Consider the following 55,858-nt stretch of genomic DNA (forward strand, 5'->3'; position numbering starts at 1 on the left):
TGCTAATACGGTTATCAGCAAAATCGACGGAAAGTTGGATGAAATGACGGTTATTCGCCAATCGAGATAACTCAATAGACCCGCTAAAATAAGCACGGTAACCAAGCAAGAAAACAGAGGGACTACAACCCAGCGCAGTTTGCCAAAGAAGACAAATAGCGCAACCATGATAAAGAGTAATATGCCGATACCAAATACGGTGATGTCATGCTGAATAAAATCAAGCATGTCATTGGTAATCATTGATATACCACCGAGGTACATTTCGGCCACGTCTCGGTAATCATCCATAATGATTCTAACGTCTTCAATGATCTGGCTGGTGCGCTCGGAAACTTGCTTGCTATAAGCATCGAACTCCTCTTCCAGTCGTTCAAGTCGGTCAGATTCTTCAGCAGAGAGCTCTTGCTGGCTACGTTTTAAGCGTAGCTGGTCGCGAGCATCAAGTAGTTCGAAATAACGTTCATCGCGCTCAAAGTTAACTTGAATGGCACTGGTTTCACCGTTTTCTCCAACTAACAGATTGGTATAAAGCGGACTGCTGGTGAATTCTTCGAGTGCTTTTTGCTTATCAACACCTTTGTCCATTAATGTTGGAATTTCAGCAGATAGGGCTTCAGCATCAAGCTTAATGCCATCAAGCAAAGGAACATTAAGAATACTGTTGATATTGGCGACAGTTGGGATCTGCTCTAAACGGCTGACCAGATCTTGCAATGACGCCAGAGCCTCTTCATCCATTAAGCCAGCGTCAGGCTTCCAGGTAATAATCAGGAAATCATCCGAGCCATAGCGTTCATTCACCTGGCGATAAAAATTTAATGATTCATCATTTTCGAGAGTGAGTGATTCACCGGAGGCATCCAGACGAAACTTAGGCAACTGAGTTGCAGCAACCACTGATAGAATAATTACCAAGCTCAGGGTAATTATCGGATGGTTTAAAATTAATTTCTGATAAAGCTTAAAAAAGAAATTTTCTTTATTTTGAGTCATGGATGAGTTCCAAGTTTAAATATCAGTGTCTGGTGCGCGGTATAACTTAGGCATAATCCGCACAGTTTTAATAAGGTTGTCTTTGACTTGCAAAATTTCCATCGGGTAACCATGCAAGCGCAAGCCCGTCGAAGCTTCGGGAATGGTTTCCAGATATTCAGTAATCAGTCCGTTTAATGTTTTTGGACCATCAAGAGGTAAGTACCATTTCATGGCTCGATTCAATTCACGAATAGTGATGGTGCCGTCCACTAAATATGTCCCATCGTGTTGTGCTTGAATTTCTTTATTGATGTTGGACATTTCTGTGGTGAAGTCGCCGACAATTTCTTCCAGAATATCGTCAAGTGTGACTAATCCTTCAATATCGCCATACTCATCAACCACTAAACCGATACGGTCGCGCTTACGCTGAAATTTCATTAGCTGCGTGTGTAGCGGTGTACCTTCCGGCACATAATAAATAGGATCCAGAAAATCAAGAATCGCTTCAGGAGTAGGTTCTTCAAGTTCTAAAATACGGCCAAAGTTGCGTGCGTGTAAAAAGCCCTGCACCTGATCAATTTCTTCTTTAAACACGAGTAGTCTGGTGTGGATACTGTTGCGGATTTGTTCAAAGATATAATCCATGTCATCCGTTAAATCGATACCGGCAATTTCATTGCGAGGCACCATAATGTCGTCTACAGAGACGGTCTCCAGATCTAAAATACTCAACAGCATTTTCTGGTGGCGACGTGGAATCATCGCACCAGCCTCATTAACCACCGTTCTCAACTCATCCTGGCTAAGGTGATCCTCGCCTTCTTTGCCGGCATTGACGCCAAACAGTTTTAATAAGCCATTTGCCAGAAAACTAATTAATTTAATGACCGGCGAAAAAATGGCTGAAAGAGGTTTTAGAATGGGTGCTGCAAAAAAAGCAATACGTTCAGGATAGAGGGCGGCTAGAGTCTTTGGGGTTACTTCAGCGAAGATTAGAACAACAACGGTTAACATTAAAGTTGCCGCAAATATGCCGCCTTCACCCCAAAAGCGAATGGCGATGACAGTGGCAATGGCCGAAGCTAAAATATTAACAATGTTATTTCCGAGCAATATAAGCCCGAGAAGTTTATCCGGACGCTTGAGCATGTTGTAGACCCGTTTGGCACTGTGGTCTCCATTTTTTGCTCGGTGTTTCAATCGATAACGATTGAGCGACATCATTCCCGTTTCTGAGCTGGAGAAAAAGGCTGAGAGAAGGATCAGTAAGCCAAGAATGATAAACAGGGTGCTGGTCGACAGGGTTTCCAAACACTAACCTCGCTGAAGAATGTAGTCTAGCACCAGCTTACTGCCAACGAATCCAATTGCCAGAACGATAAAGGCAATAATGCAAAGCCGAGCAAAGCGAATACCACTTAAACGGGATAACTTATACCCGAGGTAAAATGTACAGAAGCTGAACCAGGCTAATGCTGAAAGAATGATTTTGTGCAGTGACTGGGCTTTTAATGCGTCATCCGGTTGCATAAAGCCAAGCACCAAGGCAATGCCTAAACTGATAATTCCCGAAAGCACCAGAGCGGACAGAAACTGTTCCATTTGCATTAGTGGTGGCAAAAGCGGGTGAATGGACGCTGGCCTGCTACGCAGTTTTTTGTGTAGGAACAAGACCAAAATACTCTGAAATGTCGCTACCAGAAGTAAGCTAAACCCAATGACTGAAAGCCAGATATGCCAGAAAGCCAGTACGTTACCTTTGAGCATTAGAATATTGGGTTTCTCAGGCAAAATATTAAGAAGTGACACCACACCAGCAAATAAGCAGGCATAAAGCATCAAGTGTGGCGTTTGGTGGCTTAATCGATAAACGGCTATCAACAACACCATGATGAGTGAAATCAACGATAAGGTATTAAGTAGCGATAAATTCTGACCAGCGCCGGTTTCTATTGCCAAATAAAGTGCGTACAGATGCAAAGCAATGGGTGCCAACGGCAACCATTTTCCCCATTCTGGTACTTCTTTGGCCGGGTGGTTAAGACGGAGAATAAAAAATACCGCCAATACAAGATAAGAAAGCCCGGTAATTATATCGATTAACACTGCCTTAAGGCCTTTAGTTTGTTAGAGTTTTCTTAATCCGCCATTTTAGAGCAAATTAACACTGAAACAAGCGCTATCTATGAGAAATACTACAACAAAGCCACTTGCTTTTCGTTATAATGCCCCTAATTTAATAAAAGCCATTAATTTGAGATAAGCAACAATGTTTGACAGTTTAAGTGATCGTCTCTCCGGTGCCCTGAAAACGCTAAAAGGAAAGGGCAAAATCAGTGAAGACAATATTAAGGATACGTTACGTGAAGTGCGCATGGCCTTGTTGGAGGCTGATGTTGCATTGCCGGTTGTTAAAGCCTTTATAGCTGACGTGAAAGAGCGTGCGTTAGGCGCTGAAGTGGGCAAAGCTCTCGATCCTGGCCAGGCTTTCATCAAAATTGTTAATGATGAGCTGGTTAAAGCGATGGGCGAGGCCAACGATGGCTTAAATCTGAGTGCTAAGCCACCCGTTGTTATTTTAATGGCAGGTTTGCAAGGTGCGGGTAAAACCACCAGTGCCGGTAAGTTGGCCCATTTGCTGCAAACCCGCGAAAAGAAATCCGTGATGGTTGCCAGTGCCGATGTCTATCGTCCTGCGGCGATTAAACAGCTTGAAACAGTTGCTGGCGAAGTAGGCGCTACCTTCTTCCCCAGCTCAACTGATCAGAAACCGATTGATATTGGCAAAAACGCCATCAAAGAGGCGAAAAAGCAATTCATCGACGTGGTCATTATCGATACCGCAGGTCGTTTAGCGATTGATGAAGCCATGATGGATGAAATCAAAGCGCTTCATGCCGCTATCGAGCCAACCGAAACCTTGTTTGTAGTTGACTCAATGACCGGTCAGGATGCGGCAAATACGGCCAAGGCCTTTAATGATGCTCTACCGTTAACCGGTGTCATTTTGACTAAAGCAGATGGTGATGCACGTGGTGGTGCGGCCCTATCAATCCGTCACATTACAGGTAAACCAATCAAGTTTATCGGTATGGGCGAGAAAATCGACCAGCTGGAGCCTTTCCACCCAGAGCGTGTTGCTTCAAGAATTCTTGGCATGGGCGATGTCTTAAGCTTGATTGAAGAAGTCGAGCGTAAAGTCGACAAGAAAAAAGCCGAGAAAGTCGCCAAGAAAATCATGAAAGGCAAAGGCTTCGATCTTGGTGACTTCCGCGATCAGCTTTTGCAAATGAACAATATGGGCGGTATGGCCGGCTTAATGGATAAGCTACCTGGCATGGGGCAAATCCCCGAAGCAGCCAAGAAAAAAGCTATGAATAACAAAATGACGGACCGTATGATCGCCATGATCAATTCAATGACTCCCAAAGAGCGCGCGCGCCCAGAGCTGATCAAAGGTTCTCGTAAAAAGCGTATCGCCAATGGTTCCGGAACCCAGATTCAAGACGTCAATCGACTGCTTAAGCAATTCAATCAAATGCAAAAGATGATGAAAAAGATGAAAGGGCCAGGTGGCATGATGAAGATGATGCGTGGCATGAAAGGAATGATGCCTCCGGGAGGAGGGATGGGTGGTGGACCCGGTGGAATGCCTCCATTCGGCCGATAAAAGCTTCTAATAGCTTCGTTAAATATCCTTAACTTTTTGACTCATTTACTTTTAGTAAACCACGGCAAAAAGTTAAGGCATTTGCCTCGCTCTAGAAGCTTTTTTAATTCTTGTAGTACCTAAAATCACTGAATACTTTGTTAAAAATCCTTTTCAACCTGGTTACTTACTGATGTAAGCGCCCATTTTGAAAAGGATTTTCGCCTCGTACTAAGCGACTTTATCTCACAGTGAAACTTGTCTCGGTAATTTAAGGCGAACTAGCCAATTTAAGTTAGTGATTACTTTTCTTCTGTAATAATTACTGTCCCTTTTTTCCTTTCTTCTTGAATGTATTCTTCCATAAGATCGATGTTAGCCTTCATTTTTTTGAGGTTTTCAGGCTGAATTTTGGTGGCAAACTCTAGACAGGCTTTACCAAAGCTACTTGCAAGATCTGGAATCGTGTTGCCACCCCAAACACTATTTAAATTGCATGTCACTTGTACCTTTTCGCATGCATTAATATTGACACGAAGTCTGCTACCGGTACATTTTGGAAATTCTTTTTTAAGATATGAAAGATAACTTTCTGCAACCGCAAGATTGCTGTATTTTTTATAAATATTAGAGGATGCTTTTATGATTTCCTCCTTTTTTTCGGGAGGGATAAGTGACTTCACATGCTCAAAATGCTCAGAAAGTGGCTTGCTATTGTCTTCTTTTGCGACTCTTGCCCAGCCATAAGCTTTTTCTAGGCTTTGCTCTCCGGTAAGTCCATTTAAGTATATAACGGATAAGACATACTGAGCATATTTGTCGCCAGCCCCTGCTAGCTGCAAGTATAACTGCTTGGACTCTTCGAATTTTTCTTCTTTGAATAGCTTATCCGCTTGTGTTTTATCAAGCTCATTAATAACGTAAAACTCTTTGTCGTTACTAAGAGCACCAGAGGAGAAACATAATATTGTGATCAGTAAGAATAGTTGTTTGATTAGCATAGTCCATTTTTCCTTTGCTTAAATTTATTATCTCTCATTAGACGTTAGTCATATTGAGAAGGTGACAAAATTGTATGTATCTCTTAATTTGAAGATATTAAAACAATATAATATGTCAGTAGCTGAGAGCTTACTTTGCTGGAGCACAAGCCCAGATTAGGCCGTTACTTGCCTAATCTGGACTTGAATAACAACTAGAAGTCGAACAGCTCACCGAGTAAGCTTTTCTTCTTTTTTCGTTTGTAATTATCGCGGTCGCCGTAGCCATGGTGTGCACGTGGCTGGTCGGGATACTTGTCTTCTCGAGGCTTTTGCGGTTGCGGAGGGGCAACTTCCGGCACTGGCGCTGAACGCTCAATAATTTTGTCCAGTTCACCACGATCCAGCCAAACACCACGGCATTTCGGACAATAGTCAATCTCGATTCCTTCGCGAGTGGTCATAGCTAAATCGACACCATCACAAACAGGGCATTGCATAGAAGTAACTCCTTTAAGATAGATAATTGAATAACTGACAGTTTATTTATATCAATATTAGATGCGCTTGAGTATCAATCAATAATAAAGTTTCGTCAGCAAATGTTACTGTGTTGAATGATCGGCGGAAGGGTTAATGCATGAGAGTGAAGGCTATTTATGGCCTTAGTAAATATAAAAGGTGAGGTTTTGCCGAATTAGGTGAATAAGGTAGTAAATATAAGGACTTTTTAGGTAAAATCGTTTCCAAATGCCGTGTATTTAATGTAAAATTCGCGCTCTTAAAATTTTGAAAGCCTTCAAAAGCCTCGATTTATGGCGCTTTTAGGGCTGTTTTGTACTTAAAACAGAGGATTTGAACGATATGGTAACCATTCGTTTAGCTCGTGGTGGTTCTAAAAAACGCCCATTTTACCACGTTGTAGTTGCTGATGTTCGCGCTCGTCGCGACGGCCGTTTCATTGAGCGTGTAGGTTTCTTCAACCCGGTAGCTCGTGGTAATGAAGAGCGTTTACGCCTTGATAATGACCGTATCCAACATTGGATCGGTGAAGGCGCGCAAACTAGTACCCGCGTAGCTACTTTAATGAAACAAGCTGCAAAAGCTTAATTAAATCGTTCTAACAGACTGATTTAATAGGGTTTTCTATGTCACAAGCTTTTAAGCCGCTTATTGTCGGTAAATTGAACGGAGCTTCTGGCATCAAAGGGTGGGTAAAAGTTTTTTCTTATACCGACCCGAAGGAAAATATCCTGAATTATAGTCCCTGGTATTTGAAGCTGGATGGCCAATGGCAACAGGTTTCAATTATCAATGGACGTGAACAGGGTAAGACTGTGGTGGCTCAGCTTGAAGGTTGTAATGACCGCAATACGGCAGAGAGTTACCGTGGCGTTGAGATTGCAATTGATGAATCTCAACTGCCTCAGCTTGACGAAGGCGAGTATTATTGGCGTGACCTGATTGGGTTGACGGTAGTGAATGTCGCTGGAGACGAGATGGGAACAGTCGAAAAAATGATGGAAACGGGTGCAAATGATGTATTAGTGGTCAAAACCGCTTCGAAAGAAGAATTGCTAATACCTTATGTCCCCGAGTATAGCGTGATGAAGGTCGATCTGAAGTCTAAGCAGATTACGGTTGACTGGGAGTTTGATGACCAGTCATGAATGACATGAGGTTCAGCGCATGAACATTCATGTGATTTCTTTGTTTCCATCCATGTTTGATGGAGTTATGGAACAAGGCGTAGTTGGCAGAGCGGTCAAGCAAGGCAAAATACACTTTGCCGTGACTAATCCGCGGGATTTCACAACGGATAAGCATAGAACCGTTGATGACAGACCTTATGGTGGTGGGCCAGGCATGTTGATGATGACTGAACCGCTAGCCGAAGCCATCCGCTATGCGGAGACTCGCATGAGTCTTGAGACTCCATCAGAACCTGTTTACAAAGTGTATTTGTCCCCACAAGGACGCCGCTTGAATCATCAGGTGGTTAAGGAGTTGGCCGGAAAGCCAAACCTGCTATTCGTAGCAGGGCGTTATGAAGGGATTGATGAGCGGGTGATTGAGTCAGAAATTGACGATGAAATCTCGCTAGGCGACTTTGTTCTTAGTGGTGGTGAGATTGCAGCTATGGCTGTGATCGATGCAGTGGTCAGAATGCAGCCGGGCGTGCTCGGACATGAAGACTCTGCAAGTGAGGACTCTTTTGCGGAAGGTTTATTGGACCATCCGCATTATACAAGGCCTGAAGTTTTTGAGGGCCAGCAGGTCCCGCCCATATTGCTCAGTGGCGATCATGATAACATTCGTCGCTGGAGGCTGAAGCAATCTCTGGGGAGAACCTGGTTGAGACGTAAGGATTTGTTGGACATTATTCAGCTGAATGATGAGCAGCAGAAACTCTTACAGGAATTTATTGAAGAATACGAAGCAAAAAGTAGCAAGTAGTCTTCGACCGATTAATTTTGAACGAGCGAGAGCTCGAATGAGGAGCACACAGCCATGAGTAACATCATCCAGCAATTAGAAGCTGAGCAAATGACTAAAGAAGTACCAACTTTCGGTGCCGGTGATACAGTTATTGTTCAAGTTAAAGTAAAAGAAGGAAGTCGTGAGCGTTTGCAGGCTTTTGAAGGCGTTGTAATCGCAAAGCGTAATCGCGGTCTTAATTCTGCATTCACAGTGCGTAAGATTTCTTCTGGTGTAGGCGTTGAGCGTACATTCCAAACTTACAGCCCAATGATTGACAGCATCGAAGTGAAACGTCGTGGTGATGTTCGTAAAGCGAAAATCTACTACTTGCGTGAGCGTTCAGGTAAATCTGCACGTATTAAAGAGAAATTGGCTAACAGAAAGTAATAGCAATTTTCCTCCAAAAAAGCAGCCTCTGGGCTGCTTTTTTTGTTACAAAGTGACACTTGTGTGTATTAAGCTTTTCTCCTACCATTCCCCTGCTTTTTATAGCAACTCAAATTACAAATACAGAGGATTTTCATAGATGAAAACAAAACTTGTTGCAATAGCCCTAGCAGGCTTATTTTCTGGTTCGGCGTTAGCTTCGGACTTAAGTTATGATTCAATTGAGCTAGGCTATAGCCAATTGGAAATGGATGACTTTATTGATATGGATGGCTTGAATGCTGACTTAACAATCAGTTTCACTCCTAACTGGTATATCAGTGCAGATACGGTCATGACATCGGGTAGCGAAAGCGGTTTAAGCTCCGATATTGACTTCAGTACTTTAAATGTAGGTTTTAATACTTCTATCAGTAACAGCGTCGATTTTATTGCTGAGCTTGGTGCTGCGCGTTATGACGTTACTGTTTCTCTAGCAGGTTTTGGCTCTGGCTCCGATGATGACAACGCAGCAAATGCAGTAATTGGTTTCCGTGGCAAAGCAGGAGATGTATTTGAGTGGGGTGCGAATGTTAATCATATGGACTTCGATGACTCCCTGACTTTCTTAAATCTTGAAGGTCGTTTTTTCTTAACCGATACATTTTCTTTAGGCGCTAAAGCAAGTATTGAAGATGATATGGAAATCTACAGCCTTACAGCTCGTTTTGATTTCTAATCAAATGATTAACTAAAAAAAGCAGCCATCAGGCTGCTTTTTTATGCCCTAAAGCTTTATTCTGGTAAAGTTAAAGCTCTTTGAGCGTTAGTTGTGGCGATATGAGCGAATCGATTATTGAACAGTTTTGTGATCAGATCTGGATGGAGCAGGGATTATCCGATGCCACACTTTCCAGCTATCGTAGCGATCTCAAATTGTTTAACCAGTGGCTACAAAAACAAGGAAAAGATCTCATTGGCAGCTCTGCTTATGATATTCAGCAATATTTAGCCGAGCGATATAGCAAGCAATATAGTAGTCGTTCTACCGCCCGCTTTTTATCCTCTGCTCGAAAGTTTTACCGCTATCTTTTGCAGAACAATCAAATCAAAGTTGACCCTACTCAGCAAATCGAAAGCCCTAAAATTCAGCCACCGGTTCCTAAATCATTAAGTGAAGACGAGGTCGATAACTTATTGAGTCAGCCCGACCCCGATACAGCCTTAGGCTTACGTGACGGGGCGATGCTTGAGCTTTTGTATAGCAGCGGTTTGCGTATTACTGAGCTGATTTCTGTAGAGATGAACCAGATTGGCTTTCAGCAGGGCGTTATGAGGGTCATTGGTAAGGGCAATAAAGAGCGACTGGTACCGATCGGTGAACAGGCACTAGAGACTATAACCCAATATCTCCGACATGGTCGTGCAGAGCTGGCTAATGGTAAAGTGAGTGACTGGCTGTTTTTGAGCACCCGGGGGCAAAGGATGACACGGCAGACTTTTTGGCACCGGATTAAGTACTATGCAAAAACTGCAGGAATTAACACGCATCTCTCTCCACACACCTTGCGCCATGCTTTTGCCACTCATCTCCTGAATCATGGTGCAGACTTGAGGACTTTGCAAATGTTACTAGGGCATAGTGACTTATCAACTACACAAATCTATACTCATGTCGCTAAAGAGCGACTCAAGAAGTTGCACAGCGAGCATCATCCTCGTGGATAAGCGGGTCGGCAGGCTTATTTAGGGTGTAAATGTTTGTAAATCGGCTTAAAAGATAGCCAGTGGCTAGCTAGAATAGCACCATTAACACTGTTTATAATTTGTGTAAGCGCCTTCTTTTTATCAACTAAGCATCTGAGTGGAGTCCATATCAAGATGAAAAAACTGTTTGTTATATTGATGCTAAGCCTATCGATACCTTTAGCTTCAGCAGCCACTAAAGCGCTCAATGAAGATCAAATCAGAATGATGTTAGAGGCTCGCTTTCCAGGTGCATCAATTGAGCATGTGGCTCCATCTGACGTGGATTCTCTGTATTCATTCTTGTTGGAAGGCAATCTTTATTATATCTCCGATGACGGTAAATATCTGATTGATGGCAAAATGTTGGATATTACAACGGAAAAAATCCGTAATGTTTCGCAGGAACGACTTTCACAGCTTGATAAGATGAAATCACCGATGCGTAAGCGAGAAATGGCCAAATTAAAAGAAGAAGACATGGTAGTTTTCAAAGCTCCTAATGAGGAGCATGTTATCAGCGTCTTTACAGACATTGACTGTGGCTATTGCCAGAAGATGCATCGTGAGCGGAATGACTATTTAAGCCGGGGTATTACAATCCGTTATCTGGCGTACCCGCGGGCCGGAATTAATTCATCGTCAGCTGAAAAGCTGAAAGGTATCTGGTGTGCCAGCGATCGCCAAACTGCCATGACGGAAGCTAAACTGGAGCGTAAGTACCGCGAAGGTCGGTGTGAAACCCCTTTTGCACAGCACATGAGCTTAGTGCGTAAATTTGGTATTCGTGGCACTCCGGGCATTGTTCTGGAAAATGGTGACGTAATTGGTGGCTACGAGCCAGGTGAAGTTATGCGCCAACGCCTTGATAAATTGAAAGAAGAAAGCAAGTAAGTTATTACCGACTCAATTTAAAAAGCCTGTTTTATCATACGATAAAACAGGCTTTTTTATATCTACAAATTAGTGGTTACTTAAGGATAGAGTAATGCCAGCACCTTACGCCCTTCGCTGGCCAGGACTGTGAAAGTGCGGCAAGCTGCATCAGTTGCCATCACTTCGAGCGGTGTCCCTATCATCTGTGCTTGCTCTAATAAATCCCAGGAAGGGAATTGCTGACTCTGACCAGTACCTAAAATTACCACTTCATAATCAGCGACTTTCAATTCATCGAGCAATTCTTTATTCAGTTCATTTAAATCAGTGGGTAATCGATTTTCATGCAACTCTTCAAGCCCTAAAATAATGGGGTCCTCATATGACGCATTATTAATGATAATAGTACCTGTGCTATAGGAACGAATAACATAACGGCCAGATGATTTGTCCAGAGAAAAATCCATAGGTGCTTTTAATCTATTGAAGGGTATCTCTATAATAGCAACTCATCGGCTGCTGGATCAAAGACAGAATAAGACGACCGTTAATAAATTTATGAATAAACTTATCCGACAACGACAATCCAAAGACAAGATTAAAGCCTTAACCCCCAGCGCGGTTCTTAATCGAATTTATTCTAACCGCGGCATACAAGATCCAGCCGAACTCGACTATAACCTGACTCAATTGCTTCCTTATCATGATCTTAAAGGTATTGATGTTGCTGTCGATTTACTGGCTGATGCCATTAAAGAGCAAAAGCATATATTAATTGTCGGTGATTTTGATGCTGATGGCGCAACTAGCAGTGCCTTAGCGAAACTGGTGCTGTCGGCTTTTGGGACAAAACAAGTGGATTATTTGGTGCCAAACCGATTTGAGTTTGGCTATGGACTATCACCCGAGCTGGTAGAAGTTGCTAAGGGTCTAAAGCCAGACTTAATAGTCACAGTGGATAACGGCATTTCCAGTCTCGCTGGTGTTAAAGCCGCACGACGAGCGGGTATTAAAGTGTTGGTTACTGATCACCACTTGGCTGGCGAAGAATTACCGCAAGCGGATGCCATTGTGAACCCCAACCAGCCTGGCGATGCCTTCTCCAGCAAAAATCTGGCAGGAGTGGGGGTGGTTTTTTATGTTTTACTGGCTTTGAGAGCGAATTTAAGAGCATGCAACTGGTTTGAGTCACAAGGAATTGATGAGCCCAATTTAGCGCATTATCTTGATATTGTAGCGCTGGGAACTGTTGCTGACGTGGTGCCTCTTGATAGCAATAATCGTTTGCTGGTTCATAACGGCTTGCGATTAATTCGAGCAGGTCGCTGTCGACCTGGTATCAGTGCCTTACTGCAGTTGGCAAAACGGCAGCTGGCAAAAGTAACTGCCACTGATTTAGGGTTTGCTGTAGGACCGCGACTGAATGCCGCAGGACGCCTGGATGACATGTCGATAGGCATAGAGTGTTTGTTGGCGGAGGATGAAGTCAGGGCTCGAGAGCTTGCTGATATGTTGCATAGCTTAAACAGCGACAGGCAGCAGGTTGAACAGGAAATGCAAGATGAAGCATTATCTAAGCTGGATGATGTTGATTGGCAGGCAAGTGAATTTGCTCATTCCGTTTGTTTATACGAACCACACTGGCATCAAGGTGTTGTGGGTTTATTAGCCTCGAGAATTAAAGAGAAAGTGAACAAGCCCTGTATCGTTTTTGCCAATGCCGATGAAATCAGTGTTAAGGGTTCTGCGCGCTCAGTGAAAGAAGTACATATCCGTGACGCGCTGGCACTGGTAGACAGTCGCCATCCTCGATTGATAGAGAAGTTTGGTGGGCATGCCATGGCTGCGGGCTTATCGTTAGCCCTGGAGAATTTGGAGCAGTTTCAGCAGGCTTTTGAACAGGCCGTCACTGATTTATTGAGCGGCAAAGCAATAGAGGATGTTATTGAAACGGACGGTGAGCTCACAGCAGAGGAGTTGACCATTGATACGGCACTTGAGTTAGCTCAGGCAGGACCATTTGGGCAGGGCTTTCCTGAGCCAGCTTTTGAGGGTGAATTCCAAGTGTTAAAGCATCGCATTGTTGGTGAGAATCATTTGAAATTAACCCTGCGAAAAGACAATGAAACAACGCCCGTTCAGGCCATTGCTTTTAGAATAGATGTGGAAGAGTGGTTGTCACAACCGGCGCAAAAAATACGAGCAGTGTATAAGCCTGACGTTAATGATTATTTCAACGTGGCAGAATTACAATTGCTGATTCAATATTTTGAGCGGCTGACTTGAGCGTGCAAAGCCTCTAAATAGAGGCTTATTCTTATTAAGATGCCCGCTCAGGAATTGCTGCATCGCAAGCTTCGGCGTCGCCTGTCCAGTTGGTGCTGACCACACGCCCTTCCTGGTTGTAACCGACCTGAACTCTACAGTGAACTTCCTTGCGCCCACCAAACAGAGTAGTGCCAATACTGCCAAAGAAGTTTCCACCAAATCCACCAACACCAACGCGCATTGATGGTTTGTTTTTTATGTCTCTGGTATTCCACTCTGCATAAGTCAGATCATTAACTTGCTGCTCAGCCGTGGGCAGCCCCCAGGTTTGGACTAAAGTTTCTATGTCTGCACCTTGCCAAGACGTTAACTTACTATCAACTTCCGCAGGTTGAACTGTGCTACATCCCGCTAAGAATAGGCCCATGGTGATACTGACAAGGGTTAACTTAATGAAGGAGTTTTTAATCATACAAGCTTCCTGTTTGTTGCTCTTGATTAAGAAGAGTGTTACATGAGATGTGGGAACTTACCAGTATTTGCTTGGCAATTAAGGCTAATTACGTGACCTTTTTGTAAATTTTGGCCAGTAAGTTCGCAACTTGTAGACTCCTTCGCTAGAATGTTGTGCAGAAATTAACAAGATTAAAATCAAGAGGTTAACAATGCAATTACCTGTGGATACAGAACAACTGACCAGTTTTGCTGAGAGTAGCTGGCAAGTGATGCTCGATTATACTCCCAAGCTGATATCTGCATTGGTGGTCCTGCTCGTTGGTTTAATCCTTATTCGGATGATACTCAATGGTGTAAGAAAAGCCTTCGCAAAAAAGAATTTTGACATTACCTTGCAACGTTTCTTGGTAAGCATGATTAGTATCTTACTTAAGGCAGCGCTGGCCATTACGGTGATTGGAATGCTTGGCATACAAATGACCACCTTTGTTGCCATGTTGGGTGCCGCCGGTTTAGCGATTGGTCTGGCTTTGTCTGGTACTCTGCAAAACTTTGCGGGCGGCGTTATTTTATTGATTATACGTCCTTATCGAGTCGGTGACTTTGTTGAAATGCAGGGGCACTCAGGAACGGTAAAAGAGATTCAGATTTTCAATACTATTCTGACTACTCCAGACAATAAAACCATCATCATTCCTAATTCGCCTATTTCTACCGGCTCAATGATTAATTACAGCACTCAACCAAAGCGCCGCGTCGACTTTACGATTGGGATTGGCTATGACGATGATATTGATACTGCTCGAGATGTGATTCTTGCTGTTATCGCCAAAGATGACCGCATCCATCAAGATCCGGCTCCTTTTATAGCAGTGTCTGCACTAGCGGATAGCTCGGTTAATTTTGTATTAAGAGTCTGGGCAGATAGTGGCGATTACTGGGGAGTCTATTTTGAAAACCTCGAAGCCATAAAAAAGGCCTTAGATGCCAACAACATCAGCATCCCATATCCTCAGCGAGATGTACATTTGCACACTGTTGAAAAATAAGAAGTTTCAGCGATTATTAAAGGCGCCTTCAAGCGCCTTTTTTTGTGCTGTTACGAAAATCAATTGCAAAAGGTGATGCCAATAAAGGCTAGAAACTGTACAATTAGCGCCCAATTTTTATTGAGTAAAGTAACAGACTTTACTTAGGTCAGTTATACGAGTCAGGTGGTTATGCAGGTACATTTAAGCGCGTTAGGGTGTCGATTGAATGAGGCGGAGCTTCAGAACTGGGCGAATTCGTTCCAGCGTCTGGGCTTGTCATTGACTTCAGAAGCCGATACTGCCGATTTAATTGTGTTAAACACCTGTGCGGTGACCGCCGAGGCGGCACGGAAATCCCGTCAAACAGTTCGACGTTTCCATCGCGCCAACCCCCAGGCCCGAAAGGTTGTAACCGGCTGCTATGCTTCATTGGAGCCAGAAGAAGTGGCTAAAATCATGGGTGTTGACCTGGTGGTAGCCAATGAGGATAAAGATGCGCTGGTTGAAAAAGCTAAACAGTTATTAGAAATTCCAGCGATGCCTGAGTTTGCTACTGAACCGGGCGAGAGTGCCTTATTCGCTCGTAACCGTGAGCGAGCTTTTATTAAAATCCAGGACGGCTGTCGTTATCGCTGTACTTATTGCATTGTCACAGTTGCACGTGGCGAAGAACGCAGCCGGAGCGTTCAGGATTTAGTGGACGAAATTAACCAGCTGCACCTTGAAGGTGTGCAAGAAATTGTTCTGGCTGGAGTCCATGTTGGTGGCTATGGATCCGATATTGATTCGAGTTTATACGAGCTGGTGGAAACCATACTTCGGGAAACGCAGATGCCGCGCATTCGCTTCGCTTCTGTTGAGCCATGGGATCTGGGCGAAAACTTTTTTGAGCTGTTTGCTAATCCGCGTTTGATGCCGCACATGCATCTACCCATTCAAAGTGGTGCTGATACAGTGTTACGAAGAATGTCTCGTCGCTGCAAAACTTCGACGTTTAGCGAGCTGGTGCAACAAGCAAGGACTCAAGTTCCAGGTTTTAATGTGACGACCGATGTTATTGTCGGTTTCCCTGGCGAAACTGAAGAAGAATTTAAACAGACTATGCAGTACATTGAAGAAGTTGGTTTTGGCCATATCCATATTTTTACCTACTCGGATCGTGAGGGCACCAAAGCTGCTCGCTTGCCAGGCAAAATCAGCAAGGATGTAAAAAAAGAACGTAGTCATCAGTTGCACGAACTAGCTGCTCGATTGAAAGCCGAGGAGCTGGAGCGCCAAGTGGGGCTAACTGTTCCTGTGCTCTGGGAAAGTTCGAATCAGTTCACTGAAGAAGGCCAACAACGTTACTTTGGATATACTCCGAACTATCATAAAATTGCGGTTGAAGTTCCTGCCACACTTAATCCTGAGCGACTGGTACTAAATACCAGAATTGACGGAGTTGATGCTGAGCATGGTTACTTACAAGGTGTCATTGTTGAGGATATTCCGCAGCAGGAATCATCGGCGATTCAGGTTAAAACGATTGGTTGATGATTGCTGTTATGACAATAAAAAAAGGCTGATAGCAGCCCTTTTTATATTTAAAGTTATTTCTATTGTGTGATTTTAACGTTTAACTATCTGCCGCTTCTGGTTCTTCTGGATTTAAGAAGCGTTCTGCTTCTTTATTGACAACCTCTAACTCTATTAATAATTGCTCATGCAGTTCTTCGAGTTTATTGTACTGTTCTTTCTTTATTCGAGTTTCGTATACGTTGCTCAGGTGTTTGAGTCTTGGTGTGCCAACATAGCAGCTGGCGCCATGTAATTTATGCACGTGCTGTAATAGCTGATCGAAGTCCTGGGACTGGTAAGCAGCATGGATGTTCTGTCCGGTTTCAAAGTTGGATTCAACTAACATGGTCAGCATATCAATGGCCAGTTGTTCATTGTTATTGGCAAGTTTTAAGCTCAAGCTCCAGTCCAATGACTGCTCCTGTCCCTGTCCATTGCCTTCGACTTCTTGTTCTTCTGTATTGACTGGGGTTAAATCGGTGGCAGATTGAGTCCATTTTAGCAGTAGATTGATTAGTGCCTGTTCTGAAACAGGTTTGGTCATGTAGTCATCCATACCAGCTTCTAACAACTGTTCACGTTCATTAGCCATGGCATGCGCAGTTAAGGCGATGATGGGTGTTGTTAAGTTGGTACGGTTTGCACGAATGGTACGAGTGGCTTCCAGGCCGTCCATTTCCGGCATTTGAATATCCATCAGGATCGCATCATAGGCTTTGCTCTTACTAAGTGACACGGCTTGCATACCACTTTCTGCAGCATCGACTTTGATATTTAAATCCTGCAATAGCGTAGTTACCAGACGGAGGTTGGAAGGATTATCATCCACTGCCAATACATAAATGTCCTTGAGTAAGCTGGCGTCGCCAACAACCGTGGGAGCCGGCTCCTTGCCAGAAGATGCCGAAGGTGTTTTTAATAATTCTATCAGTGAATTATAGAGTGCTCTGTGAGTAACAGGCTTGGTTAGGGCTCGACTGACACCAATTGAGTGCAAGTGCTCCAAGAAGTCTGCATTGCCAGCGGTAGTAAAAGTAATCACTGGGCAATATAACTGGGTTTGTGTTTTGTTGCAGATGTACTCAAGTTGTTGCTGACGACGTCGGAAACGCTGGCCACCAATGATAATCAATTCAATGCTTTTGCCGCTTTGGCTATAAAGATCGATCTCTGTCATCAGGTCATCAATCTTGTCAAAGGAGCGTACCAGCATGCCCCAATCTTCCAGAATTTGGGTAATTGATAAGCGGGTGGATGGGTGTGGGTCAAAAACCAGCACTGATTTATTGGCCAGGAATTCACCACTTAATCCATCTTCAGGAAGTGAGTCTGTACGCTCGCATTGTAGAGTGAACCAGAAGGAAGAGCCTTCACCGGCAGTACTATTAACACCAATATTACCACCCATTTTCTCAACCAGAGATTTAGATATTACCAGACCTAAACCTGTTCCACCGAACTCACGCTTGGTAGAACTATCCGCCTGACTGAAGGCTTTGAATAAATTGCGTTGCTGCTCCTGTGTCAGGCCAATACCTGAATCTTTAACCTGAATTTTAAGCTTAAGTCCTTTCTTATTCTCCGACTCGACTTCAGCATAGAGTTCGACACTACCTGACTTGGTAAATTTAATGGCGTTGTTTACCAGGTTAGTAATGATTTGTTTAATACGAATGGGGTCGCCGAGCAATGCCTTAGGTACGTCAGAAAAAATCAAGGAAACCAGTTCAATGCCTTTCTTATTGGCATTAGGTCCTAACATGCGGAAAATATCATCGACACATTCGCGCAGGTCGAATGGATAACGCTCAAAGGACATCTTGCCTGCTTCAATTTTCGAATAATCAAGAATGTCATCAATGATCGAAAGCAAGCTGGTGGCAGAGCGTTTTATATCAAACAAGAAGTCTTTTTGTTTATTGTTTAGTTCGGTTTTCAACAGGAGTTCAGTGAAGCCGATAACGCCATTCATTGGAGTTCGTATTTCATGGCTCATATTGGCCAGGAATTCGGTTTTGACTCTGCTTGCTTCGAGCGCCTGACGACGAGCTATATCAAGTTCAAGGTTATTGACTTCGAGCGTTTCGAGAGTTTCACGTAAATCTTCGGTTGCCTGATCAACAGACAGTTGCAATTCATCCTGATTCTGCTCCATATTCTCTGCCATCAGGTTAATACCTTCTTGCAGGGTCAAGAGTTCGGCGCTTGCTTCAGATTGAATACGGGTATCGAGTCGACCATCTTTAATACGGTTAATGCCTTCAACCATTTTCTCAATGGGGGTGGTCACGCTCATAGACATTTTCCGCGCCAGGAAACCGCCAATTAATAGACCAATCAAGGTAATGAATAAGGTGGTGAGAACCGTGTTATAGCGACTTATAACGGAAAATTCATTGGTCATCATTACAGCGACATAGCCGAGCAATTGTGCATTGGCCTGGCTGTAATTTTGCCATGATTCATAAGTTTCCGGGAATTTCGAAATAATAGGTGCGTAGAACAGTTTGCCATGCTCGCTGTCGGTAGTGCGAGCGAAACGCATCAAGTTATTGGATGAGCCAGATTTGGCTAAAGAGTAAGGATTTTCAATGCTCATTGTGCTGAGCGTTTCGGCGGAACCTACGGATGCCAATACGCGATTATTCTGGTCGTAAATTGCCACTGCCATCAGATCTTTGTCGTTATCGCGCGCTGCCTGAGCCATCTCCGCCAGATTTTTTTCGTCGAGAGTAATTAAGCCATACTCGCTGGCCAGAGCAAGGTGGGTAGCAATGGTTTTACCACGAGCCGTTAAGGAGTATTTGCTGTCATTGATGTGGTTACTGATGAAGAGGGTGCCCAGCAATAAGGCAACTAAAATAGTTGGCGTTAACGCCAAGGTCATGATTCGTTTATTGATTCCCCACTCTTTCATCTATTGTTCCATCTCATAATATACATTTTCTAACTTCTCGATCTGACCAATTAACTCGCCTAAAGTCAATTCTGAAAAACCGAGTAACTTGGCAATCCGTCGGTTTGCATCCAGCACAAACTTGTCTGGATATTGATAGGGTTCTTTTACCAGCCCCTTTTCAATCTGATAAATTAAATCAGCTGTTTGTTCGCCTATTGTATAAGGCTTGCTAAATAAAGCCAGCATAGCACCTTCGCGTAGCATATTGGGAGAGTTGCCTATGACAATCACGCGGTTACGGAAGCTGTTGACCAATAAGGATTTTCGCGAGCGTCCTGGCGGGTAAACGCGATCTGTGTCGTGCAACATAATCCGACAGCAGCTGACCAACATATTGATGGCATCCAGAGTTTTCAATTGCGTATTAACCACCAATGGCTTGTAGGGCAAATTGAAAAACTGCGCCAAATCCTGATAGCGATCTTTCATATAACCGTTTTGGTGGCTGAAAAAGGTGCCAGTTTGTGCCTGATAGATATTAAGGCTTTTGATGAGTGCAAAATAGCGAATTAGGGGTTGTTCATGGGTGATGGCATAAAAATCATCATGCGGATGACGACGTAGTATTTCGAGGCTGTCGGCGGTATTCATCAAGGCAATAACAGGCCGTTCCGTTTGTACCTTCATAACATGGTCTAAGGCTTCCTGACCCACCGTAATAATGTAATCAGATTCGGAGTCGCTGATATAACTAGCCCAGTTTGGTTGTTTTTGCCAGAACAGCAGGTTTTGCTTGAGCCCCAGATCATATTTATCTAGTAAGCTTTGCTTGAGGCCGAACAGTAATTCTTGCTCTTGGGGGCTTGAATAGGGGCCTAAAACATCCACTGAAATGACTTTGCGTGTAGGGTGTTCAGCCACAGCCGATTGGCCCAATGATAACAGGGCGATAATCAAAGTCACTGTATAGAACCACTGCATGGGTTTCAAAGATGAATTCTCCAAGCTTTTTTTGGCAAAGTCGTTATAATGTGGGGCTTTCGTTGCATAATCTACCTTGCCCCATGGATATAGGCAAGTAAAGGCCGGAGCCAGATAGACTTTATGAATATATTTGTATTTGATATCGAAACAATACCTGACATTGAAGCAGGTCGCTTGCTGAACGAATTTGAAGGCTTGTCCGATGAAGATGTGGTCACTGCGATGGAGCATTTGCGCTATCAGCAAACCGGCAATACTTTTCAGCCTTTGTATTTACAAAAAGTGGTTGCGATTTCAGCAGTATTTCGCCATGGCGATAAGCTAAGCGTCTGGTCTTTGGGCGACGAGCAGGCAGATGAGAAAGAAATCATTCAGCGCTTTTTCGATGGCATTGATCGTTTCACGCCAACTATCGTGTCCTGGAATGGTTCTGGCTTTGATTTGCCGGTCTTACATTATCGCGCCATGAAACATAATATCTCGGCTCCAAAATATTGGGACACCGGCGAAATGGACAGCCAGTTCAAGTGGAACAACTATATTAGCCGTTACCACAGTCGCCACCTGGACTTGATGGACGTGATTGCCTCCTATAATCCGCGCGCCAATGCACCGCTGGATAAAATCGCCAGTATGCTGGGTTACCCCGGCAAAATGGGCATGAGCGGCGCCAAAGTGTGGGAAACCTATCATCAGGGCAATCTCAAGGCTATCCGCGATTATTGCGAAACCGATGTGCTCAATACTTATCTGGTGTACCTGCGCTTTGAAGTGATGCGCGGCAATTTAAGCCAGCAAGATCTGGAAGCAGAAGAGCAAAAATTGAAAGAGTATTTAGCCAGCGAAAATCAACCGCACTTTACTGAATTCCTCGAAGCCTGGAGCTGATCTAGACCTAGACCCAGGCTCGGGCTTTCCCTTTACTGAATTTTATCTGAGAGTTAATCATGGCAAGAAGACGTCGTAGAAAGCCGTTACCGACCGAACCCGTCAATGCAACCATTCATGCGTTCTCGCACGAAGGTCGCGGGATTTGTAGCGTAGAAGGCAAAACGGTTTTTGTAGACAATGCCCTTAAGGGTGAAGAGGTGTCATTCCAGTACACCGAAAAGCGTGGCAAGTTTGACGAAGGCGTGGCCATCGAAATTCACAGTGCCTCGGAAGACCGCGTAACACCGCCTTGCGAACACGCCGATATTTGTGGTGGCTGCAGCTTGCAACACATGAGTAACTCAGCACAGATAGCCCACAAGCAAAATGTATTGGTCGAGCAGCTGGATCATTTCGGTGATCACTCCCATAAAGATGGTGACTATGAGCTGGTTGAACCGCTGCAGGCAGACGTTTTAGGCTATCGCCGCAAAGCACGTCTGGGCGTGAAATTTGTACCCAAGAAAGGCGGAGCCTTGGTCGGCTTCCGTGAAAAGCGCAGCAGCTTCTTGGCCACTATTGATTCCTGTGTGGTACTTGATCCGCGAGTAGGGCAGTTAATCACGCCACTGAAAAACATGATCAGTGAACTCGACAGTAATGACAAAACCGCACAACTTGAAGTCGCCATGGGCGATGATCAGGTGGCCTTAGTGGTACGTCATCTAGTGCCATTAACCGAAAAAGATCAAAACCTGTGGAGCGAATTCGGTAAAGAACACGGCATTTATATTTACCTGCAACCGAAAGGCCCGGATACGGTTCATTTGCTCTATGGCCCAGACACGAGAGACTGGTTGTCCTATCAATTGGAAGACTATGATGTGGAAATGCTATTCCACCCCATGGACTTCACCCAGGTTAATGCCAGTATTAATTCGAAAATGGTCAAACGCGCCATCGAATGGCTAGAGCCAAAAGCCGACGACCGAATTCTTGATTTGTTCTGTGGTTTAGGGAATTTCACCATTCCCCTGGCAACACAAGTGCAGAACGTAGTCGGTGTCGAAGGCAGCGAAGCCATGGTCGAGCGTGGGCAAATGAACGCCAAGCATAACGGCCTCAGCAACGTAGAATTTTACGCGACAAACCTGCAGGATGACTTCACTCAAGAGGAGTGGGCACAACAGGGTTTCAATAAAATCCTAATCGACCCACCACGCAGTGGCGCATTGGATGTAGTGCAAAACATTACGCGCTTCAACCCAGAACGCATCGTCTATGTATCCTGTAACCCAGCGACCCTGGCGCGCGATGCCGGCGAGTTAAAAGAGAAAGGGTATAAGTTGGTGAAGGCGGGGGTTATGGATATGTTTCCGCATACCTCCCATACAGAATCTATCGCTCTGTTTGAAAGGGGCTAAAATAACTTTATGCTTTGTTAAAGAGTTGCTCAAGATGCTCAATGACCTACTAGGTCACCTCCGCTCTTTCGCAACTCTTTGCCTCGCCTAAAGCCATTTTATCTCTCTTTCAGTTTCACTTATGATTTGGGGGCTTTGTCGGTGCTCCGCGCCTCAAAAACTCTTATGCCTTGTCTTGAAAGAAAAACCCTGTTTTAAAACCATGTCGGAAAGAGTGTCGGTGGCTTTTTATGCTTTGTTAAAGAGTTGCTCAAGATGCTCAATGACCTACTAGGTCACCTCCGCTCTTTCGCAACTCTTTGCCGCGAACTTAAGCATTTTAGTTCTTTCTGGCCTGTAAAGTTAATGGTAAATATGCAGCTAAAACTTTTGTAATACCTCTATTATCTTGTCATTCCCGCGAAGGCGGGAATCCACCTTTGTCATCCCGCGGCTTGACCGCGGGATCCAGTGACTTTTATTAATAATGTTGCACGCGAGGGCAGGCTTCGCTCTGATTCATCCTTCATCCCAACCAACAAAAGAACTAACAATATATTTTGTCGCAGTTTAGATAATATTCATACTTATCAAAGTCAAACTGGAATTCGTCGATAAAAATCACTGAATTTTCGGGTGTGATTGTAAAACTATGGTTGCCGGGATGTTCTGCTGATAAACCTAGTCCTATTTTGATTTTTTTTCTGGTCATTTTCTTTAGAAGTATTTCATGATCAACAAACTCATCCCCTTTTTTTGATACTTGTATATAAAAATCGCATCTATCCATTAAGTACATTGGCTCTATCTCTTCAACGAAAAGACCTATTTGATGGATCTTATCCTGTACTTCAGCAGATAATTCCTGACAAAGCACATACATATAAAAGTCAAACCCAAATCTCAAACTAAATTCATTGTTAATTTCTAATCTACAAGACAGGAAGTGTCTTAAGTTCATTCTTATTATTGTTTCGATTTCGGATAGTCCAACAGACTTATCCTCAAACACCTCAATTTCAGAGAACACATCTTCTCTTAGCCATGCTTTTTCCCTTTGTGATAAAAGCCATTCTGTGTAGTTATTATCTAGGTCGATAACCCTCAGGTGGTTTATTGATAAAGATTTAAGAACTTCAATAATCGATAGGACATATTTCTCTTCAGCTGCAAAATAGTCTGAGTTTTTTGCTTTAACTCCATTGAAAACTTGTCCTATTTGCTCAGGCTCAGTCCATTCGTCTTTTAAGTAGTGGCCGCTTTCATTACGGTTTTTAGGGTTATACTTTGTAATTCTGTAATCACGCATTCCTAGCTTCTCTGGGTTATATCGTTGTGACTTGTGGTTTTATTTGTTAATTAGGATAGCTTTTCCAATCCAACATCTTAATACATCATCATTGCTAAGCCTATAAAACAGTAGAAAGGAGTATGACAGCATCTCTTTGCGATCCAGTAAGCATCAAAACACTTGCTTACACCCTGGTTACTTTTCTCCACTTCCAATAAAAACCAATACTGCTAATATAGGCTTTTCGTTATTGTAGACGAGTCTAAATTAAAACCCTTCCAAGGACAGAATAAGAACCCAGATTATGAAACGTAAAGATCACGATATATTTGAGCTGGTTGATAATTCGCAGTTTTCGTTTGAGCCATGGCTTGAGCTGAATCAACTGACGGTTGATGGTAAGCCTAAGTCTAAGCTGCAGAAGGCGGTGACGATGGCGCAGCAGAATGTATCGGTGACGCCTGTTTTAAAGCTGAATACTTTGGCGGCTGGGCTTGAGTTGGCTGAGGTGTTGACGCATTTCAATGCGGATCCGGATACTTTGACGGCGGCGGTTTTGTTGCCTTCGGTGATTGCCGGTTCTATCAAAATCGAAACCATTAAAGATAAGGTGGGCTCTACCATTGCCGGCTTGGTGGAAGGTGCTGGCCAAATGGAGGCTATGCGTAGCTTACAGCAGGAAACCGGTGCTGAAAATGACCATCAGCAGGTGGAAAGTCTGCGTAAGATGCTGCTGGGCATGGTGAATGATGCGCGAGTCGTCTTGTTAAAGCTGGCTGACCGGGTTGTCTCACTCCGTCATATCAAAGACTCCAGTCGCGAGACCCAGTTAACTTTTGCTCGCGAAACGAAAAATATTTTTGCCCCATTAGCTAATCGTTTAGGTATTGGTCAGCTTAAGTGGGAACTTGAAGATCTGGCGTTTCGCTACTTAGAACCTGAAGCTTACCTGTCGATTGCTAAAAACCTTAAAGAAAAGCGGGTGGATCGTGAGCGGTATATTGACGATGTTACTCAGCTGCTTGAGCAAAAACTCAAAGAAGAAAATATTAAGGGCGAAGTCAGTGGTCGCGTAAAGCATATTTATAGCATCTGGAAAAAGATGACCCGTAAGAAGGTGGGCTTTGAGGAAATTTATGATGTTCGTGCTGTACGAATTCTGGTTGAGCGGGTTCAGGATTGTTATGGGGCGCTAGGCATTGTGCATGGCGAATGGCAACACATCCCCAAAGAATTTGATGATTATGTAGCAACCCCAAAAGAAAATGGTTATCGCTCGATTCATACGGCGGTGGTTGGGCCGGAAGGCAAAATCCTTGAAATTCAGATCCGTACATTCCAAATGCATGAGGAATCTGAAAAAGGGATTGCTGCGCACTGGGCTTATAAAGAAGGTGCCAATTTAGCCAAGGTGGGCGTTGACGATAAGATTGCCTGGATGCGTCAATTGCTGGAATGGCAAAGTGAGCTGGCGGATGTGAATGCCGATGAATTGATGCATGAGTTCCAAAGCTCGGTTTCCGAAGATCGTGTATTTGTGTTTACGCCGCAGGGCAAGGTTATCGATTTACCGGCTGGCAGCACGCCGATTGATTTTGCTTACCGGATTCACAGCTCGATTGGTCATCGTTGCGTGGGCGCTAAAATTAATGGTCGAATCGTACCATTAACTTATCAGGTGCAGACTGGCGAAGTGATTGAAATCATGACGCAGAAAGAAGAATCGCCGAGTCGTGACTGGTTGATTCCACATAATGGTTACATCAATAGCAGCCGTACCCGCCATAAAATTCAGCAGTTTTTTAATAAACTGGATCAGGAAGATAATGCCAATGCTGGCCGTCAGTTATTGGAGAAAGAACTAGCGCGTAATCATTTGACCAATGTGCCGCATCAAGAACTGGCGCAAAAATTGCATTTAGCCAGTGATGTGGAAATGTACACCAAGATTGGCACAGGCAATCTGGGTATTACACAGGCTATCAATCGTGCTAAAGAGCTGCTCGAATCCAAGCAGCCGCAACGAGATATTCAGCCGACCCTGCGCAAAAAATCAAAGCGTAAATCTTTCAGCGATGTATCAGTGTCAGGAGTCGGCGATCTGCTGACCAGTATTGCTAAGTGCTGCAAACCGGTACCGGGTGAAGATATTATCGGTTACGTTACGCAAGGACGAGGTATCGTTATTCACCTGAAAGACTGTACCCACGCCAGAAAGGCGTTGCGTGATAAACCCGAGCGGATTATTCCGGTGCAATGGGAGGCTGAATCAACCAATGCTTATGCGGTGGATTTAGTGATTACCGCCATGGATCGGAAAAGCTTGCTCAAAGATATCACCACTGTTCTTGCAAACGAAAACGCTGGCGTTACCGATTTGTCCACCAGCAAGCGCAATGAACAGGTGCAGATTTCGATTGAAATCGAGTTGTCGCAACTCGAAGATTTGCAGCGCATCATTACACTGCTTAAACAGTTACCTAATATTTTCACAGTTGAAAGACGACGCGGATAAATAGTTAACTTATGAGTGATAAAACTGTTCTTACTGCACTGCCACAAACGCAACGACTGATGACCATCATGCAGGCTTTGCGTGACCCTGTGTCAGGCTGTCCCTGGGATCGTAAACAAACTTATGAAACCATAGTTCCCTATACGCTGGAAGAAGCCTACGAAGTGGCAGATGCCATCGAGCGTGGCGATTTTGAGGAATTACATGGGGAACTGGGTGATTTATTGTTTCAGGTTATATTCTATGCACAAATCGGCCAGGAAGAAGGACGCTTTGATTTTGAATCGATTGCCGAAAAGGTTTCCGACAAATTAGTCAGCCGTCATCCGCATGTGTTTGGCGATAAAGAATTTACCACCGATGAAGAACTGAAAAAGAACTGGGAACAACAGAAGCATCAAGAGCGCCAGGGCAAAGATGAGTCCAATACCAGCTTGCTGGATGATTTGCCCAAACATTTCCCGGCTTTGTCGCTAGCACAGAAAATGCAAAAGCGCGTTGGCCGTCATGGTTTTGACTGGCCCGAAATTAGTGGTGTGATTGATAAAATTGAAGAAGAGATTCAAGAACTCAAACAGGCTATCGCTAACAATGACCAGCAAAACATTGAAGAAGAGATTGGCGACTTGCTATTTTCTTGCGTGAACTTGTCGCGCCATCTTAAAGTAGACGCCGAAGCGGCTCTGCGCAAAAGTGCCCGCAAGTTTGAGACCCGATTCAGAATGCTGGAAGATTATTTAGCAGAAAGTAATTTAACGGTAGATAGCGCGCCGCTGGAACAGCTGGATAGGGGCTGGAAGTATATTAAAAATTTAAAGACGGCTGAAAGTTAAAGTAGGGTATAAAGCAAGGCCTGTTGCCAAGCCTTGCTGTAGTGTTTTAGTTTTTAATTATGTGGCCATACTTATCTTTAAAGGATCCTACGGCAATCATAATAAAGTCTACTAATGTCCAGATACCCAAGCCACCAAGTGTTAGAAGCATTAAGATACCTGTACCAACTTTTCCTACGTAAAAACGATGTATACCCAAGCCACCCAAGAAGAAGCAAAGTAATAAAGTTGGCACGAAGCCTTTTTCGCTACGAATTTCGCTAGTTGTCATTGTTGTCTCCCGTTAAAATTGTTGTTGGTTTGCTAATGTCTGACCTGGATAGGTAACAATATTGCCCTCACCATCTTTATATGTGCCAATTAATAGCATAATGGTAACAACGATTGTGTGAAGGATATCTATCCCCAATAATAACCATCCTAGGTCAGGTCTTCCGGTTGCTATAAAATAAAAACCGAAAATCGATAAACCTAAATCAAGAAAGCCATGAAGCCAGCGATTTAGGTAAAAGTGATGAATTCCTAAAATTCCGAATATTCCTGATAAGCAGACTGCTACTGCGTATTTTTTTTTTGATTTCTCCATTTAATCCCTCTTTTTTTTATTTAAATTTTTACGACATTCTCTTTTCGCCCCTCAATCGAAATGTAAATTAAACTATTTCTTGCGTGATATCAAGGCAACCATGCATTTTTACTCAAGCCACATATCTTTTAAGATTATAAGTACAAATTGATTCAAACAAACCATCACCCCTTCGCTAAAATCCTATCTAGATGATTGGCGAAATTCATCCGGTCATTATGGCTTAGTGGTGGTGGGCCACCGGTGTGAATGCCGCTTGAGCGCATGGTATCCATAAAGTCACGCATATTGAGCCTCCCTCGAATATTATCCTTTGTGAATAACTCACCGCGTGGACTCAATGCCTGGCAGCCTTTTTCAATGACCTCGGCAGCCAACGGAATATCCGAAGTAATGACCAAATCGTCTTTTTCTGCACGTTGTACGATTTCATCATCAGCCACGTCAAAGCCAGAACTGACCTGGATTGCTTTGAGGTAGGGCGAGGGTGGCGTGCGAATAAACTGGTTGGCGACCAGCGTTAAAGGTGTTTTGGTACGCTCCGCCGCGCGAAACAGAATATCTTTGATGACTACGGGGCAGGCGTCGGCATCAACCCAGATTTTCATGATGATTCCAGCAATTCAATATTTGCTCTATTTTACACCATTTAATGCCAAGTCACTGTTTTATTGAGCAAAAAAATATCTCTGCCGTTTAGTGTCGTAAAGAAAGGCGTAAAAATGTCGTAACTACTTTGCTCAATTTTCTTTATATTAGAGCCTCATTCAGGGAATAAGAGCTAGTTAGATGAGAATTAACTCAGAATTGGTAAAACAACTACGTGCGGGTAAACATTGGTCGCAGCAACAATTAAGTGATGCTTGTGGTCTTAATTTAAGAACCATTCAGCGCCTAGAAAGCTCGGGCAAAGCATCCATCGAGACTGTACGGGCTTTGGCCGCAGTATTTGAGGTCTCGGCGGATGATTTAACTTTTGCCGAAAGCGGGCAGCCTGAAAGCGACAAGCCCGAAACCGGTGAGGCTTCCATGTCTCTATTTACTGCGGCTAAACATTGTTTTATCAATTATGCGAATTTTGAGGGCAAAGCTTCAAGGGCGGAGTATTGGTGGTTTTTCCTGTTTGTTTTGCTCATTGCCGCCATTTCGAAAGTTCTGCATGAGAAGCTGTACCTGATCATCGGTATTTTAACCCTATTACCGCTGTTAGCTGCTGGTACTCGGCGTTTTAATGACATCGGCCACAGTGGTTGGTGTCAGCTGTTGTTTTTAGTGCCTTTCGGCTTTGTGCCGGTGTTTATTATGTTAGCTATGAAAAGTGAATATCAAGAGCAGGAGACTGCTGGTGAGGAAGGCGCGACCTTGAAGCCCTGATTTAAGAAAGGCCATTGTCACCTTAATGGCCTTCTCACTCCTAATCTCTAGACTCTCAAACTTCGGGCCAAGTAAATTTACAAAAACTCCTCGCCAATGCTCCGACCTTTTTGATATACTGCCTTCCCGTCTTGAGACCCTTTCTTCTCATCGACATTTGGCCGAGCTCCTTGGCCGATTTTAAGTGTGTCAGAATTCGAAAAGCTACGATATATAAGGCCTTCAGGCCGATTTTTGCATTGGCAAAATTTATATATTGTTGTTTATGGTGTTTTTGAGCAGAGCTAGCTGCTCGCAATTATTTAAGTTGGGTTAGGCTTATGACCAAGTACGTATTTGTTACCGGTGGTGTTGTTTCTTCTTTGGGTAAGGGTATTGCGGCGGCTTCGATTGCTGCACTTCTAGAGTCGCGTGGTTTGAAAGTGACCATGTTGAAACTGGACCCTTATATTAACGTGGACCCCGGCACTATGAGCCCATTCCAGCACGGTGAAGTGTTTGTGACTGAAGATGGCGCAGAAACCGATATGGATTTGGGCCACTATGAGCGATTCGTGCGTACTCGCATGCATCAACGCAACAACTTTACCACCGGCCGTGTCTATTCGGATGTTTTGAAAAAAGAACGTCGCGGCGACTATCTGGGCGGCACCGTTCAGGTTATTCCTCATATCACTGACGAAATTAAGCATAAAATCATCGAAGGCGCCAAGGGTGCTGATATCGCGATGGTTGAGATCGGTGGTACCGTAGGTGATATCGAGTCATTGCCTTTCATGGAAGCGATTCGTCAGTTGCGCTTTGAAGTAGGCAAAGAAAATGCCATGTTTGTGCATTTGACCTTATTGCCTTATATCGCCACAGCCGGCGAACTAAAAACCAAGCCTACCCAGCACTCAGTAAAAGAATTACGCTCGATTGGTATTCAGCCAGACATGTTGATTTGTCGTTCGGACCGTTCAATCCCAGCCAGTGAGCGCGGAAAGATTGCCTTGTTCACGAACGTTAAAGAGCGTGCGGTAATTTCTCTGCAAGACGTTGATAGCATTTATCGTATTCCTGCAATTTTGTTGAATCAGCACGTTGATGACTTCATTTGTGAGCGCTTTGAAATCAAAGTGCCTGAAGCGAATTTGTCTGAGTGGGAAGAAGTCCTGTACCGCGAAGCCAATCCAAAAGGCGAGGTTAATATCGCCATGGTCGGCAAGTACATGGATCTGACTGAAGCCTACAAATCCTTGACCGAAGCTTTAAAACACGCTGGTTTGCATACACGTCAATCGGTAAAAATTCATTATATCGATTCTCAGGATATCGAAAAGAAAGGCACTGTCCTGCTAAAAGACATGGATGCTATCTTGATTCCCGGTGGTTTCGGCGAGCGTGGCGTTGAAGGTAAAATTGCCACCGCACAGTATGCCCGTGAAAACAAAATACCTTATCTCGGCATTTGCTTAGGTATGCAAGTGGCGGTGATTGAGTATGCTCGCCATAAAGCTGGCATGGAAAATGCAAACAGCTCAGAGTTTAATCCTGAAAGCCCGTATCCTGTTATCGGCCTCATCACCGAGTGGATCAACCGTGATGGTTCTAAAGAAGAACGAGCGGATGATTCGGATTTAGGTGGAACTATGCGACTTGGTGCACAGCCAGCCGACATCAAGAAGGGAACTAAAGCCTTCGATATCTACCAAAGTGAAGTGATAAACGAACGCCACCGCCACCGTTACGAAGTTAACAATAACTTACTGCCAAAGCTCGAAGAAGCTGGCCTTGTGGTATCATGTACCTCTACTGAAAAGCATTTGGTAGAAATGGTCGAACTGAACGATCATCCTTGGTATGTGGCTTGTCAGTTCCACCCGGAGTTCACTTCGACCCCTCGCGACGGGCACCCATTATTCAGTGCATTCGTGAATGCGGCGAAAGATTGCCATGAGAAGAAAATCTCCGGTTAATCAAATAGTTATTAAGGTTAGACAAGTTATTAAGGTAAGACTGGTTATTTAAGGTGAGATTAGTTATTAAGGTAAGAATATGAAATTACTGGATTGGGAAGTTGGTCTGGATCAACCATTTTTCTTGATATGTGGTCCCTGCGTCATCGAAAGCGAGCAGCTGGCGATTGATACTGCAGGCTTCATGAAGGAAATGACTGACAGACTGGGCATCCCCTATATATACAAGTCATCGTTTGATAAAGCGAACCGCTCATCCAGTAAAAGCTTTCGTGGGCCAGGGCTTGAAGAAGGTCTGCGTATTCTGCAAAAAGTCAAAGATCAGGTGGGCGTTCCGGTCTTAACCGATGTACACGAAGACACACCGATGCACGAAGTGGCGGATGTGGCCGATGTGTTACAAACTCCAGCATTTTTATGCCGCCAGACTAACTTTATTCGTAAAGCGTGTGAGCCCGGCATTCCGGTAAACATCAAAAAAGGTCAGTTCCTGTCGCCATGGGACATGAAGAACGTAGTTGATAAGGCGCGCGAAACTGGCAACCAGAACATTATGGTATGCGAACGCGGTGTTTCCTTTGGTTACAACAATCTGGTATCGGATATGCGTTCGCTGTCGATTATGCGTGATACAGGTTGTCCCGTGGTTTATGACGCGACCCATTCTGCGCAGTTACCGGGTGGACAAGGTTCTTCTTCTGGTGGCTTGCGTGATGTGATCCCTGTGTTAGCCCGTGCTGCGATTGCGGCCGGTGTTTCTGGTGTTTTCATGGAATCACACCCGAACCCCGAAGTGGCCAAGTGCGACGGCCCAAACTCTTTCCCCATGTACCGCATCGAAGAAATGCTGCGTGTCATGAAAGAGCTGGACGATGTGGTCAAAAAGGCCGGCTATATTGAGGACTCTATACACGAATTTGGTAAGGGCGACTTGCTCTAAGTTTCTAACACTCCTGTTCTCAGGAGTGTTTTTTTATGTCTATTGTATTTTGATTTTTTTGAATTTGGGTTTCTTTATTCAAAATTAAGTTTTGGTTAAAACAATTTAAGAGGGTAATGGCTTGAAAATTACAGATATCATCGGTCGCGAAGTATTGGACTCACGCGGCAATCCAACAGTTGAAGCAGAAGTGGTGTTAGAGAATGGCGTACGCGCTATGGCATGTTCACCATCAGGTGCATCAACCGGTTCACGCGAAGCATTGGAATTGCGTGATGGTGATAAATCTCGTTACCTGGGCAAAGGCGTATTAAAAGCCGTTGGCCACGTTAATAATGAAATCAAGTCAGCACTTATTGGCAAAGATGCCACTGATCAGGCTGCCATTGACCAAGTTATGCTTGATCTGGATGGCACAGAAAATAAAGAAAAACTCGGTGCCAACGCCATTCTTGCCGTGTCTTTAGCGAATGCAAAAGCGGCAGCGCAAGCATTGGGCAAACCTTTGTATGAGCACATCAATCGCGATGGTAACTTCTCAATGCCAGTACCGATGATGAACATCATCAATGGTGGTGAGCACGCGGATAATAACGTGGATATTCAAGAGTTTATGGTTATGCCTGTTGGCGCACCAACATTCTCTGAAGCGTTGCGCATGGGTGCGGAAATCTTCCACAACTTACGTAAAGTGTTGCAGGAAAAAGGTTTGAATACCGCTGTGGGTGATGAAGGTGGTTTTGCTCCAGATTTAGGTTCAAATGAAGAAGCGATTCAGGCCATCGTTGAAGCGGTTGACCGTGCTGGCTATAAGTTGGGTGATGACGTTGCGTTAGCCTTAGATATTGCTTCCAGCGAATTCTACAAAGACGGCAAATATCACTTGTCTGGCGAAGGTAAAGTCTTAAGCTCAGCTGAGTTTACCGATTATTTAGCAGACTGGGTTGAGCGTTACCCAATCGTATCTATCGAAGACGGTATGGACGAAAGTGACTGGGAAGGCTGGAAATTGTTGACTGACAAAATCGGTAGCAAATGTCAGCTGGTTGGTGACGATTTATTCGTTACTAACACTAAGATCCTGTCAAAAGGGATTGAGCAGGGTGTTGCTAACTCGATTCTGATCAAAGTGAACCAGATTGGTACTTTGACTGAAACCTTGGCAGCAATTGATATGGCGCATAAGGCTGGTTACACCGCTGTGATTTCACATCGCTCCGGTGAAACAGAAGATACCACGATTGCTGATTTGGCTGTTGCAACAGCTGCTGGTCAGATTAAAACGGGTTCATTGTGCCGTTCTGACCGTGTTGCCAAATACAATCAATTGTTGCGTATTGAGTCAGCACTAGGTGAAAAAGCACCTTATCCTGGCAAGAAAGCCTTCAAGTTCTAGTGAAATATAGCCGTATGGGGCAAGTAAGTACTATCATATTTGCTTTATTTGCCCCCTGTTTTCTGGCATTGTTACGATTATGAAATGGGTTGCCCTGACATTACTGGTCGTTTTGACCAGCCTTCAATACCGAATCTGGTTCGGGCAATCTTCTTTTCGCGAAATAAAGCAACAAGAAGCCAGAGTCGAATTAGTCAAATCCGAAAATGCTGAACTGGCGCTACGCAATCAAAAAATTCTTGCTGAAATACATGACCTGAGAGAAGGGACGGACGCCATTGAAGAGCGTGCGCGTTATCAACTAGGCATGATCAAAGAAGGTGAAACTTTCTTCCGTATTCTCGACTCGAGAGAGGATTCTCGACAAGAGTCTCGTCAGGGCTCTTCTCAAGAGTAGCGCTAAGACTTTCTTAAGTAAAAAATATGACTGAAAATAAAACCAAGATTTGGGCACTGATTCCAGCAGCTGGAATTGGCAGTCGCATGAAAGCCGAACTGCCCAAGCAATATCTCGAAATAGACGGCAAAACCATTCTTGAACATAGCCTCTCCAAGTTTCTCGAACATCCTTCCATTGATAAAGTTGTTATTGCCTTGCATCCGAATGACAACTATTGGATAAAGCTCAAAATCGCCAAGCATCCTAAAATTATTACCGTAGAAGGTGGTGAAACGCGTGCCGAGTCAGTGCTTAATGGGCTGCAAGTCATTAAGCAGCAGAAGGGTGGCGACGACTGGGTGATGGTGCACGACGCCGCCAGGCCATGCCTTGATGCAGGCAGCATCGATGCGCTGATCCAGGCAGGCAAAGACTCAAAACACGGCGCCATTCTGGCTATTCCCTCAGTGGACACCGTCAAACTCGCAAATGCCAATCAAACGATTGATAAAACGCTTAACCGCGAACAAATCTGGTTAGCCCAAACACCGCAATACTTTCCCGTTGAAGCCTTAGCGACAGCAATTGAGACAGGCTTACAGCAAGGATTGCCCATAACCGATGAAGCCTCCGCTATCGAAGCACAAGGCCAACATCCAGCTCTGGTCATAGGAACTCGCAAAAATATTAAAGTCACCGAACCCGAAGATATGATGCTAGCGTCGGTTTGGTTGGCGGGTAATTGATCGTTGTAGGGTGGGCCTTGGCCCACCATCTGTGAAGAGTCTGAGCGTGAGCCTGATTAAATTATACAAACGTTGCTCCTATTTTACGTTAGTTTAATTGAGTGTTTCGCTCTTCAGCGAGCCCCTTTTCTTTGCTTGTCCAAAGAAAAGGAACCAAAAGAAAGGACACCCCGAGATTGAGGTCTCGCTTTGCTCAACTGTCTTCGGTTCTCCCAAAATACTTAACGTAACAGAATTTACATCACATCCATGTGCTGAAAATTCTTATCAAAATCATCTCCCTAAAGGGATTTCCTTCGGTCACAGATTTTGATTACTATATTTTGTACGTACCTCAGCTCAATCTAAGGGGTAATTGGAGCAAGCCTGTTGGGTGAGCCCTTACAAGCAACTTATCTAATATAAGTATTAAATATTAATGACACTGTTGACACCTCTCATCGGATAGGTTTTAATCGGCCTCATGAATACAGTAATGACTCAAATTCACCACCATCACCACCATTCTGACCGATTGGCGGTGTTGCTTTATGTGTGAAATTTACTGATTAGGAATTTCTAAAAGCCCCGCCAAAAGCGGGGCTTTTTTTATGCCTGTAACTTTTACCGATTATTTATAACTGACTATTAAACTAATTAAACGAGATAAAAAGATGTTTTTAAACAAGAGCTTACATCATCACCATCATCATACACTGCGCGAGCGACGGTGGTGGTGCTTATGTTTAAGGCTTTTTTAAGACTCAGTTAAACAGTTAAGACACACAGGTTTAAGAACCCCGTTGCTCCGAAAGGTCAACGGGGTTTTTTATTGGCTTTAATAAATGATGATTTTGAAACTTTAAAATTTTTAAACTTTAGGAGAAATGACATGGCTTTAAAAATGGTAATCCCAAAAGGGAAGTTGTACGACAAGGTGGCTGAGCTACTTTCTGATATTGGCCTGACGCTGGTTGGGGACAGTCGTAATTATCGGCCTCAGCTATTTGGCTGTGATATCGAGGTTAAGTTGCTGAAAAGCCAGAATATTCCAGAAATGGTGGCGCTGGGGCAACATGATATTGGCTTCGCCGGTATGGACTGGGTGCTGGAGCAGGAAGCAGACGTTGAGGTTCTTGAGGATTTAGGTTTTAACCCGGTCAGACTGGTTTCCTGCATTCCTGAAGATTGGGATTGGAATGAAGTGCAACAACGGAAAATCATTGTCGCTTCCGAGTATAAAAAGATTTCAGTTAAGTATCTCGATAAATTAGGCGTTCAATATCAGTTGCTTCGTGCTTATGGCGCGACTGAAGTATTCCCTCCAGAAGATGCGGATATGGTGATCGACAATACCAGCACAGGCTCAACCATTCGTGCTAACCGTTTAAAAATTGTTGATACCGTCATGGAAAGTTCAACCCAACTGATTGCCAATAAAAACGTGCTTAATGATTCAGAGAAGCGCCAGCAGATTGATGATTTGTTGTTGTTAATGCGCGGTGTTTTGAATGGTCGTAAGCGTGTCTTGTTGGAGATGAACTGTTCGGAAGAAAGTATTGACCGAGTGGTTGATTTGCTACCAGCAATGCGTGCGCCCACAGTAAGTCGATTATATAACGCAGACGGTTTTGCCATTAAAGCGGCCATTGAGCGCAAGCTGATCAAAGACTTGCTGCCGAAGCTGATTACTGCTGGGGCGACGGATATTTTAGAAACGCCGATTCGCAAAGTGCTGTAGTGATAGTTGAAAAGATAGCTGAAAAAAAGGATAAGTGTGATGAATATGAAAGAAATTAGAACTGAGCCTTTAAAGCTCGATTTTAATGAGCGGGCGGATCGTTTTCCTGAGTGGCTGGATATCAGCAAACTATCGCCGCAGAATTATTGGCGTTATCCCGATCAGTCTCAGTTAAAATCAACTATGAGTGAGCCGCTGGGTTTGAAATCTGAACAGATCTTAGTAACCAACGGCGGCGACGAGGCGATTGAACTGATGTTCAAACTGGCAACGCTAGAGCAGCGCGAGTTGATCATTCCTATGCCTGCTTTTAGTCAATATTTATCAGGCATCAAAGTTTGGAACAGTAAAGCTCAGTTGATTCCTGCTAAACCAGATTTATCAATTGATCTTGAGGCAAGCCTGCAAGCACTAACAGAGAAGTCGATTCTGGTATTGACCAGCCCGAATAACCCAACCGGTGAAACGCTTTCTTTGGATGTCATTAGAGATGCTTGTCAAAAGGCCAAGAACAAAGGAGCGGAGGTCTTTCTTGATCAGGCTTATATTGAATTTACAGGGCAGGCAGAAGCGTCACTTTCCTTGCTTGAAGAGTTCGATAATCTGCTATTGCTTCGCACTTTATCTAAAGCTTATGGACTGGCTGGCATTCGATGCGGTTATCTATTGGGTTGCGAAGCTTTCATCCAGCGATTTGCTGCGCGCAAGATGCCATTCAATGTTCCACAGCCAACTCTTGAAATTGCACTTCAGGCATTCACTCAAGCCGCACAGCGTGATGTGGCGGACTTTACCCAACGCATCGCAGAGAACCGTGATCTGTTAGTGCAGTTTTTGCGCCAGCGTGGTTTGAATGTGCTAGATAGCGAGGCCAACTTTATTCTGATTGTTGATAACTCGCAACGATTGCAGCTGATTAAAGCAGCTTGTGAACAAAGCAATATCCAGATTAAAACTGATTTGGTTGGACTGGATTTACAGGAGGCGGAATTAAACAGTCCGGATTCACAAGAGCAGTCAGCTATTCGCATTGCCATTCCTTATGACTATGAGCCGCTTAGAAAGGCTCTGATTTTGGCGCTTAAACCTGAGTTGATTTGCTTTGATATGGATGGTGTCTTGATCGATACAAGCAAGAGTTATGACGCTGCAATTAAGCAAACTGTAGAGTTTTTTACCAAAACAAAAACTGATCAGGAAGCAATCGATAGGTTACGTTCACGCGGTGGCTTCAATAATGACTGGGTACTGACTTATGAATTAATAAAGCAGCAATTGGAAGAGTCATTGCCAGGCTACGTTTCAGTGGTTGAACAGTTTCAGTTGTTTTATCTGGGTAACGGTGAGCAGGCAGGCCTCAATCAATTAGAAGAGGCTTTATTAAATACAAATCTTTGCACTCAGTTATTTGTACAGAATAGCAAGCAATTTAAAACAGCTGTGGTCACGGGGCGTCCTCGTGGAGAAGCAGAAATTGGTCTGGAGCTATTGGGTATTCGAAATACTTATCTGGTCAGTGATTGTGACGTTATTGAATCAAAGCCTGCGCCAGAGGGCATCAATCAATGTAAAACCTATTATGGCGCTACTTATTGCTGGATGCTGGGTGATACACCGGATGATATTCAGGCAGCTAAAGCAGCGGGCGCATTGGCCATAGGTATTGCTCAAAGCGAGAGCGCAGAAAATTTATACCAGGCGGGTGCAGATCTTGTAGTGGCGTCTGTCAATGAATTAGAGAGGTTGTTATGACAGAACAAACTAAAAGTAAGTCGATAGTTTCAATCGTCCGTCAAACCAAAGAAACGGCGATTCGACTGGAGTTGAATATTTATGGCACACAGCAACTCAAAATTAATACAGGTTTACCTTTTTTCGACCACATGCTGACTCAATTAGCGTTACATGCGGGTTGGGATTTGCAGCTTGAAGCAAAAGGTGATTTAGAGGTTGATGATCACCACTTGATCGAGGACGTGGCGATTTGTTTAGGCCAGGCTTTGCAACAGGCGTGGCGTCAGCAGGAATCAATTACTCGCTATGGTCAACGTCTGTTGCCGATGGATGCCAGCCTGATCATGGTCGCGGTGGATGTGTGTGGCCGTGGTTATGGGATAACGGATTTACCTTTTACGCGTGAGATGATTGGCAATATCGCTACTGAGATGTGGAAACACTTTTTCTACACTTTCGCGATCAACGCGCAGATTAGTCTGCACATTAAAGCGGAGTATTTTGATAACAATCACCACTTGATCGAAGCCAGTTTTAAAGGGCTCGCTTTTGCATTGCGTGAAGCATTGATTCCTAAGCAGGGGGTAAACAGCTCCAAGGGGAGTTTATGAGTGAAGCTATCATAAAAGAATGCGCAAAAAAGATCGGCATTATCAATACTGGCGCTGGCAACCTGTATAGCTTAAATGGTTGCTTGCGTCGTATAGGTTTTTACCCGGTCACTATCAATCAAATGAGCGATCTGGAGCGCTGCGAGCTTTCCGCGTTGGTGATTCCTGGTCAAGGTCGTTTTGGAACTGTAATGACCAATCTGAAAGTTAGTGGCTTGGATCAGGCTATAAAGAACTGGTATCGCGACAATAAAAAACTGATAGGCATCTGTGTCGGCTTGCAGATTATGTTTGAAGAATCTGAAGAAGATCTCGGTGTTGCTGGGTTGGGATTATTGCAGGGCAAAGTGACACGTCTGAAAAGTCCAAAGCAACCGATGGTTGGCTGGGCTGATGTTCAGTCGAGTGAAGACTGGCTTAATAACCAGACGCTGTATTTTGTGAATAGTTATGGTGTTAGCAATAGTGATAAATCCATTGCCGCAGTGACCTATGGTCAAACGTTTGTTGCGGCCATCGCGAGCAAGAACATGATTGCATTTCAATGCCATCCAGAAAAATCCGGTAAAGCGGGCGAAGAGGTATTAAAGCAATGTCTGAGTTAAACAGCTCTGAGTTAATGAAGAAAACTGAAAAAGGCCTCAAGTCGCGCGTCATTGTGTGTCTTGATGTGGCACACGGCCGTGTGGTCAAGGGGGTCAATTTTAAAGGCTTGCAGGATATGGGAGACCCGGTTGAGTTGGCGGTTCGTTATCAGGAGCAGGGTGCTGATGAGATTGTGTTTCTTGATATCAAAGCGACTCTTGAGCAGCGCGCTAATGCTTTAGAAACGGTAACCCGGGTAGCCGAAAATCTATCGATTCCATTCACCGTTGGTGGCGGACTCAATAGTTACAACGATGTGGCGCAGTTTCTAAATGCCGGAGCCGACAAGGTGGCGCTGAATAGTGCTGCAGTGAAGCACCCTGATTTGATTGATCAGATTGCAAAGGGCTTTGGTTCGCAGTGTGTAGTGGTGGCTGTGGACTTAAATCAAGAGAAAGACCAGCAGCTAGAGGGCGGCAATTATCAGGTCTTCATCAATGGTGGTAATACTTCGACTGATTTAGATGCCATGCAGTGGCTCGCGGAAGTCGAGCAGCGTGGTGCTGGCGAAGTCTTGCTGACAGCGATGCATCGCGATGGCACTGGCCTTGGCTTTGATAATGAGTTGATGAGCAAAGTTAGTGAGCAACTTGCCATTCAAGTGATCGCTTCCGGAGGCGCTTGCAAACCTGAGCACTTTACCGAAACCTTTCTTGCAGGCAGCGATGCAGCGCTGGCAGCAGGCATGTTCCATCGTGGCGAATTTACGGTTGGTCAGGTGAAAGACGAATTATTGAGAAACGGTGTTGCCGTTCGAAACGAATACTTAAAAGATTAAGGTAAAAATTATGTTGATTCCAAGTATTGATTTATTAGATGGCAAAGCTGTGCAATTGCAGCAAGGTGATGCCAGTCGAAAGATTGTAGAAAAAGACAATTTGTTCGAATTGTTGGAAGAGTTTTCTTTGTTTGGCGAAGTCGCCATTATTGATTTAAATGCTGCTTTGGGGAAGGGCGACAATAAAACGTTAATCAAGCAACTAATCAAAAAATTTCCCTGTCGTGTGGGTGGTGGGATTCGTGATTACGATACTGCCAGAGATTATCTTGCCAGTGGTGCTAAAAAGATTATTTTAGGGACTTGTTGCCGCGAAGAATTTGTTAAGAAGTTGCCAAAGTCACAGCTGATATTTGCCATTGATGCAAAAGGTGATGACTGGGTAACTCACGGCTGGCAGTCCTCTTCAAATAGCAAAGTTGCAGCCATGATTGATGAGCTGCAACAAAACTGCTCAGAGTTTCTTTATACCCAGGTGGAAAAAGAAGGCATGATGCAAGGCATTGATCGTGAGCGAATAGAACAGGTCATCAAGCAATCAAAAATTCCGGTAACCGTTGCTGGTGGTATAACCGATCTGGATGACATTCAGTTTATCAATAAGCTTGGTGCTAACAGCCAGTTAGGTATGTCAATTTACACGGGTAAGTTAAAACTGGATGAGGCAGTTATGGCTTGTCTTGATTTTGAAAAAGCGCCCTTGATTCCAACCATTGTGCAAGATGTGGAAACCAGTAAAGTGTTGATGTTGGCCTACTCTAATCAGGAGTCGTTAGAAGCCGCCATCAGCAAGCGTGCAGGTATCTATTTCAGTCGCTCGCGCAACGAGCTGTGGGAGAAAGGTTTAACCAGTGGCAATCAACAGCAATTGGTGAATGTCGATTATGACTGCGATGGCGATACTTTATTATTCAAAGTCAGACAAACAGGTAATGCCTGTCACTTCGAACGCTATAGTTGTTTTGCAGGTCAATCAGCTTCTTTTGAGCTGGACACTTTGGACCGCATTTTTGAACAGCGCATGCAAACTCAGGAAATCAAAACCTTTAGTCAAAAGCTATTAGCTAGCGATGCGCTGCAGCAAGAGAAGTTACGCGAAGAATGCGAAGAGTTAATCGAGGCTGATGCACAAGATGAAGTACGCTGGGAAGCGGCTGATTTGATCTTCTTTGCATTGGCTCGTGCCAAATCAAAAGGTGTGTCATCGAACGATATTATCAATGAACTAGGAGCACGTAATGGCGGATAAATCTTATATAGAGTGCTCCACTAACTGGAAGCGTCCAAATCTCGCCCAGTCACCAGAATTGTTTCAGCAGGTTGCAAAGCTGTTGAAAGAAATTGAAACCGGCGGTGATTTAGCGGTTGATAGTTTGAGTAAACGTTTTGATGGTTATCAGCCGCGCAAAATTGATCTGAAACCTTATCGTGATTATGAGCTCGCCCCACTGCTGCTGAACTCTATCGAGCAAGCTGCGAAGCGAATCGAAGCCTTTTGTACTTTACAGAAAGGCACTTTGCAACCGCAGCAGATTGAAGAAGAAAATGGCATCTTTGGATTTCAGTACAGTCCGATTGAAGCGATTGGTGCTTATATTCCGGGTGGGCGCTTTCCGCTAATCTCTACAGCCCTGATGACATTAATTCCGGCACAAGTTGCGGGTTGCGAACGTCGAATAGCCTGTTCGCCATCAATACACCCTGCAATTTTGGCTGCGGCATCGCTGGCTGGCGCAACAGAGTTTTGGCAGGTCGGTGGCGCGCAGGCCGTTGCTGCCATGGCATTTGGTTATCAGAACATGTTGCCGGTGCAGATGGTAGTGGGACCCGGCAATCAATATGTCAATGTGGCTAAGCAGTTGCTGCAAAGTCGAATCAAGATTGATGTGGCAGCCGGACCAAGCGAATTGCTGATCCTGGCCAATGCTGAGGCGAATAAGGAATGGTTGATTGCGGACATGGCGGCTCAGGCGGAGCACGATCCGCAGGCGCAAAGCGTGCTGGTCAGTGATGATGCTTCCTTCTTGCAGTCGGTCGAGCAGCAGTTGTTGGCTAATGATGAGTTACGTGCTTTGCTTGATGGCGAGCAGATTGTGCTGTTACAGGCTCGCCACGTCGACGACATGATTAAGTTCAGTAACCGTTATGCACCAGAGCACTTGTTGCTGGCCGATGAGCGGATTCAAGCAGAACAGTTGAAGCACTATGGTTCACTCTTTATTGGCCAGAACAGCGCGGTGGCCTTTGGTGATTATTGTGCCGGGCCTAACCACACCTTACCAACCATGGGCAGCGCTAATCGCTCCAGTGGTTTATGTGTGCAAAGCTTTATGAATATTCAGTCGTACCAGCAGGTGACTGATGCAGGATGCAAGCAATTGGCGGAAATAGGGCGTCCATTGGCCGAGGCGGAGCAATTGGTTTGGCATGAACGCAGTATGCAGGTAAGATCCTAGCAATCAGTTTTTAAGCGCGAGTGTTAGGATTTCTATGTTTCGTATTGGTCATGGTTATGACGTACATAAATTTGGTGGCGACAGCCCACTGATTTTAGGTGGCGTTGAATTTCCCGGTGAGCAAGGTTTGCTTGCTCATTCTGATGGTGATGTGGTGCTGCATGCAGTTTGTGATGCGCTGTTGGGTGCTATTGCCAAAGGCGATATTGGTCATCATTTTCCTGACACTGATGAAAAATTTGCCGGCGCTGATAGCCGAGGACTGTTAGTAGCAGTTATGCAGCAAGTAGATGAAGAAGGTTATCGCCTAAGTAATCTGGATGTCACTATTGTGGCGCAGGCTCCAAAAGTGGCCTCTAGAATTCCAGACATGCGACAGGTCATTGCTGATATCTGCAAAGCGGAGCTGAACCGCATTAATGTCAAAGCAACCACCACAGAAAAACTGGGTTTTGTTGGTCGCAAAGAGGGGATTGCGGTGCATTCTGTTTGTTTACTTGAATCCATCGAAAATTAAGATGGAGATACAAGTTCAGGATTGGCCAAGAGCCTACGGTACTCCATTAGCAACCGCCATTTTTCGCCAGCAGTTAAGCGACTTCTGCGTTGATGAAGATTTACGTTTTGAACCTTCGGGCGAAGGTGCGCATCATTTGCTGCTGATCGAAAAGCGCAATATCAATACTGATATTGTGTGTCACAAACTGCGTCGCTTTGCTGAAGTCAATCCAACCGATATTGGCTATGCTGGTAAGAAAGATCGCTTTGCCATTGCTCGACAATGGTTCAGCGTGCAGTTGCCATTGCTGAGAGAGATTGATTGGTCTGAGTTTAACGATGACGAAGTGACAGTCCTAAAAGCCACTCGACATGATAAAAAGTTACGCATTGGTGCGGTTAAACAAAATCATTTTGCTATCACCTTGCGGGATCTGAATTTTAGCCAGGGTTTTGATAAGCAAGCCCTAGAGCAAAGGCTTGAACAGATTCAGGAGCACGGTTTCGCCAATTATTTTGGTGAGCAGCGTTTTGGTCATAATGGTGACAACCTCACTCGTGGTGTTGATCTATTAATGGCCAATAAAAAACTGAAAAATCGTAATTTGCAGGGGCTGTTATTTTCTGCAGTACGCTCCTTTCTGTTTAATCAGGTACTGGCCAAGCGCATCGAAGCCAATAAGTTTATAGAATTGCTGGATGGCGACTATGTACAGCTTGATGGCTCGGAAAGTGGTTTTACGGTTCAGGATATGGCGCAGGAGCTGCCGCGCTTTGTTGCAAAAGACATACATCCCACAGCACCTATGCCGGGACGTGGTCGTTCACAGCTGTTAGCGGAAGCCGCTGCATTTGAAGCAGAAGTGCTTGAGCCTTATCATGAGCTGATTGCTGCTTTGGAGCGCAAAGGGCTTAATGGCGAGCGCCGTGCGATTCGTGTTTTTCCACAAAATGTCATGCTGAAATGGCATAATGAGCAAACGCTGGAAATGCGCTTTAGTTTGCCCAAAGGAGCTTTCGCGACCAGTTTGTTGCGTGAATTATTTGAGCTTAAAACCAATCTTTAACAAGAATCTTTAACCACATATAAAAAATATTTATGAAAATACTGCTGAGTAATGATGACGGCTTTTTTGCGCCGGGAATTAACGCCTTATACGACCATTTGCAACGTATCGCGCAGGTCACCGTGGTTGCGCCAGACCGTAATCGCAGTGGAGCCAGTAATTCATTAACCTTGGATCATCCGATTCGCGCCTGGCAAACAGAGCGCGGATTTTTTGCGGTAACCGGTACACCCACCGATTGTGTTCACCTGGGCACGCATCATCTGATGGGCGCGGCACCGGATATGGTGGTGGCCGGTATTAATACCGGTGCCAATTTGGGCGATGACACCCTATATTCGGGCACGGTAGCTGCTGCAATGGAAGGGCGCGCGCTGGGTTATACTGCCGTTGCCGTGTCATTGGTAGGCCATCACTGCCAGCATTACGATACCGCCGCACGAGTAGCCGTAGAGATCATTGAAGGGTTGATTGAGCACCCGCTGGGTAAAGATAGAGTGTTGAATATCAATGTTCCTGACTTGCCCTATGAAGAATTAAAAGGAATTAAGCTAACACGCTTGGGAAATCGCCACCGTGCTGATACTATTATTCCGGACAAGGATCCAAAAGGGCGCCAGGTTTATTGGCTGGGGCCTTTACCGAGCGGGCAGGATATTGGGGAAGGAACGGATTTTCATGCCGTTGAGAATGGCTACGTTTCGATCACGCCCGTCAATGTGGATCTGACCGCGTATAACAGCTTTGATGAAGTGGAAGATTTTTTGAGTACTTACGACAGCCCATTAACTAAAAGCTGATAGGCTCAAGCAATAACAACAATACAGAACAGATAGATAACTATGAATGCAGCTCATTTTTCTGGCATTGGTATGACTTCAGCGAGAACGCGTGGCCGTTTGGTGCAACGCTTGATTGCCGAAGGCATCTCCAATCAACAGGTTTTAAAAGCTATTGAAGACACGCCTCGTCATGTATTTATTGATGAGGGCTTATCCCACCGTGCCTATGAAGACACTGCTTTACCGATTGGTATGGGACAAACTATCTCTCAGCCTTATATTGTCGCGCGCATGACTCAGGCTTTGCTTGAATCCGGCTCCATGAATAAGGTTCTCGAAATTGGCACTGGCTGCGGTTATCAAACCGCTATTTTATCCAAACTGTGCAAAACCGTATTTACCGTCGAGCGTATCCGCGCGCTTCATATGCAAGCTCGTAAGACGCTGGGCCAGCTGGGTATTCACAATGTGCAATATCTGTTTGCCGATGGTTTTAACGGCTGGCAACAGAACGCGCCTTTCGACGCTATCATCGTCACTGCTGCCCCTTCGCAAATCCCTGAAAAACTAATGGGACAATTAGCGGACGGTGGACGCATGATTATCCCTGTTGGACAAACAGAAACGGCTCAGGAGTTAATTCTAGTTGAACGCCAAGGCAATGAGTTTAAGCAAACTGTCGTAGAGAAGGTTAAATTTGTACCGTTAGTCAGTGGCGTTGCTCGATGAATATATTTACCAAGATGTACGACGCTTGCATGCGTTGGGCTCGTCATAAGTACGCCGTTTATATTTTAGGCTTTGTCAGTTTCATCGAATCCATCTTTTTTCCGATCCCAACCGCTGCCATGCTGGCGCCGATGGCTTTGTCGACTCCGCATCGTGCCTTGAGTCTAGCTGGACTTGCCACTGTGACTTCAGTTTTAGGCGGGATTGTCGGTTATCTGGTGGGTGCTTTTGCTTTTGAGTCCTGGGTGTTGCCTGCGATTGAAAAGTTCGGTTATTTAGCAACCTATGAAAAAGCAGTCGTCTGGTTTGCTGACTTTGGGGTCTGGGTGGTGTTAATCGCCGGCTTTTCTCCTGTACCCTACAAAATATTTACTTTAACCGCTGGCGCACTCAGTATGGCGTTTTTGCCCTTTGTACTGGCCTCTATCATCGCTCGCGCTGCTCAATTTTACTTAATTGGCGGATTAGTGAAGTGGGGCGGGGAACCAATGCAGCATAAATTGCGTCAATATGTAGACTGGATTGGCTGGGGCTTTTTAATCCTTGCGGTCATCGCTTATATTATTTATAAGTACGTGTAAGCATTTATAATCAATAACTCATTGTAAAAACAAGGATTTTTAATTAGGGCATGCGACAGCAAACCAAAGACATACTAAAACGTTCGGCCATCCGCTCACTCTGGATCGTCGCTATCGTACTAGTGGTTTTTTGGTTGCAGGGCTGCGGTAATGAGCGGTTAGCTCCCGTTGAAGAGCGCGAAGCCAATAACTATAAAGCACAGTTGCACAGCTTCTACCCGCCTTCCGAAGTGGATAACAGCCAGCAGTTCTATCATGTGCGTCCCGGAGACACTCTATACTCTATTGCCTTCCGTTACGGCCTTGATTACAACATCCTGGCGCAGGCCAACGATATTGATAGCAATTACACCATTCATGCAGGTCAGCGGCTTAATCTTCAAAAAGCCCGCGATATAACGCCAGCTGAAGAGTATGAAGTGGCTGGCACAGAGCCTCCAGGTACTCAGCAGGCAACCGACGCGTCACGTCGTACCCCGGTCACAGTAGCCAGGAGACCGGTATCCGAAGTTCCAAGAACACCTACCGGTAATCAAACCCAGACAAGCACCCAGCCAACGCAACCAGTGGCGCGGCAGGAACCCAAAAAAGAACCCAAGAAAGAGCCAACAAGCAGCTCTAATACAACTTCTGGTAGCAAGGAGCCAATCGCCTATACACCTAACTCACCAGTCAAATACTGGATGTGGCCAACCATGGGCCAAATCCTGCAAGGTTTCTCTGGCGCCAGCAAAAGCTCCAAAGGGATTGATATTGCCGGAAACTTAGGCGACCCAGTACGAGCCTCCGCCGCAGGTCGAGTGGTGTATGCCGGCCGAGGATTACGTGGCTATGGCAACCTCGTCATCGTCAAACACAACAACGACTTCATCAGCGCCTACGCCCACAACCGTATCTTGTTGGTCAAGGAAAACGAAATCATCAAAGCTGGCCAGAAAATCGCCGAAGTCGGCAACACCGACAGCGATGTCCCCAAACTGCACTTTGAAATCCGCTTCAAAGGTAAGCCGGTTGATCCCATGCGTTATTTGCCGAAGCGGTAGTTGATCAATTTCGAGGTTATAGGTTGATAAAGGTAATTTCAAAAGAGCAGTGGGGTGAACTAGCAAATCCTTTTCCTCTATGTACTTTTCCATTAACAGTGTTTGAAGCTGAAAGGATTTTAAACGTCGAGTTCTTTGAATATTTGGAAGATGGGCTTGGAAAGTGTTTTGGGGCCTATTTGGAAATTGATGATTCTCAGGCTTCCCTCCAAGGATTTTTCTGTAAAAACTCTCTTGATTTGGGAATCTTGGTAATGTGTAACAGTACTGAAAGAAACCCTTTAATACTTGTAGAAAAACTTCGTGAAGTGTTTTCCACTGAGCCCACATGGACTACAGAGTCTTTATCACCGCCTAAATACGGATTATTCAGGCTTGATGATAATGGTAATGAGTTTGAGATATATAGGTTTCTTGATGAGGCGAGTGCGCAAGCTGTTAAGTTAAGATTCGAAAAGAGCAAGCATAAGCAGGCTTATTTCATAAAAGTAGTAGGTGGGTCATAGGTTATTATGTTTAAAAATTTTAGTGTTATTTTATTTACTGCAATTTTACTTGCAGCATGTACTACCAATGAAAGCGCGCAGGAAACTGTTGTTACTGGTAATGGTTTCGATAAAGGTAGTGAATGGTGTAGTGATTTTAATTTGACTGAGCAAGAGGCTCAGACATTTTTCGAAGATGCAATAGAACTCACTTCCTCCGAGTATCATAATGAATACGAACATATAGGCTGTTACATCAAAGGGCATACCAGTTATAAAAATGCTTCTTGTGACTTTACAATTTGGGCAGGTGCAACTGCTGAATTGCAGTGTGGAGATAAAGAGTATCTTTTAGGTTGCTCAGATTGTGAGTTTTATTCACCTGAACCCTAGGGTGCGTCGTGACGCAGATCCTGCCCTAGGGGTACCATTGTGTTATTTAATGACTTTTATCGCCAAGGCATGAATATCGGTTTCCATCATGCCGCCTAGAGCTTCATAGATCATTCGATGCTGTTGCAGCATTCGCTTCCCTTCTAAAGCTTCACTTTTTATGACTACGGTGAAGTGTCCCTTGCCTTCCTTTGCTCCGGCGTGGCCGATGTGTTTATGGCTGTCGTCAATGACTTCAAGTTGTGTCGGATTTAGTGCGTCTTGAATCATTTGTTGCATGCGTTCAAGGCGTTGAGAATTATCCATTGTGGACTCCGTTTATAACTAGTTAAGGCAGTACTTTTTTATACGGTTTTACGATAACCGATTGGTAAACACCAGCTTCGATGTAGGGATCGGCATCGGCCCAGGCTTGTGCGTTTTCAAGCGAATCGAACTCGGCGACGATCATGCTACCTGTGAAGCCTGCTTCGCCGGGATCTTCTGCGTCGATGGCAGGGCAGGGGCCGGCAAGTATTAGTCGTCCTTCTTCTTTTAGTGTTTGAAGGCGTTCGATGTGTGCCGCGCGTGCTTGAGCACGCTTTGGTAATGAGTTTTCTACGTCTTGCGAGAAGATAACATACAACATAATTTATTCCTGAGACTCTTTATCTTGGGGATCGTTCTTATCTGAATCAGTTTTTCCAGCATCAGCTTTATGTGGCTCTTCGAGATCAACATGTTCTTTTAGCATGATAATGCTGATGATAAACAGCAACATGGTTGATGCAAAGAGGCCAATTATTTTAAACCAGAACCAGACGTCGGTGCTAAAGGTATAGGCGACATATAAATTTAAGAAGCCGAAGCCAGTTAAATACAGAATCCATAGCCAGTTGATCTTTGTTAGCAGACTGCGTGGCGCTGTATCTTTTAGGATGTCATTGGCTTTCAGCAAATCCTGAATGATGTACTTTTTGCTGAAAATTTGGCGGAACAAGATAAACAATGAGCCAGCCCATAAAATGATGCTGGTTTTCCATTTTATGAAGTTTTCGTCATCGAAGTAATAGGCTGAAGCCACTAATAGCACGCCGAGAACAAAATAGGCGATGTGACTTTTCTTAATCGGTTGCTTGGTGAATACGCTGGTTAAAATTTGCACTAAAGAACCTGCGCTCCAAACTGCCGCGGCGAGAATTAAGTTTTTAGTGATGAGGTAAACCGCGATAAATGCGACTAAAGGATAATTTTCTTTCAAAAAGGTCATATTAGACTCCAAAAAAGTGCCCGCCAAGTTTACCTGAATGCAAAAGATAGGCAAACTGGTAACCGTTTCATTTGATACCCAAAACCAAGCAGGATTGAAGTGCTTAGAGATTTACACAACCACACCCATGCCTCAGACGGTAGTTTGTCACCGATAGAACTGATTGAGCTAGCCATTGAACGCGGCGTGGATGAGCTGGCGATTACCGATCACGATTCAGTGGCTGGCGTATTAGCATTGCGTGAACAATCGGATGATTTCGCCATTAACCTTATAGAAGGTGTGGAGATTTCGGCGGGTTGGGGTAAACATACCCTGCATATTTTGGGTTTAAATATTGATCCTGAGCATGCAGGTTTATCATCATTTTTAAAGCTTCAACAACAGAAACGGCATACCCGCGCGTTAGAAATGGCACATAAGATGCAGAAAGCAGGTGTCGAACAGGCGGTAGCCGATGTGGAAGTTATGTTGCAAGAACAGAACATGGTTTGTCGTACCCATTTGGCTCAATATCTTTTAGATAATGGAGTGGTGAACAATTTTGCAAATGCTTTTAAAAAGTATCTGGCTAAAGGTGGCAAGGCGTTTGTTAAAGACGACTGGTTTGAGCTGGAGGACGCCATAGCCATTATCAAGCAAGCGGGCGGCGTTCCGGTATTAGCACATCCTACACGCTATAAAATGGGCTCTAACCAGTTGCATGAGCTGATTCAGTCATTCCAAACGATGGGCGGAGAGGGTATTGAGGTATGTTATCCTAATATCCATCCTGGCAAGAAAAACCTATTGGCAAACTGGGCGCAAAAGTATAACCTGCTTGGCTCACAAGGCTCAGACTTCCACTCTCCGGATAAACCTTGGGCCTTGCTTGGAAAGTTTCCACCGATGCCTGCCGACGTCACACCTGTATGGACGGCATGGCAGTAATTCGAACACCAAAGGTCAGCAGACCCTAAAGATAAATTATGACGCAACTGATTGAAATACATCCAGAAAATCCTCAGCCACGATTAGTCAGCCAGATCGTTGCCATCATTCGTAATGGTGGTGTGGTCGTCTATCCAACAGATTCTGGCTATGCGCTCGGCTGCCACATCGGTGATAAAAAAGCGCTGGATCGTATTCGTCAGATACGTGACCTGGAAAAAGATCATAACTTTACTTTAGTGTGTCGTGATTTATCAGAATTGGCCTTTTATGCACGAGTGGATAACACGGCATTTCGGCTGATTAAAAATAACACTCCCGGGCCCTACACCTTTATCCTGCGCGCAACAGCAGAAGTGCCTAATCGCCTGAAACATCCAAAGAAAAAAACCATCGGTATTCGTGTTCCTGATAACGCTATTGCACAAGCGATTTTAGAAGCGCTTGGAGAGCCCATGATGAATACCAGCCTGATCTTGCCCGGCCAAGAGGCAGGTGAGGTTTTGGCGCCATACGAAATTTTTGATGAACTAAATGGCCGTGTTGATGCTGTGATCGACGGTGGCTATTGTGGTCACGAAGAAACCACGGTAGTGGACATGACTAGCGGCTATCCTGAAATCGTACGTTATGGCGCAGGCGATGCGACGGTGTTCGAGTAAGCTGGTATAAGTAAGACAAATAGTTACTTAGCACTTTCATCTGGCTGGAAAATACCAAAGGTATTATTTTCAGTATCGATGAAGTATCCCTGCCAACAGATTCCTGGTACTGCAAATTTAGGCATCGCTATCTGGCCACCTTCGGCCTCAATTATTTGTGCCACTTTGTCAAAGCTATCGACCTCAAAAGAACAGACAAACGCATTGGTTCCGCATTCCAGTGGTGGAAGTGGCGCCGGGCTTTGTAATAAGCCTCCAGTAAGGTCGCCGCCTTCAATGCGCCAATAGTCGATAGGCAGCATATCCATTTTGGTGAATGTCCAACCAAAGGTTTTTTCATAAAAGGATATTGCTCTAGAAGGTTCGCTTGCTTGAATTTCAAAGTAAATACCACTCATTATTTCACTCCTAAGCTTGTTCTAACCGATTCAAATCGAGTTTAATCATGGTCATCAGAACCGACATCACACGCTCCTGTCGTTCTGGGTCGCTATTGGCCAATAGCGTTTGCAGCCCTTTGGGTACGACTTGCCATGAAACACCATACTTGTCCTTTAGCCAACCACACTGGCTTGGCTCTCCGCCATCGGCAGTCAACTTTTGCCAAAAATAATCCACTTCATTCTGGTCATCACAGTTGATAATGAGCGATATGGCTTCGTTGAACTGAAACATCGGCCCGCCGTTTAGCGCAACAAATGAATCGCCATCCAGCTCAAATGCTACGGTCATTACGCTGCCTTCAGGCCGGCCATGAAACTCATAGCCGGCTTTGCCGTATCGTGTGATGTCTGTAATGGAAGAGTCCTTGAAAATAGAGGTATAAAAATTGGCTGCTTCTTCGGCCTGGTTATCAAACCATAAATTGGTAGTAATTTTGGACATATTACTGCTCCTTTTATTGTTTGAGTTAATTTCTATGAACTGCCGGTAGATGTGTTAGCACTTCTCGGTAAATTCATTTTTCATGTACTGTTCAATTTCGTCTTCGGAAACATCTTTGATGTGATGGGCAATCGACCAGTAATGACCAAAAGGATCTACCAGCACGCCGTAACGGTCACCCCAGAATGTATCTTCGGGATCCATTCGTGACTTTGCACCCGACTCGATGGCTTGTTTAAAGGCAGCATCACAGTCTTTAACTTGACGATGAATGGTGACACAACTTCCACCTAGTGATTGCGGAGACAGTGACTTGCCGTCAGGGTTAAACTCTGGGAAGTCATCGACCAGAAAAATAAATCCGCCATCCAATTTCAAGCAGGCATGCATGACTTTTTTTCCATCTGGCGAGGGCACTTTTTGCACTTCTTCTGCATCAAATGCTTTTTTATAAAATTCAATGGCTTCATTGCAAGGGCTGCAGACCAGGTGAGCGATGGGTGCTTTGGGTTGATTATTGTTGTTACTCATAATTTACTCCTTTAATTAAGATCAACAGAGCTTACAGTTCGACGATAGGTTTGAATCCGCCCCAAAACATTCTCATCCCATCGAAGGGCATGTTTTCGGGCTTCATATCAGCAAGGCGTGGATCCTTCATGACTTTTTCATTGATTTCGTCGCGAGCCTCGCGTGATTCATAAAGAATATAAGAGAAAATAACCGTTTCGTTATCCTTCAGGTGCACACTTTGCGGAAAGGAGGTCACTTTGCCCGGTTGCACGTCATCTGCAACAGCCTCAATGACCTTTAACGCGCCATATTCTTTCCAGACGCTGCCAGCCATCTTGGCCATTTCGATGTATTCATCAAGCTTATCTTTGGGTACGGGTAAAACATATCCATCAATATAGAATGACATAATAAACTCCTTACTTATGGTTGGTGGGGAAGGGGGAGCGCCAGGCCGGAAGTTGCATTAACTTATGGTGCCAGCGTTGAATTTCGGGGAAATGATCGATCGGGATCTGCGCCTGTTGTGCATAGGGCAGCATAACTGCAAGTGAAAAGTCGGCTAATGTCAGTCTGTCACCAACCACAAAGTTTTTCCCAGATAGGTGGTTGTTTAGAAGTTCTGCATGCTGCTTAAACTGTGGTTCAATTTTCTGCAGTGCATCAGAGTCAGGTTTACCGATACTGAACTGAGGTTTAATAATGTTCTCGTAATAATAGACACCCGCACTGGGCAAAAAGCAGTCAAAATCCCAACTGATCCATCGTAATACTTCAATCTGCCTTTCGTCATTTGGCCACAAGTCTGAATCAGCCTGACGTGCCAGATGGCACATGATGGCCACCGATTCCCAAAGGTATCCATGTCCTGTATCAAGAACGGGGACTTTGCCATTAGGGTTCTTGGCCAGGAAATCCGGCTGCTTATGTTCAAGCTCTCCAAGATTAACCCGAACAAATTCGACTGGGGATTTTAAATAGTGCGCAACTGCGCAGGTTTTATAGCAATTGGCTGTTTCCGCATAGTAAAGCTTCATTGTTACTCCTTATCGTTGTGCTGGGTCTCCATCTCTTTCTTCAGTTGATGCTGCACTTCCTGCCAGGCAGGAAATGCTTCTTTAAGTTTTTGCGCGCCAGATGGCGTCAGTTGCCATGCTTTAACCCGCTTATCTTCAGTTGGGGCGGGCTCAATCCATCCGTGTTTTGCCATCACCGCAGCCCCTCTGGTCATTGTGGTTCGCTCTAGAACTAAAAAATCAGCGAGTTCTGTGGTCGATGTTTGTCCCTTTAACTTTAGGACGGCTAATACCGAAAATTGAGTAGCACGGAGACCATGAGGTCTCAGTTTTTCTTCGTAGAGTCGAGTGATCGCTCTGGCTTTACGCCGAGCTTCAAGACAAAAGCAGTCTTTTGCTTCAATAAATTCAGGTATCATCATAATTAAGTGTATATACACCTATTGGCTTGTGTCAAGATTGATGCTCATTATTGCTGGCTGGTTCACGCAAGTTACAGTGACTGAGGATTTCAGTGTGAGGGGATTCGTGGCGGGCGGTGGTCAGAATTGGGGGAGCATAAAAAAAGGAGCTTGAAGCTCCTTTTTTGTTTACTGAAAGTTAAAAGTCATATACACCTAATCGCCTTAGGTATTGTGCGGCTCGATCATCTCCATATTTATGAGCTAGTCTAAGGTAGTGTTCTGCTTGTTTAGTATCCTTTTCAACAAAGTTACCATTATAATAAACCATACCCACATAAAAGTTATCATTACCTAATACTTTTAGGTCCTCTTGTTTATAGGATTTATTATCGCCTATGTGATTATCTAAGAATTCAACAATAGTGACGTATTGGTGGATATCTCCACGCCAATTCCTGTGCCCATGGCCGGAGCGGATGTACTCATGATATTGGACTTCTGTGTCGCCCATTTTTTCAAGTACATAGTTGAGACGTCTACTGTGTTCGGGGTGAGCAACTTCGTCACGCAATCCTGAAAAAATAAGCGTTGGAACTTTAATTTCAGTAGCTTTATAAAGCGGTGAGTTAGACTTCAACTTGTCATAATCAGCATCAATATCACCAACCATAAAGCTTATTGCATCTTTACGACTCTGAGTTTGATTGAGATTGGTTGCACTAAATAATAGCGGTAAATCAAAAACTCCAAAGGCGGTAACTGCACATTTAAAGTTGTTGGGGTAGATGATTGTTGAGGCAACTGCTGAGTAACCCCCATAGCTTGTTCCATAAATACAGGCATTGCTTTTATCGATGTTGGGATGCTTAAAGGCTTTTTGAGTTAACAGGTTGATATCTGACTCGATACCTTGACCAAACTGTTCACGGCCGGCATTCATATACTCTTTGCCGTAACCAGCGCTACCACGAAAATTAATCGTTAGCACTGCATAACCTCTGTTAACCAGAAATTGTGTGGCTCGATCAAATTCATTACGATCCTGTACACCTATGGGACCTCCATGAGGCATAACAACCAGTGGATGTTTTGAAGTTGTATCAGGTAAGAAAAGGAAACTCTCAACGGTTTTCTTTAGTTCGTTCTTTCCAGTGATAAGCTGTCCCTTTACAAAAGTATAAGGATGCAAATCAGGGATTTCATTTTGCAGAAAACGGAGCTTTGAAAGCTGTTGGTTGTAGTGGAAGAATTTTCCAGGATGAGTAGCGTCATAGGCATAAATAACTAAATCATTTTTATCCAGTGAGCTATCAATGATAAAAATAGAATCAAGTCCAATCTGGTCATGCAAACTTTTTAATAGTGCCTGACTTGGCTTGTCTAAGAACTTTTGTTTTCTTACCCCACGGTCGACATAAGTAACTGAAGTGAGGATATTTTTGACAGTATCAAAAGTGGCAGACTGGATATCGTAACTAGGGGACTCATATAAAACATCCACTTCCATTTTTTTAAGAGTGTCATACTTAATAACAGAGGTTTTATCTCTGCCAATATTTGATAATGCAACAATATAGCGCTCATCAAGAGCACCAACAGGCTCGAAAACGTCTAGTTTTGAATAGTTTTTATCTTCACTTGTATCTGTGTTAAGTCTATAAAATTCTCGCCAAGTGTCTGTTTTAGAGTCATAAATTGAGTAAGAATTATAATCTTCCAGATGTTGTCCAATCATTTCTAAGCGATAGCTTTCATTGGATACATAAAACTCGAAGGTGTTATCAAGGTCGTCATTAAGATTTTTGAAAGTATCAAAAACTTTATCATGATTCTTTTTGGTAGCCTTTACGTTTCTTAATTTATCAATATCAATTTCCAACAAATCGAACTTTTCATCGTCTAAGTTTAGCTTTGCAAAAAGAGCCTTATCTTCTTTATTGGACATAGAGTTTATGACAAAACCAATGACTTCAACATCAAAATAATCAATGTCGAAGTCATTATCTTCAAACTTGAAATCTATAAAGCGAGTATAGTACCTGTTGAAATTTCCTTTAAATGTCACATAGGCTGTATTAGAGTCTATCCAGTCATAATCGATAATTTCCAGAG

The 55,858-nt window shown here is 44.3% G+C and carries 61 protein-coding genes (2 of these 61 cut by a window edge); 38 read left to right on the forward strand and 23 right to left on the reverse strand.

Annotation, left to right across the window (positions count from 1 at the left end; translation table 11 throughout):
• The 3 genes in view from ACYTXU_RS02685 to ACYTXU_RS02695 are tightly spaced (at most 15 nt apart) and all read right to left on the reverse strand, a layout consistent with a single transcriptional unit that may run on beyond the window.
• A protein-coding gene (locus tag ACYTXU_RS02685) for an efflux RND transporter permease subunit (RefSeq protein ID WP_462208157.1) crosses the window boundary here: on the reverse strand, positions 1–996 show its beginning. Its footprint begins 1,491 nt before the window's first position; only the first 996 of its 2,487 coding nucleotides appear in the window; it begins with the start codon at positions 994–996; its stop codon lies beyond the left edge, outside the window.
• Between the two features lie 15 nt (positions 997–1,011).
• Positions 1,012–2,292: an HlyC/CorC family transporter gene (locus tag ACYTXU_RS02690; RefSeq protein WP_462208159.1), complete on the reverse strand. Its 1,281-nt coding sequence runs from the start codon at positions 2,290–2,292 to the stop codon at positions 1,012–1,014.
• A gap of 3 nt (positions 2,293–2,295) precedes the next feature.
• Positions 2,296–3,087: a cytochrome C assembly family protein gene (locus ACYTXU_RS02695; protein WP_462208160.1), complete on the reverse strand. Its 792-nt coding sequence runs from the start codon at positions 3,085–3,087 to the stop codon at positions 2,296–2,298.
• Positions 3,088–3,250: 163 nt separating this feature from the next.
• Between ACYTXU_RS02695 and ffh the strand changes: the two genes are divergently transcribed.
• The gene (gene ffh, locus ACYTXU_RS02700) at positions 3,251–4,651 is read left to right on the forward strand and encodes a signal recognition particle protein (protein ID WP_462208162.1); all 1,401 of its coding nucleotides are present in this window, start codon (positions 3,251–3,253) and stop codon (positions 4,649–4,651) included.
• Positions 4,652–4,932: 281 nt separating this feature from the next.
• Here ffh and ACYTXU_RS02705 read toward each other — a convergent pair whose 3' ends face one another.
• Together ACYTXU_RS02705 and ACYTXU_RS02710 are read right to left on the reverse strand one after the other, a co-directional pair.
• A complete protein-coding gene (locus ACYTXU_RS02705) occupies positions 4,933–5,631 on the reverse strand; it encodes a hypothetical protein (protein WP_462208164.1) in 699 nt (232 codons plus the stop codon).
• A gap of 194 nt (positions 5,632–5,825) precedes the next feature.
• The gene (locus ACYTXU_RS02710) at positions 5,826–6,110 is read right to left on the reverse strand and encodes a TFIIB-type zinc ribbon-containing protein (protein WP_462208166.1); all 285 of its coding nucleotides are present in this window, start codon (positions 6,108–6,110) and stop codon (positions 5,826–5,828) included.
• Positions 6,111–6,474: 364 nt separating this feature from the next.
• On the opposite strand from ACYTXU_RS02710, the gene rpsP reads away from it, so the two are divergent.
• The 7 genes from rpsP (at position 6,475) to ACYTXU_RS02745 (ending at position 11,097) form a co-directional block, all read left to right on the forward strand.
• Entirely contained in the window at positions 6,475–6,720 is a 246-nt protein-coding gene (gene rpsP, locus ACYTXU_RS02715; protein ID WP_012800762.1) for a 30S ribosomal protein S16, read from the forward strand.
• 38 nt (positions 6,721–6,758) lie between these two features.
• A complete protein-coding gene (rimM, locus tag ACYTXU_RS02720; RefSeq protein ID WP_462208168.1) occupies positions 6,759–7,280 on the forward strand; it encodes a ribosome maturation factor RimM in 522 nt (173 codons plus the stop codon).
• A 19-nt stretch (positions 7,281–7,299) separates the two neighbouring features.
• The gene (gene trmD, locus ACYTXU_RS02725) at positions 7,300–8,067 is read left to right on the forward strand and encodes a tRNA (guanosine(37)-N1)-methyltransferase TrmD (protein WP_462208169.1); all 768 of its coding nucleotides are present in this window, start codon (positions 7,300–7,302) and stop codon (positions 8,065–8,067) included.
• A gap of 54 nt (positions 8,068–8,121) precedes the next feature.
• Positions 8,122–8,478 carry a 50S ribosomal protein L19 gene (rplS, locus tag ACYTXU_RS02730; RefSeq protein WP_462208171.1) on the forward strand — a complete coding sequence of 119 codons (357 nt, stop codon included), beginning with the start codon at positions 8,122–8,124 and terminating at the stop codon, positions 8,476–8,478.
• A 139-nt stretch (positions 8,479–8,617) separates the two neighbouring features.
• The gene (locus tag ACYTXU_RS02735; RefSeq protein WP_462208172.1) at positions 8,618–9,196 is read left to right on the forward strand and encodes a hypothetical protein; all 579 of its coding nucleotides are present in this window, start codon (positions 8,618–8,620) and stop codon (positions 9,194–9,196) included.
• Positions 9,197–9,297: 101 nt separating this feature from the next.
• Positions 9,298–10,185, forward strand: coding sequence for a site-specific tyrosine recombinase XerD (gene xerD, locus ACYTXU_RS02740; protein ID WP_462208174.1), 888 nt, complete (start codon positions 9,298–9,300; stop codon positions 10,183–10,185).
• Positions 10,186–10,338: 153 nt separating this feature from the next.
• A complete protein-coding gene (locus tag ACYTXU_RS02745; RefSeq protein ID WP_462208175.1) occupies positions 10,339–11,097 on the forward strand; it encodes a thioredoxin fold domain-containing protein in 759 nt (252 codons plus the stop codon).
• Between the two features lie 80 nt (positions 11,098–11,177).
• Here the strand turns inward: ACYTXU_RS02745 and ACYTXU_RS02750 are convergent, their stop codons facing one another.
• Positions 11,178–11,546 (reverse strand): Mth938-like domain-containing protein, encoded by a 369-nt coding sequence (locus ACYTXU_RS02750; RefSeq protein WP_462208177.1) that lies wholly within the window; start codon positions 11,544–11,546, stop codon positions 11,178–11,180.
• 91 nt (positions 11,547–11,637) lie between these two features.
• On the opposite strand from ACYTXU_RS02750, the gene recJ reads away from it, so the two are divergent.
• A complete protein-coding gene (recJ, locus tag ACYTXU_RS02755) occupies positions 11,638–13,365 on the forward strand; it encodes a single-stranded-DNA-specific exonuclease RecJ (RefSeq protein ID WP_462208178.1) in 1,728 nt (575 codons plus the stop codon).
• A 34-nt stretch (positions 13,366–13,399) separates the two neighbouring features.
• Here recJ and ACYTXU_RS02760 read toward each other — a convergent pair whose 3' ends face one another.
• Positions 13,400–13,819: a hypothetical protein gene (locus ACYTXU_RS02760; RefSeq protein ID WP_462208180.1), complete on the reverse strand. Its 420-nt coding sequence runs from the start codon at positions 13,817–13,819 to the stop codon at positions 13,400–13,402.
• Between the two features lie 193 nt (positions 13,820–14,012).
• Here ACYTXU_RS02760 and ACYTXU_RS02765 point away from each other — a divergent pair, with 193 nt between their 5' ends.
• Positions 14,013–14,852 (forward strand): mechanosensitive ion channel family protein, encoded by an 840-nt coding sequence (locus ACYTXU_RS02765; RefSeq protein WP_462208182.1) that lies wholly within the window; start codon positions 14,013–14,015, stop codon positions 14,850–14,852.
• 171 nt (positions 14,853–15,023) lie between these two features.
• Entirely contained in the window at positions 15,024–16,367 is a 1,344-nt protein-coding gene (gene mtaB, locus ACYTXU_RS02770) for a tRNA (N(6)-L-threonylcarbamoyladenosine(37)-C(2))-methylthiotransferase MtaB (protein ID WP_462208183.1), read from the forward strand.
• A gap of 82 nt (positions 16,368–16,449) precedes the next feature.
• On the opposite strand, the gene barA is transcribed toward mtaB, so the two are convergent.
• Both barA and ACYTXU_RS02780 read right to left on the reverse strand, forming a co-directional pair.
• Complete coding sequence (barA, locus tag ACYTXU_RS02775; RefSeq protein WP_462208185.1) at positions 16,450–19,308, reverse strand: two-component sensor histidine kinase BarA; 2,859 nt, start codon at positions 19,306–19,308, stop codon at positions 16,450–16,452.
• Positions 19,309–20,271, reverse strand: a complete 963-nt coding sequence (locus tag ACYTXU_RS02780; RefSeq protein WP_462209346.1) for a hypothetical protein — start codon at positions 20,269–20,271, stop codon at positions 19,309–19,311.
• Positions 20,272–20,394: 123 nt separating this feature from the next.
• Here ACYTXU_RS02780 and ACYTXU_RS02785 point away from each other — a divergent pair, with 123 nt between their 5' ends.
• Positions 20,395–21,162: a 3'-5' exonuclease gene (locus ACYTXU_RS02785; protein ID WP_462208186.1), complete on the forward strand. Its 768-nt coding sequence runs from the start codon at positions 20,395–20,397 to the stop codon at positions 21,160–21,162.
• A 59-nt stretch (positions 21,163–21,221) separates the two neighbouring features.
• A complete protein-coding gene (gene rlmD, locus ACYTXU_RS02790) occupies positions 21,222–22,568 on the forward strand; it encodes a 23S rRNA (uracil(1939)-C(5))-methyltransferase RlmD (RefSeq protein WP_462208188.1) in 1,347 nt (448 codons plus the stop codon).
• Between the two features lie 526 nt (positions 22,569–23,094).
• Here rlmD and ACYTXU_RS02795 read toward each other — a convergent pair.
• Entirely contained in the window at positions 23,095–23,856 is a 762-nt protein-coding gene (locus ACYTXU_RS02795; RefSeq protein WP_462208190.1) for a DUF7683 domain-containing protein, read from the reverse strand.
• Between the two features lie 286 nt (positions 23,857–24,142).
• Here ACYTXU_RS02795 and relA point away from each other — a divergent pair, with 286 nt between their 5' ends.
• Together relA and mazG are read left to right on the forward strand one after the other, a co-directional pair.
• Positions 24,143–26,353 carry a GTP diphosphokinase gene (gene relA / locus ACYTXU_RS02800; protein WP_462208192.1) on the forward strand — a complete coding sequence of 737 codons (2,211 nt, stop codon included), beginning with the start codon at positions 24,143–24,145 and terminating at the stop codon, positions 26,351–26,353.
• Between the two features lie 11 nt (positions 26,354–26,364).
• Positions 26,365–27,186 (forward strand): nucleoside triphosphate pyrophosphohydrolase, encoded by an 822-nt coding sequence (mazG, locus tag ACYTXU_RS02805; protein WP_462208193.1) that lies wholly within the window; start codon positions 26,365–26,367, stop codon positions 27,184–27,186.
• 46 nt (positions 27,187–27,232) lie between these two features.
• Here the strand turns inward: mazG and ACYTXU_RS02810 are convergent, their stop codons facing one another.
• From ACYTXU_RS02810 to ACYTXU_RS02820, 3 genes are all read right to left on the reverse strand, one after another.
• Entirely contained in the window at positions 27,233–27,457 is a 225-nt protein-coding gene (locus tag ACYTXU_RS02810) for an NINE protein (protein WP_462208194.1), read from the reverse strand.
• Positions 27,458–27,469: 12 nt separating this feature from the next.
• Entirely contained in the window at positions 27,470–27,772 is a 303-nt protein-coding gene (locus ACYTXU_RS02815) for a TM2 domain-containing protein (RefSeq protein ID WP_462208196.1), read from the reverse strand.
• Between the two features lie 164 nt (positions 27,773–27,936).
• On the reverse strand, positions 27,937–28,380 hold the full coding sequence (locus ACYTXU_RS02820; protein WP_462208197.1) for a YaiI/YqxD family protein: 444 nt from the start codon (positions 28,378–28,380) through the stop codon (positions 27,937–27,939).
• A 181-nt stretch (positions 28,381–28,561) separates the two neighbouring features.
• Between ACYTXU_RS02820 and ACYTXU_RS02825 the strand changes: the two genes are divergently transcribed.
• The 21 genes from ACYTXU_RS02825 to ACYTXU_RS02925 all read left to right on the forward strand — a co-directional run bounded on the left by ACYTXU_RS02825 (position 28,562) and on the right by ACYTXU_RS02925 (position 48,087).
• Entirely contained in the window at positions 28,562–29,146 is a 585-nt protein-coding gene (locus ACYTXU_RS02825) for a DUF805 domain-containing protein (protein ID WP_462208199.1), read from the forward strand.
• A 320-nt stretch (positions 29,147–29,466) separates the two neighbouring features.
• Positions 29,467–31,104, forward strand: coding sequence for a CTP synthase (locus ACYTXU_RS02830; protein ID WP_462208201.1), 1,638 nt, complete (start codon positions 29,467–29,469; stop codon positions 31,102–31,104).
• Between the two features lie 79 nt (positions 31,105–31,183).
• Positions 31,184–32,044 carry a 3-deoxy-8-phosphooctulonate synthase gene (kdsA, locus tag ACYTXU_RS02835; RefSeq protein WP_462208203.1) on the forward strand — a complete coding sequence of 287 codons (861 nt, stop codon included), beginning with the start codon at positions 31,184–31,186 and terminating at the stop codon, positions 32,042–32,044.
• Positions 32,045–32,165: 121 nt separating this feature from the next.
• Complete coding sequence (gene eno / locus ACYTXU_RS02840) at positions 32,166–33,440, forward strand: phosphopyruvate hydratase (protein ID WP_462208204.1); 1,275 nt, start codon at positions 32,166–32,168, stop codon at positions 33,438–33,440.
• A 79-nt stretch (positions 33,441–33,519) separates the two neighbouring features.
• A complete protein-coding gene (ftsB, locus tag ACYTXU_RS02845; protein ID WP_462208205.1) occupies positions 33,520–33,837 on the forward strand; it encodes a cell division protein FtsB in 318 nt (105 codons plus the stop codon).
• Positions 33,838–33,863: 26 nt separating this feature from the next.
• On the forward strand, positions 33,864–34,565 hold the full coding sequence (ispD, locus tag ACYTXU_RS02850) for a 2-C-methyl-D-erythritol 4-phosphate cytidylyltransferase (protein WP_462208207.1): 702 nt from the start codon (positions 33,864–33,866) through the stop codon (positions 34,563–34,565).
• A gap of 871 nt (positions 34,566–35,436) precedes the next feature.
• Positions 35,437–36,285: an ATP phosphoribosyltransferase gene (hisG, locus tag ACYTXU_RS02855; protein ID WP_462208209.1), complete on the forward strand. Its 849-nt coding sequence runs from the start codon at positions 35,437–35,439 to the stop codon at positions 36,283–36,285.
• Positions 36,286–36,324: 39 nt separating this feature from the next.
• Positions 36,325–38,037, forward strand: coding sequence for an aminotransferase class I/II-fold pyridoxal phosphate-dependent enzyme (locus ACYTXU_RS02860; protein ID WP_462208211.1), 1,713 nt, complete (start codon positions 36,325–36,327; stop codon positions 38,035–38,037).
• Positions 38,034–38,630: an imidazoleglycerol-phosphate dehydratase HisB gene (gene hisB / locus ACYTXU_RS02865; protein WP_462208212.1), complete on the forward strand. Its 597-nt coding sequence runs from the start codon at positions 38,034–38,036 to the stop codon at positions 38,628–38,630. Before ACYTXU_RS02860 ends, hisB begins: the two co-directional genes overlap by 4 nt.
• Positions 38,627–39,235: an imidazole glycerol phosphate synthase subunit HisH gene (gene hisH, locus ACYTXU_RS02870; RefSeq protein ID WP_462208214.1), complete on the forward strand. Its 609-nt coding sequence runs from the start codon at positions 38,627–38,629 to the stop codon at positions 39,233–39,235. Before hisB ends, hisH begins: the two co-directional genes overlap by 4 nt.
• Positions 39,223–40,053 carry an imidazole glycerol phosphate synthase subunit HisF gene (hisF, locus tag ACYTXU_RS02875; protein ID WP_462208216.1) on the forward strand — a complete coding sequence of 277 codons (831 nt, stop codon included), beginning with the start codon at positions 39,223–39,225 and terminating at the stop codon, positions 40,051–40,053. Before hisH ends, hisF begins: the two co-directional genes overlap by 13 nt.
• Before the next feature lie 10 nt (positions 40,054–40,063).
• Positions 40,064–41,302, forward strand: a complete 1,239-nt coding sequence (gene hisI / locus ACYTXU_RS02880; RefSeq protein WP_462208218.1) for a phosphoribosyl-AMP cyclohydrolase — start codon at positions 40,064–40,066, stop codon at positions 41,300–41,302.
• Positions 41,292–42,509, forward strand: a complete 1,218-nt coding sequence (gene hisD / locus ACYTXU_RS02885; protein ID WP_462208219.1) for a histidinol dehydrogenase — start codon at positions 41,292–41,294, stop codon at positions 42,507–42,509. Before hisI ends, hisD begins: the two co-directional genes overlap by 11 nt.
• 34 nt (positions 42,510–42,543) lie before the next feature.
• On the forward strand, positions 42,544–43,026 hold the full coding sequence (ispF, locus tag ACYTXU_RS02890) for a 2-C-methyl-D-erythritol 2,4-cyclodiphosphate synthase (RefSeq protein ID WP_462208220.1): 483 nt from the start codon (positions 42,544–42,546) through the stop codon (positions 43,024–43,026).
• Between the two features lies 1 nt (position 43,027).
• The gene (gene truD, locus ACYTXU_RS02895) at positions 43,028–44,074 is read left to right on the forward strand and encodes a tRNA pseudouridine(13) synthase TruD (RefSeq protein ID WP_462208221.1); all 1,047 of its coding nucleotides are present in this window, start codon (positions 43,028–43,030) and stop codon (positions 44,072–44,074) included.
• Positions 44,075–44,106: 32 nt separating this feature from the next.
• Positions 44,107–44,874: a 5'/3'-nucleotidase SurE gene (surE, locus tag ACYTXU_RS02900; protein ID WP_462208223.1), complete on the forward strand. Its 768-nt coding sequence runs from the start codon at positions 44,107–44,109 to the stop codon at positions 44,872–44,874.
• 42 nt (positions 44,875–44,916) lie between these two features.
• Positions 44,917–45,585 carry a protein-L-isoaspartate(D-aspartate) O-methyltransferase gene (locus tag ACYTXU_RS02905; RefSeq protein ID WP_462208224.1) on the forward strand — a complete coding sequence of 223 codons (669 nt, stop codon included), beginning with the start codon at positions 44,917–44,919 and terminating at the stop codon, positions 45,583–45,585.
• Positions 45,582–46,166, forward strand: coding sequence for a YqaA family protein (locus ACYTXU_RS02910; protein ID WP_462208226.1), 585 nt, complete (start codon positions 45,582–45,584; stop codon positions 46,164–46,166). The genes ACYTXU_RS02905 and ACYTXU_RS02910 overlap by 4 nt, the downstream gene beginning before the upstream one ends.
• A 50-nt stretch (positions 46,167–46,216) precedes the next feature.
• Positions 46,217–47,209, forward strand: a complete 993-nt coding sequence (locus ACYTXU_RS02915) for a peptidoglycan DD-metalloendopeptidase family protein (protein WP_462208227.1) — start codon at positions 46,217–46,219, stop codon at positions 47,207–47,209.
• Between the two features lie 23 nt (positions 47,210–47,232).
• The gene (locus tag ACYTXU_RS02920; protein ID WP_462208228.1) at positions 47,233–47,715 is read left to right on the forward strand and encodes a hypothetical protein; all 483 of its coding nucleotides are present in this window, start codon (positions 47,233–47,235) and stop codon (positions 47,713–47,715) included.
• A 6-nt stretch (positions 47,716–47,721) separates the two neighbouring features.
• Complete coding sequence (locus ACYTXU_RS02925) at positions 47,722–48,087, forward strand: hypothetical protein (RefSeq protein WP_462208229.1); 366 nt, start codon at positions 47,722–47,724, stop codon at positions 48,085–48,087.
• 42 nt (positions 48,088–48,129) lie between these two features.
• Here the strand turns inward: ACYTXU_RS02925 and ACYTXU_RS02930 are convergent, their stop codons facing one another.
• From ACYTXU_RS02930 to ACYTXU_RS02940, 3 genes are read right to left on the reverse strand one after another with little or no spacing between them, the layout of a single operon-like run.
• Positions 48,130–48,393, reverse strand: a complete 264-nt coding sequence (locus ACYTXU_RS02930) for a BolA family protein (RefSeq protein ID WP_462208231.1) — start codon at positions 48,391–48,393, stop codon at positions 48,130–48,132.
• A gap of 22 nt (positions 48,394–48,415) precedes the next feature.
• Complete coding sequence (locus tag ACYTXU_RS02935) at positions 48,416–48,715, reverse strand: YciI family protein (RefSeq protein ID WP_462208233.1); 300 nt, start codon at positions 48,713–48,715, stop codon at positions 48,416–48,418.
• A gap of 3 nt (positions 48,716–48,718) precedes the next feature.
• Positions 48,719–49,336 (reverse strand): inner membrane-spanning protein YciB, encoded by a 618-nt coding sequence (locus tag ACYTXU_RS02940; protein WP_462208235.1) that lies wholly within the window; start codon positions 49,334–49,336, stop codon positions 48,719–48,721.
• Between the two features lie 99 nt (positions 49,337–49,435).
• On the opposite strand from ACYTXU_RS02940, the gene ACYTXU_RS02945 reads away from it, so the two are divergent.
• Together ACYTXU_RS02945 and ACYTXU_RS02950 are read left to right on the forward strand one after the other, a co-directional pair.
• Entirely contained in the window at positions 49,436–50,266 is an 831-nt protein-coding gene (locus ACYTXU_RS02945) for a PHP domain-containing protein (RefSeq protein WP_462208236.1), read from the forward strand.
• Between the two features lie 38 nt (positions 50,267–50,304).
• The gene (locus tag ACYTXU_RS02950) at positions 50,305–50,928 is read left to right on the forward strand and encodes an L-threonylcarbamoyladenylate synthase (RefSeq protein WP_462208237.1); all 624 of its coding nucleotides are present in this window, start codon (positions 50,305–50,307) and stop codon (positions 50,926–50,928) included.
• Between the two features lie 23 nt (positions 50,929–50,951).
• Here ACYTXU_RS02950 and ACYTXU_RS02955 read toward each other — a convergent pair whose 3' ends face one another.
• From ACYTXU_RS02955 to ACYTXU_RS02985, 7 genes are all read right to left on the reverse strand, one after another.
• A complete protein-coding gene (locus ACYTXU_RS02955) occupies positions 50,952–51,326 on the reverse strand; it encodes a VOC family protein (protein ID WP_462208239.1) in 375 nt (124 codons plus the stop codon).
• A 10-nt stretch (positions 51,327–51,336) separates the two neighbouring features.
• Positions 51,337–51,813 (reverse strand): VOC family protein, encoded by a 477-nt coding sequence (locus ACYTXU_RS02960; protein ID WP_462208240.1) that lies wholly within the window; start codon positions 51,811–51,813, stop codon positions 51,337–51,339.
• 54 nt (positions 51,814–51,867) lie between these two features.
• Positions 51,868–52,344 (reverse strand): VOC family protein, encoded by a 477-nt coding sequence (locus ACYTXU_RS02965; protein ID WP_462208241.1) that lies wholly within the window; start codon positions 52,342–52,344, stop codon positions 51,868–51,870.
• Between the two features lie 31 nt (positions 52,345–52,375).
• Positions 52,376–52,735: a DUF1428 domain-containing protein gene (locus ACYTXU_RS02970; RefSeq protein WP_012800809.1), complete on the reverse strand. Its 360-nt coding sequence runs from the start codon at positions 52,733–52,735 to the stop codon at positions 52,376–52,378.
• 10 nt (positions 52,736–52,745) lie between these two features.
• Positions 52,746–53,363, reverse strand: coding sequence for a glutathione S-transferase family protein (locus ACYTXU_RS02975; protein WP_462208243.1), 618 nt, complete (start codon positions 53,361–53,363; stop codon positions 52,746–52,748).
• A gap of 2 nt (positions 53,364–53,365) precedes the next feature.
• Entirely contained in the window at positions 53,366–53,764 is a 399-nt protein-coding gene (locus tag ACYTXU_RS02980) for a MarR family winged helix-turn-helix transcriptional regulator (RefSeq protein ID WP_462208244.1), read from the reverse strand.
• Positions 53,765–53,942: 178 nt separating this feature from the next.
• Positions 53,943–55,858 carry the 3' portion of an alpha/beta hydrolase family protein gene (locus tag ACYTXU_RS02985; RefSeq protein ID WP_462208246.1) on the reverse strand. 238 nt of this gene lie beyond the right edge of the window, so only the last 1,916 of its 2,154 coding nucleotides appear in the window; the start codon falls outside the window, past its right edge — the gene reads right to left on this strand; its stop codon occupies positions 53,943–53,945.

The sequence above is a fragment of the Kangiella sp. M94 genome (assembly GCF_054926195.1).

Coding starts and splice junctions, on each gene's coding strand:
- ACYTXU_RS02970 (WP_012800809.1), bottom strand. CDS start 52,735: ATGTCATTCTATATTGATGGATATGTTTTACCCGTACCCAAAGATAAG.
- ACYTXU_RS02765 (WP_462208182.1), top strand. CDS start 14,013: ATGCAATTACCTGTGGATACAGAACAACTGACCAGTTTTGCTGAGAGT.
- ACYTXU_RS02760 (WP_462208180.1), bottom strand. CDS start 13,819: ATGATTAAAAACTCCTTCATTAAGTTAACCCTTGTCAGTATCACCATG.
- hisI (WP_462208218.1), top strand. CDS start 40,064: ATGTTGATTCCAAGTATTGATTTATTAGATGGCAAAGCTGTGCAATTG.
- ftsB (WP_462208205.1), top strand. CDS start 33,520: ATGAAATGGGTTGCCCTGACATTACTGGTCGTTTTGACCAGCCTTCAA.
- ACYTXU_RS02860 (WP_462208211.1), top strand. CDS start 36,325: ATGAATATGAAAGAAATTAGAACTGAGCCTTTAAAGCTCGATTTTAAT.
- surE (WP_462208223.1), top strand. CDS start 44,107: ATGAAAATACTGCTGAGTAATGATGACGGCTTTTTTGCGCCGGGAATT.
- hisB (WP_462208212.1), top strand. CDS start 38,034: ATGACAGAACAAACTAAAAGTAAGTCGATAGTTTCAATCGTCCGTCAA.
- xerD (WP_462208174.1), top strand. CDS start 9,298: ATGAGCGAATCGATTATTGAACAGTTTTGTGATCAGATCTGGATGGAG.
- ACYTXU_RS02940 (WP_462208235.1), bottom strand. CDS start 49,336: ATGACCTTTTTGAAAGAAAATTATCCTTTAGTCGCATTTATCGCGGTT.
- ACYTXU_RS02830 (WP_462208201.1), top strand. CDS start 29,467: ATGACCAAGTACGTATTTGTTACCGGTGGTGTTGTTTCTTCTTTGGGT.
- truD (WP_462208221.1), top strand. CDS start 43,028: ATGGAGATACAAGTTCAGGATTGGCCAAGAGCCTACGGTACTCCATTA.
- ffh (WP_462208162.1), top strand. CDS start 3,251: ATGTTTGACAGTTTAAGTGATCGTCTCTCCGGTGCCCTGAAAACGCTA.
- ispD (WP_462208207.1), top strand. CDS start 33,864: ATGACTGAAAATAAAACCAAGATTTGGGCACTGATTCCAGCAGCTGGA.
- ACYTXU_RS02710 (WP_462208166.1), bottom strand. CDS start 6,110: ATGCAATGCCCTGTTTGTGATGGTGTCGATTTAGCTATGACCACTCGC.
- mtaB (WP_462208183.1), top strand. CDS start 15,024: ATGCAGGTACATTTAAGCGCGTTAGGGTGTCGATTGAATGAGGCGGAG.
- rlmD (WP_462208188.1), top strand. CDS start 21,222: ATGGCAAGAAGACGTCGTAGAAAGCCGTTACCGACCGAACCCGTCAAT.
- ACYTXU_RS02745 (WP_462208175.1), top strand. CDS start 10,339: ATGAAAAAACTGTTTGTTATATTGATGCTAAGCCTATCGATACCTTTA.
- ACYTXU_RS02935 (WP_462208233.1), bottom strand. CDS start 48,715: ATGTTGTATGTTATCTTCTCGCAAGACGTAGAAAACTCATTACCAAAG.
- ACYTXU_RS02930 (WP_462208231.1), bottom strand. CDS start 48,393: ATGGATAATTCTCAACGCCTTGAACGCATGCAACAAATGATTCAAGAC.
- hisD (WP_462208219.1), top strand. CDS start 41,292: ATGGCGGATAAATCTTATATAGAGTGCTCCACTAACTGGAAGCGTCCA.
- ACYTXU_RS02965 (WP_462208241.1), bottom strand. CDS start 52,344: ATGAGTAACAACAATAATCAACCCAAAGCACCCATCGCTCACCTGGTC.
- hisH (WP_462208214.1), top strand. CDS start 38,627: ATGAGTGAAGCTATCATAAAAGAATGCGCAAAAAAGATCGGCATTATC.
- ACYTXU_RS02705 (WP_462208164.1), bottom strand. CDS start 5,631: ATGCTAATCAAACAACTATTCTTACTGATCACAATATTATGTTTCTCC.
- trmD (WP_462208169.1), top strand. CDS start 7,300: ATGAACATTCATGTGATTTCTTTGTTTCCATCCATGTTTGATGGAGTT.
- rplS (WP_462208171.1), top strand. CDS start 8,122: ATGAGTAACATCATCCAGCAATTAGAAGCTGAGCAAATGACTAAAGAA.
- ACYTXU_RS02750 (WP_462208177.1), bottom strand. CDS start 11,546: ATGGATTTTTCTCTGGACAAATCATCTGGCCGTTATGTTATTCGTTCC.
- ACYTXU_RS02785 (WP_462208186.1), top strand. CDS start 20,395: ATGAATATATTTGTATTTGATATCGAAACAATACCTGACATTGAAGCA.
- ACYTXU_RS02955 (WP_462208239.1), bottom strand. CDS start 51,326: ATGAGTGGTATTTACTTTGAAATTCAAGCAAGCGAACCTTCTAGAGCA.
- ACYTXU_RS02980 (WP_462208244.1), bottom strand. CDS start 53,764: ATGATGATACCTGAATTTATTGAAGCAAAAGACTGCTTTTGTCTTGAA.
- hisF (WP_462208216.1), top strand. CDS start 39,223: ATGTCTGAGTTAAACAGCTCTGAGTTAATGAAGAAAACTGAAAAAGGC.
- barA (WP_462208185.1), bottom strand. CDS start 19,308: ATGAAAGAGTGGGGAATCAATAAACGAATCATGACCTTGGCGTTAACG.
- ACYTXU_RS02780 (WP_462209346.1), bottom strand. CDS start 20,271: ATGCAGTGGTTCTATACAGTGACTTTGATTATCGCCCTGTTATCATTG.
- ACYTXU_RS02910 (WP_462208226.1), top strand. CDS start 45,582: ATGAATATATTTACCAAGATGTACGACGCTTGCATGCGTTGGGCTCGT.
- ACYTXU_RS02735 (WP_462208172.1), top strand. CDS start 8,618: ATGAAAACAAAACTTGTTGCAATAGCCCTAGCAGGCTTATTTTCTGGT.
- ACYTXU_RS02810 (WP_462208194.1), bottom strand. CDS start 27,457: ATGACAACTAGCGAAATTCGTAGCGAAAAAGGCTTCGTGCCAACTTTA.
- ACYTXU_RS02960 (WP_462208240.1), bottom strand. CDS start 51,813: ATGTCCAAAATTACTACCAATTTATGGTTTGATAACCAGGCCGAAGAA.
- rpsP (WP_012800762.1), top strand. CDS start 6,475: ATGGTAACCATTCGTTTAGCTCGTGGTGGTTCTAAAAAACGCCCATTT.
- ACYTXU_RS02915 (WP_462208227.1), top strand. CDS start 46,217: ATGCGACAGCAAACCAAAGACATACTAAAACGTTCGGCCATCCGCTCA.
- ACYTXU_RS02925 (WP_462208229.1), top strand. CDS start 47,722: ATGTTTAAAAATTTTAGTGTTATTTTATTTACTGCAATTTTACTTGCA.
- ACYTXU_RS02815 (WP_462208196.1), bottom strand. CDS start 27,772: ATGGAGAAATCAAAAAAAAAATACGCAGTAGCAGTCTGCTTATCAGGA.
- ACYTXU_RS02820 (WP_462208197.1), bottom strand. CDS start 28,380: ATGAAAATCTGGGTTGATGCCGACGCCTGCCCCGTAGTCATCAAAGAT.
- ispF (WP_462208220.1), top strand. CDS start 42,544: ATGTTTCGTATTGGTCATGGTTATGACGTACATAAATTTGGTGGCGAC.
- relA (WP_462208192.1), top strand. CDS start 24,143: ATGAAACGTAAAGATCACGATATATTTGAGCTGGTTGATAATTCGCAG.
- ACYTXU_RS02950 (WP_462208237.1), top strand. CDS start 50,305: ATGACGCAACTGATTGAAATACATCCAGAAAATCCTCAGCCACGATTA.
- rimM (WP_462208168.1), top strand. CDS start 6,759: ATGTCACAAGCTTTTAAGCCGCTTATTGTCGGTAAATTGAACGGAGCT.
- ACYTXU_RS02795 (WP_462208190.1), bottom strand. CDS start 23,856: ATGCGTGATTACAGAATTACAAAGTATAACCCTAAAAACCGTAATGAA.
- kdsA (WP_462208203.1), top strand. CDS start 31,184: ATGAAATTACTGGATTGGGAAGTTGGTCTGGATCAACCATTTTTCTTG.
- ACYTXU_RS02975 (WP_462208243.1), bottom strand. CDS start 53,363: ATGAAGCTTTACTATGCGGAAACAGCCAATTGCTATAAAACCTGCGCA.
- recJ (WP_462208178.1), top strand. CDS start 11,638: ATGAATAAACTTATCCGACAACGACAATCCAAAGACAAGATTAAAGCC.
- mazG (WP_462208193.1), top strand. CDS start 26,365: ATGAGTGATAAAACTGTTCTTACTGCACTGCCACAAACGCAACGACTG.
- ACYTXU_RS02825 (WP_462208199.1), top strand. CDS start 28,562: ATGAGAATTAACTCAGAATTGGTAAAACAACTACGTGCGGGTAAACAT.
- hisG (WP_462208209.1), top strand. CDS start 35,437: ATGGCTTTAAAAATGGTAATCCCAAAAGGGAAGTTGTACGACAAGGTG.
- ACYTXU_RS02905 (WP_462208224.1), top strand. CDS start 44,917: ATGAATGCAGCTCATTTTTCTGGCATTGGTATGACTTCAGCGAGAACG.